Source organism: Micromonospora sp. DT201 (assembly GCF_049841575.1).
GTDB lineage: Bacteria > Actinomycetota > Actinomycetes > Mycobacteriales > Micromonosporaceae > Micromonospora.
The window spans coordinates 1-57,671 of record NZ_JBNCKP010000019.1 but is presented as its reverse complement, the minus strand read 5'-3'; the positions used below and the strand labels follow the sequence as shown (position 1 = coordinate 57,671).

At 67.9% G+C, this 57,671-nt stretch carries 49 protein-coding genes and 8 pseudogenes (1 of these 57 running past the window's edge); 23 read left to right on the top strand and 34 right to left on the bottom strand.

The annotated features are described in order from the left end of the window. The 4 genes and pseudogenes from ACLQ28_RS26340 to ACLQ28_RS26325 all read right to left on the bottom strand — a co-directional run. Positions 1 to 156 carry the start of a hypothetical protein gene (locus ACLQ28_RS26340; RefSeq protein WP_425688948.1) on the bottom strand. 192 nt of this gene lie to the left of the window's left edge, so only the first 156 of its 348 coding nucleotides appear in the window; it begins with the start codon at positions 154 to 156; its stop codon lies off the left edge, out of view. A gap of 217 nt (positions 157 to 373) precedes the next feature. Continuing rightward, positions 374 to 759 (bottom strand): annotated as a pseudogene (locus tag ACLQ28_RS26335) (IS701 family transposase); the annotation flags it as partial. Between the two features lie 81 nt (positions 760 to 840). After that, complete coding sequence (locus ACLQ28_RS26330; RefSeq protein ID WP_425688947.1) at positions 841 to 1,629, bottom strand: DUF6082 family protein; 789 nt, start codon at positions 1,627 to 1,629, stop codon at positions 841 to 843. Between the two features lie 392 nt (positions 1,630 to 2,021). Further along, positions 2,022 to 2,915 carry a LysR family transcriptional regulator gene (locus ACLQ28_RS26325; protein ID WP_425688946.1) on the bottom strand — a complete coding sequence of 298 codons (894 nt, stop codon included), beginning with the start codon at positions 2,913 to 2,915 and terminating at the stop codon, positions 2,022 to 2,024. 78 nt (positions 2,916 to 2,993) lie between these two features. On the opposite strand from ACLQ28_RS26325, the gene ACLQ28_RS26320 reads away from it, so the two are divergent. Continuing rightward, positions 2,994 to 3,989, top strand: coding sequence for an aldo/keto reductase (locus tag ACLQ28_RS26320; RefSeq protein ID WP_425688945.1), 996 nt, complete (start codon positions 2,994 to 2,996; stop codon positions 3,987 to 3,989). A 657-nt stretch (positions 3,990 to 4,646) separates the two neighbouring features. On the opposite strand, the gene ACLQ28_RS26315 is transcribed toward ACLQ28_RS26320, so the two are convergent. Continuing rightward, positions 4,647 to 5,882, bottom strand: coding sequence for a serine hydrolase domain-containing protein (locus tag ACLQ28_RS26315; RefSeq protein WP_425688944.1), 1,236 nt, complete (start codon positions 5,880 to 5,882; stop codon positions 4,647 to 4,649). Positions 5,883 to 5,928: 46 nt separating this feature from the next. Then, the gene (locus ACLQ28_RS26310) at positions 5,929 to 6,600 is read right to left on the bottom strand and encodes a DUF4097 family beta strand repeat-containing protein (protein ID WP_425688943.1); all 672 of its coding nucleotides are present in this window, start codon (positions 6,598 to 6,600) and stop codon (positions 5,929 to 5,931) included. A 223-nt stretch (positions 6,601 to 6,823) separates the two neighbouring features. On the opposite strand from ACLQ28_RS26310, the gene ACLQ28_RS26305 reads away from it, so the two are divergent. The 3 genes from ACLQ28_RS26305 (at position 6,824) to ACLQ28_RS26295 (ending at position 9,595) form a co-directional block, all read left to right on the top strand. After that, positions 6,824 to 7,567 (top strand): helix-turn-helix domain-containing protein, encoded by a 744-nt coding sequence (locus tag ACLQ28_RS26305; protein ID WP_425688942.1) that lies wholly within the window; start codon positions 6,824 to 6,826, stop codon positions 7,565 to 7,567. Positions 7,568 to 7,776: 209 nt separating this feature from the next. Continuing rightward, positions 7,777 to 8,766: a phosphotransferase gene (locus tag ACLQ28_RS26300; protein WP_425688941.1), complete on the top strand. Its 990-nt coding sequence runs from the start codon at positions 7,777 to 7,779 to the stop codon at positions 8,764 to 8,766. Positions 8,767 to 8,902: 136 nt separating this feature from the next. Beyond that, complete coding sequence (locus ACLQ28_RS26295) at positions 8,903 to 9,595, top strand: DUF402 domain-containing protein (RefSeq protein WP_425688940.1); 693 nt, start codon at positions 8,903 to 8,905, stop codon at positions 9,593 to 9,595. A 208-nt stretch (positions 9,596 to 9,803) separates the two neighbouring features. On the opposite strand, the gene ACLQ28_RS26290 is transcribed toward ACLQ28_RS26295, so the two are convergent. After that, complete coding sequence (locus ACLQ28_RS26290) at positions 9,804 to 10,724, bottom strand: LysR family transcriptional regulator (protein ID WP_425688939.1); 921 nt, start codon at positions 10,722 to 10,724, stop codon at positions 9,804 to 9,806. Between the two features lie 70 nt (positions 10,725 to 10,794). Between ACLQ28_RS26290 and ACLQ28_RS26285 the strand changes: the two genes are divergently transcribed. Next, entirely contained in the window at positions 10,795 to 11,673 is an 879-nt protein-coding gene (locus ACLQ28_RS26285) for a dihydrodipicolinate synthase family protein (RefSeq protein WP_425688938.1), read from the top strand. Positions 11,674 to 11,892: 219 nt separating this feature from the next. Here ACLQ28_RS26285 and ACLQ28_RS26280 read toward each other — a convergent pair whose 3' ends face one another. Next, on the bottom strand, positions 11,893 to 12,936 hold the full coding sequence (locus tag ACLQ28_RS26280) for a saccharopine dehydrogenase family protein (RefSeq protein ID WP_425688937.1): 1,044 nt from the start codon (positions 12,934 to 12,936) through the stop codon (positions 11,893 to 11,895). 101 nt (positions 12,937 to 13,037) lie between these two features. Between ACLQ28_RS26280 and ACLQ28_RS26275 the strand changes: the two genes are divergently transcribed. Next, a complete protein-coding gene (locus ACLQ28_RS26275; protein WP_425688936.1) occupies positions 13,038 to 13,985 on the top strand; it encodes a helix-turn-helix domain-containing protein in 948 nt (315 codons plus the stop codon). 607 nt (positions 13,986 to 14,592) lie between these two features. On the opposite strand, the pseudogene ACLQ28_RS26270 reads toward ACLQ28_RS26275, so the two are convergent. Further along, positions 14,593 to 14,913, bottom strand: a pseudogene (locus ACLQ28_RS26270) (transposase); the annotation flags it as partial. Between the two features lie 235 nt (positions 14,914 to 15,148). Here ACLQ28_RS26270 and ACLQ28_RS26265 point away from each other — a divergent pair. Both ACLQ28_RS26265 and ACLQ28_RS26260 read left to right on the top strand, forming a co-directional pair. Further along, a complete protein-coding gene (locus ACLQ28_RS26265; protein ID WP_425688935.1) occupies positions 15,149 to 15,667 on the top strand; it encodes a GNAT family N-acetyltransferase in 519 nt (172 codons plus the stop codon). A 30-nt stretch (positions 15,668 to 15,697) separates the two neighbouring features. Next, positions 15,698 to 16,129 carry a transposase family protein gene (locus ACLQ28_RS26260; protein WP_425689013.1) on the top strand — a complete coding sequence of 144 codons (432 nt, stop codon included), beginning with the start codon at positions 15,698 to 15,700 and terminating at the stop codon, positions 16,127 to 16,129. A gap of 648 nt (positions 16,130 to 16,777) precedes the next feature. On the opposite strand, the gene ACLQ28_RS26255 is transcribed toward ACLQ28_RS26260, so the two are convergent. The 6 genes from ACLQ28_RS26255 to ACLQ28_RS26230 all read right to left on the bottom strand — a co-directional run bounded on the left by ACLQ28_RS26255 (position 16,778) and on the right by ACLQ28_RS26230 (position 22,301). Further along, complete coding sequence (locus tag ACLQ28_RS26255) at positions 16,778 to 16,999, bottom strand: response regulator (RefSeq protein WP_425688934.1); 222 nt, start codon at positions 16,997 to 16,999, stop codon at positions 16,778 to 16,780. An 85-nt stretch (positions 17,000 to 17,084) separates the two neighbouring features. Continuing rightward, positions 17,085 to 17,888, bottom strand: a complete 804-nt coding sequence (locus ACLQ28_RS26250) for an ABC transporter permease (RefSeq protein WP_425688933.1) — start codon at positions 17,886 to 17,888, stop codon at positions 17,085 to 17,087. Next, complete coding sequence (locus ACLQ28_RS26245; RefSeq protein WP_425688932.1) at positions 17,885 to 18,817, bottom strand: ABC transporter ATP-binding protein; 933 nt, start codon at positions 18,815 to 18,817, stop codon at positions 17,885 to 17,887. The genes ACLQ28_RS26250 and ACLQ28_RS26245 overlap by 4 nt, the downstream gene beginning before the upstream one ends. Positions 18,818 to 19,357: 540 nt before the next feature. Beyond that, positions 19,358 to 20,074, bottom strand: coding sequence for a DUF305 domain-containing protein (locus ACLQ28_RS26240; RefSeq protein WP_425688931.1), 717 nt, complete (start codon positions 20,072 to 20,074; stop codon positions 19,358 to 19,360). A gap of 133 nt (positions 20,075 to 20,207) precedes the next feature. Then, positions 20,208 to 21,467, bottom strand: a complete 1,260-nt coding sequence (locus ACLQ28_RS26235) for a primary-amine oxidase (RefSeq protein WP_425688930.1) — start codon at positions 21,465 to 21,467, stop codon at positions 20,208 to 20,210. A gap of 18 nt (positions 21,468 to 21,485) precedes the next feature. Continuing rightward, entirely contained in the window at positions 21,486 to 22,301 is an 816-nt protein-coding gene (locus ACLQ28_RS26230) for a hypothetical protein (protein WP_425688929.1), read from the bottom strand. A 312-nt stretch (positions 22,302 to 22,613) separates the two neighbouring features. On the opposite strand from ACLQ28_RS26230, the gene ACLQ28_RS26225 reads away from it, so the two are divergent. Both ACLQ28_RS26225 and ACLQ28_RS26220 read left to right on the top strand, forming a co-directional pair. Beyond that, on the top strand, positions 22,614 to 24,104 hold the full coding sequence (locus tag ACLQ28_RS26225; RefSeq protein ID WP_425688928.1) for an APC family permease: 1,491 nt from the start codon (positions 22,614 to 22,616) through the stop codon (positions 24,102 to 24,104). Between the two features lie 5 nt (positions 24,105 to 24,109). Next, complete coding sequence (locus ACLQ28_RS26220) at positions 24,110 to 24,877, top strand: IclR family transcriptional regulator (protein WP_425688927.1); 768 nt, start codon at positions 24,110 to 24,112, stop codon at positions 24,875 to 24,877. A gap of 100 nt (positions 24,878 to 24,977) precedes the next feature. Here the strand turns inward: ACLQ28_RS26220 and ACLQ28_RS26215 are convergent, their stop codons facing one another. The 4 genes and pseudogenes from ACLQ28_RS26215 to ACLQ28_RS26200 form a co-directional block, all read right to left on the bottom strand. Next, positions 24,978 to 25,310: a hypothetical protein gene (locus ACLQ28_RS26215; protein ID WP_425689018.1), complete on the bottom strand. Its 333-nt coding sequence runs from the start codon at positions 25,308 to 25,310 to the stop codon at positions 24,978 to 24,980. A gap of 323 nt (positions 25,311 to 25,633) precedes the next feature. Beyond that, positions 25,634 to 25,903: pseudogene (locus tag ACLQ28_RS26210) on the bottom strand (nitronate monooxygenase); the annotation flags it as partial. Between the two features lie 127 nt (positions 25,904 to 26,030). Continuing rightward, positions 26,031 to 26,282: pseudogene (locus ACLQ28_RS26205) on the bottom strand (nitronate monooxygenase); the annotation flags it as partial. Positions 26,283 to 26,305: 23 nt separating this feature from the next. After that, the gene (locus ACLQ28_RS26200) at positions 26,306 to 26,890 is read right to left on the bottom strand and encodes a TIGR03086 family metal-binding protein (RefSeq protein ID WP_425688926.1); all 585 of its coding nucleotides are present in this window, start codon (positions 26,888 to 26,890) and stop codon (positions 26,306 to 26,308) included. 109 nt (positions 26,891 to 26,999) lie between these two features. Between ACLQ28_RS26200 and ACLQ28_RS26195 the strand changes: the two are divergent. Further along, positions 27,000 to 27,125 (top strand): annotated as a pseudogene (locus ACLQ28_RS26195) (IS5/IS1182 family transposase); the annotation flags it as partial. Here ACLQ28_RS26195 and ACLQ28_RS26190 read toward each other — a convergent pair. Further along, positions 27,120 to 27,239 (bottom strand): annotated as a pseudogene (locus ACLQ28_RS26190) (IS5/IS1182 family transposase); the annotation flags it as partial. The pseudogenes ACLQ28_RS26195 and ACLQ28_RS26190 sit on opposite strands and share 6 nt — an antisense overlap. A 471-nt stretch (positions 27,240 to 27,710) precedes the next feature. Continuing rightward, the gene (locus ACLQ28_RS26185; RefSeq protein ID WP_425688925.1) at positions 27,711 to 27,836 is read right to left on the bottom strand and encodes a hypothetical protein; all 126 of its coding nucleotides are present in this window, start codon (positions 27,834 to 27,836) and stop codon (positions 27,711 to 27,713) included. Positions 27,837 to 28,071: 235 nt separating this feature from the next. On the opposite strand from ACLQ28_RS26185, the gene ACLQ28_RS26180 reads away from it, so the two are divergent. From ACLQ28_RS26180 to ACLQ28_RS26150, 7 genes are all read left to right on the top strand, one after another. Next, positions 28,072 to 28,674 (top strand): TetR/AcrR family transcriptional regulator, encoded by a 603-nt coding sequence (locus tag ACLQ28_RS26180; RefSeq protein ID WP_425688924.1) that lies wholly within the window; start codon positions 28,072 to 28,074, stop codon positions 28,672 to 28,674. Positions 28,675 to 28,706: 32 nt separating this feature from the next. Beyond that, positions 28,707 to 29,168, top strand: coding sequence for a cupin domain-containing protein (locus tag ACLQ28_RS26175; protein ID WP_425688923.1), 462 nt, complete (start codon positions 28,707 to 28,709; stop codon positions 29,166 to 29,168). 101 nt (positions 29,169 to 29,269) lie between these two features. Next, positions 29,270 to 30,220 (top strand): alpha/beta hydrolase, encoded by a 951-nt coding sequence (locus ACLQ28_RS26170; protein ID WP_425688922.1) that lies wholly within the window; start codon positions 29,270 to 29,272, stop codon positions 30,218 to 30,220. A 154-nt stretch (positions 30,221 to 30,374) separates the two neighbouring features. Continuing rightward, positions 30,375 to 31,031 (top strand): hypothetical protein, encoded by a 657-nt coding sequence (locus ACLQ28_RS26165; protein ID WP_425688921.1) that lies wholly within the window; start codon positions 30,375 to 30,377, stop codon positions 31,029 to 31,031. An 18-nt stretch (positions 31,032 to 31,049) separates the two neighbouring features. Beyond that, positions 31,050 to 31,898: an ATP-grasp domain-containing protein gene (locus tag ACLQ28_RS26160; RefSeq protein ID WP_425688920.1), complete on the top strand. Its 849-nt coding sequence runs from the start codon at positions 31,050 to 31,052 to the stop codon at positions 31,896 to 31,898. Between the two features lie 169 nt (positions 31,899 to 32,067). Then, complete coding sequence (locus tag ACLQ28_RS26155; RefSeq protein WP_425688919.1) at positions 32,068 to 32,517, top strand: hypothetical protein; 450 nt, start codon at positions 32,068 to 32,070, stop codon at positions 32,515 to 32,517. Positions 32,518 to 32,826: 309 nt separating this feature from the next. After that, positions 32,827 to 33,819, top strand: coding sequence for a hypothetical protein (locus tag ACLQ28_RS26150; protein WP_425688918.1), 993 nt, complete (start codon positions 32,827 to 32,829; stop codon positions 33,817 to 33,819). A 2,295-nt stretch (positions 33,820 to 36,114) separates the two neighbouring features. On the opposite strand, the gene ACLQ28_RS26145 is transcribed toward ACLQ28_RS26150, so the two are convergent. The 4 genes and pseudogenes from ACLQ28_RS26145 to ACLQ28_RS26130 form a co-directional block, all read right to left on the bottom strand. After that, positions 36,115 to 36,420, bottom strand: coding sequence for a hypothetical protein (locus ACLQ28_RS26145; protein ID WP_425688917.1), 306 nt, complete (start codon positions 36,418 to 36,420; stop codon positions 36,115 to 36,117). 455 nt (positions 36,421 to 36,875) lie between these two features. Beyond that, a pseudogene (locus ACLQ28_RS26140) lies at positions 36,876 to 37,883 on the bottom strand (IS256 family transposase); the annotation flags it as partial. Positions 37,884 to 39,017: 1,134 nt separating this feature from the next. Then, the gene (locus tag ACLQ28_RS26135; protein ID WP_425688916.1) at positions 39,018 to 39,980 is read right to left on the bottom strand and encodes a hypothetical protein; all 963 of its coding nucleotides are present in this window, start codon (positions 39,978 to 39,980) and stop codon (positions 39,018 to 39,020) included. Between the two features lie 55 nt (positions 39,981 to 40,035). Further along, on the bottom strand, positions 40,036 to 41,091 hold the full coding sequence (locus tag ACLQ28_RS26130; protein ID WP_425689012.1) for an IS110 family transposase: 1,056 nt from the start codon (positions 41,089 to 41,091) through the stop codon (positions 40,036 to 40,038). 950 nt (positions 41,092 to 42,041) lie between these two features. Here ACLQ28_RS26130 and ACLQ28_RS26125 point away from each other — a divergent pair. After that, positions 42,042 to 42,788: a DUF6193 family natural product biosynthesis protein gene (locus tag ACLQ28_RS26125; RefSeq protein ID WP_425688915.1), complete on the top strand. Its 747-nt coding sequence runs from the start codon at positions 42,042 to 42,044 to the stop codon at positions 42,786 to 42,788. Between the two features lie 225 nt (positions 42,789 to 43,013). On the opposite strand, the gene ACLQ28_RS26120 is transcribed toward ACLQ28_RS26125, so the two are convergent. Continuing rightward, on the bottom strand, positions 43,014 to 43,610 hold the full coding sequence (locus tag ACLQ28_RS26120; protein ID WP_425688914.1) for a hypothetical protein: 597 nt from the start codon (positions 43,608 to 43,610) through the stop codon (positions 43,014 to 43,016). Between the two features lie 121 nt (positions 43,611 to 43,731). Here ACLQ28_RS26120 and ACLQ28_RS26115 point away from each other — a divergent pair, with 121 nt between their 5' ends. Both ACLQ28_RS26115 and ACLQ28_RS26110 read left to right on the top strand, forming a co-directional pair. After that, entirely contained in the window at positions 43,732 to 46,806 is a 3,075-nt protein-coding gene (locus ACLQ28_RS26115) for an ATP-binding protein (RefSeq protein ID WP_425688913.1), read from the top strand. A 204-nt stretch (positions 46,807 to 47,010) separates the two neighbouring features. Next, positions 47,011 to 50,703 carry a S8 family serine peptidase gene (locus ACLQ28_RS26110; protein WP_425688912.1) on the top strand — a complete coding sequence of 1,231 codons (3,693 nt, stop codon included), beginning with the start codon at positions 47,011 to 47,013 and terminating at the stop codon, positions 50,701 to 50,703. A 202-nt stretch (positions 50,704 to 50,905) separates the two neighbouring features. Here ACLQ28_RS26110 and ACLQ28_RS26105 read toward each other — a convergent pair whose 3' ends face one another. After that, a complete protein-coding gene (locus tag ACLQ28_RS26105; RefSeq protein ID WP_425688911.1) occupies positions 50,906 to 51,424 on the bottom strand; it encodes a polyketide cyclase in 519 nt (172 codons plus the stop codon). Positions 51,425 to 51,598: 174 nt separating this feature from the next. Here ACLQ28_RS26105 and ACLQ28_RS26100 point away from each other — a divergent pair, with 174 nt between their 5' ends. Continuing rightward, positions 51,599 to 51,973 carry a VOC family protein gene (locus ACLQ28_RS26100; RefSeq protein ID WP_110565188.1) on the top strand — a complete coding sequence of 125 codons (375 nt, stop codon included), beginning with the start codon at positions 51,599 to 51,601 and terminating at the stop codon, positions 51,971 to 51,973. A gap of 379 nt (positions 51,974 to 52,352) precedes the next feature. Here ACLQ28_RS26100 and ACLQ28_RS26095 read toward each other — a convergent pair whose 3' ends face one another. After that, positions 52,353 to 52,562: an NTP transferase domain-containing protein gene (locus ACLQ28_RS26095; RefSeq protein ID WP_425688910.1), complete on the bottom strand. Its 210-nt coding sequence runs from the start codon at positions 52,560 to 52,562 to the stop codon at positions 52,353 to 52,355. Positions 52,563 to 52,589: 27 nt separating this feature from the next. Beyond that, positions 52,590 to 53,138, bottom strand: coding sequence for a hypothetical protein (locus tag ACLQ28_RS26090; RefSeq protein ID WP_425688909.1), 549 nt, complete (start codon positions 53,136 to 53,138; stop codon positions 52,590 to 52,592). Between the two features lie 265 nt (positions 53,139 to 53,403). Between ACLQ28_RS26090 and ACLQ28_RS26085 the strand changes: the two are divergent. After that, positions 53,404 to 53,705, top strand: a pseudogene (locus ACLQ28_RS26085) (IS701 family transposase); the annotation flags it as partial. A 367-nt stretch (positions 53,706 to 54,072) separates the two neighbouring features. On the opposite strand, the gene ACLQ28_RS26080 reads toward ACLQ28_RS26085, so the two are convergent. The 5 genes from ACLQ28_RS26080 to mycP form a co-directional block, all read right to left on the bottom strand. Next, entirely contained in the window at positions 54,073 to 54,636 is a 564-nt protein-coding gene (locus ACLQ28_RS26080) for a hypothetical protein (RefSeq protein WP_425688908.1), read from the bottom strand. 8 nt (positions 54,637 to 54,644) lie between these two features. Next, on the bottom strand, positions 54,645 to 54,896 hold the full coding sequence (locus ACLQ28_RS26075) for a hypothetical protein (RefSeq protein ID WP_425688907.1): 252 nt from the start codon (positions 54,894 to 54,896) through the stop codon (positions 54,645 to 54,647). A 9-nt stretch (positions 54,897 to 54,905) separates the two neighbouring features. After that, on the bottom strand, positions 54,906 to 55,460 hold the full coding sequence (locus ACLQ28_RS26070) for a hypothetical protein (protein ID WP_425688906.1): 555 nt from the start codon (positions 55,458 to 55,460) through the stop codon (positions 54,906 to 54,908). Positions 55,461 to 55,471: 11 nt separating this feature from the next. Then, entirely contained in the window at positions 55,472 to 55,678 is a 207-nt protein-coding gene (locus ACLQ28_RS26065) for a hypothetical protein (protein WP_425688905.1), read from the bottom strand. Between the two features lie 270 nt (positions 55,679 to 55,948). Next, on the bottom strand, positions 55,949 to 57,190 hold the full coding sequence (gene mycP, locus ACLQ28_RS26060) for a type VII secretion-associated serine protease mycosin (RefSeq protein WP_425688904.1): 1,242 nt from the start codon (positions 57,188 to 57,190) through the stop codon (positions 55,949 to 55,951). Positions 57,191 to 57,671: the final 481 nt, after the last annotated feature.

The window sequence follows — 57,671 nt, the reverse complement described above, 5'->3', positions numbered from 1 at the left end:
GGTGGTCGCGGCGGCGAGGAAGGCGTGGGCGAGGATCGCCAGGGTGGTCCATCGGTGCCAGGACGTCCAGCGGCGGTTCTGGTGCTGGTCCAGGCCGAGTCCGGTCTTCGCGGCTTGGAACGACTCTTCGATTTTCCAGCGGCGGCCGGCTACCAAGACGAGGTTGCGGAGCGGGACGGGTTCGGCTGACCAGCAGCGGTCGAAGGCCAGCTCACCAGTGCGGCGGTTGCGGCGGATCAGCAGCCAGTGGTGCCCGCCGTGGGCGTCGGCGGCGTGCGGCAGTGCGGTGAAGGACCAGTCGTAGTAGCGGTGTCCCCTTCGCGCCTCGACCCGCGGACACCCGCTGCCAGGCGGTGGCAGGAAGACCGGCGGCGAGGGCGAGCGCCGTGTCGAGCATCGCGTGACCAGCGTCGGTGGCGTAGACGAGGTGCACGGCGGCCTGACAGTTCTCGATCTTCCCGGCGGTGCCCGAATACTGCCGCTGGACGCCGACGGTGTGCCGGCCCTTCTTCAGATCGCCCGTCTCGTCGATGACCAGTACCGCCTCGGCATCACCGAGGTGGTGGCCGACGAACTCGCGGACATCGGCGCGGACATCCGCATCGCCCCGCTTCACCCGGGTCAGCATCTCCTGCATCCCGTCCGGACCCGTGTTACCGGCATGCTCCGCGATCGTCCAGCAGTTCTTCCGCGGCAACGCGCCAGCAAGCCCCGGACGAAGTCACGTACCCGACGGCGAGGCTCCGGCCTGCGGAAACGCTGCCCGACCGTCAACATCAGGTCATCGAACAACACCGCCACCGCTGGGCGTCCACCCTGTAGCCGGCAGCCACCGCCACGTCATGATCGGTCCACACAACCGTCCATGCTCGATGGTGGCTGCGCCCGCTCCGGCCCCGGGTGAGCCCTCCCCCGGATCAGACCAACTCCTCTGGCTGGAGTACGAGCTGATCGCAGCCGGCGCCACACCAGCCCCGCCGAGATACTCGCCGCAACGCCGATGACGACGCCGTTCAATAGACGGGCGGCCGCTGGGACGGAACTTGGGACGGGACTGAGGCCATCTTCAGGCCCCGCTGCGCGCACTCTCGGTTCGGTCAACAAAGTTCTGGAATGCTCCTCATCAATGATGAGGAGAAAGCGTCGTCCTCGTCTCGTCCCCGCCGTACTCGCCGCCCAGGACCCCCGAGCCATCGGCCAGAAACGCCGAGCGACGTCGCCACGAAACATGCCGCCCAGCATGTCCCGAAGCAGCGGTTCCGAGATGGTGCCAATCTCGTAGCCCATCCAGGCGTACTGCAACAGCAGGTTGGTGTAGACGTGCTGCCGCTTGGCGGTGTCATCGGGCAAGTCCAGCGGACCCCAGCAGGGCAGGTAAACAGGTAGATCATCGAGTTGCATCCGGATCAGATCCGCGTGGAAACCGCGGATGGCCTGGATCCGTTCCGCTCTGGTCTGGCGGGCCTGGAGCAGCAGCGACGCCGCTACGCCTCCGAGCGCAAGTGCCGACAAGACCGCCGACGTGGCTCCGTAGGTCTGGCCGATATCACTCAACCGGCCCCAGTCTTCCGCCTCTCCCAGGCTCACAGCTCGCAGTGCGATGGGCGACAGGATCACCAGCCCCACCACGACAAGGACTACAGCGACTGCGGCCGACGCTTGGCCGACGCGACGGGCCAGGCTCCGCCCTCCTATCGCCGGGCCTGGCACCGAAGCGCCACCGACACTGCGTCCGTCTGCACGGTCCCGGGCCCTGGTGCTTCGATGCATCCCGGCATTCTGCCGTCCCGTGCTGCTCGCCTGCTGACCCATGACGATGGCTGGGATGTGCGCCCCAGTGCTGCTGTCATGCCACCAGCGGAAACGGCACGAAGGCTCCGATCACGACCTCCGGCTGGGGTACTAAGGGCGACCGGCAATAGGCGCTACTTGAGTCGTTGGGTCGTCGAAGAGGTGGCCCGGATGTCGGTGTGGGGGCTCGGCCGACGGTGACCGGCCCGGCCCGTTCGAGGCCGGACCGGTCACTTCGGGCCGGTCGCCGCTCGTTCAACAAGCTGGCGGCGGCACGCTTGGGCCGCGGCGCTGAGCCGGCGGCCCCGGTGGTGGATGAGGCCGATCTGTGGATGCGTGGGTGCCTGGTCCGCTTGCTGCACAGCCACCGGCGGCCCGGCCGCCACAGCAGCTGTGCGGGCCAGCAGCGCCACGCCGAGGCCCGCGCTCACCAGCTCGCGGATGCTAGCCGGGCCGTGCGTTTCGAACGGCACCCTGGGCTCGAACCCGGCCCGGTGCGCGGCCCCGTCCAGGATGGCGCGCAGGCCGCTGCCGGCCGGCAGGCACACGAAGGACTCGTCACGCAGGTCGGCGAATGGGATCGGGCGCGAGCCGGCAAGCCGGTGGCCGGGCGGGAGGATCAGCACCACCTCCTCCCGGCCGACCCGGCGTGCCGAGAAGCGCGATGGCAGGTCGTCGTGCACCGGGCCTACCACGAAATCCAGCGAACCCGCGTCCAGATCGGCGAGCAGCGCCGCGATCAGCCCGGATCGCAGCGTGAGCGCGACACCCGGATGGCGGGAGTGGAAGCTGGCGAGCGCCGCCGGCAAGTCGAAGCCGCCGACCGCTGCGGTCGCGCCGATGGTCACTTGGCCACTGAGGACGGCGGCCAGATCCGCCAGGTCGCCTCGGGCGCCGTCGAGCTCGTTCAGCACCCGCCGTACCCGGTGCAGCAGCAGCTCGCCGGCCGCGGTTAGCGATACCCGCCGGGTGGTCCGGGCGAACAGCTCGGCGCCGATGTCGGTCTCCAGGGCTCGTACCTGGGCGGAGATCGCCGACTGGGCGACACGCAGGTGTTCGGCGGCCCTGGTGAACCCGCCGTGGCGGGCGACCGCCTCGAAATATCGCAACTGGCGCAACTCCACCGGCCCATCTTGGATCGAGATGAGTGTCAGCACAAACCTGACTTGGACATATCAAAGAAGCAGCGGAAGGCTGATGGCATGGCACAACAACGCATGGACCAACGGATTCTCGGCACCGCCGGCGTAACGACGTCCGCGATCGGGCTCGGCTGCATGGGCTTCTCTCAGGCGTACGGGCCAGCCGACGACGACGAATCGCTCACCGTGCTGCACGACGCCCTGGACACCGGCATCACCATGATTGATACGGCGATGAGCTACGGCCGAGGACACAACGAGCGGCTCGTCGCCCGCGCGATCGCCGGCCGGCGTGACGACGTCGTGCTGGCCACCAAGTTCGGCATCGTGCGCGACGCCGACGGCGTACGCCTCGATGGCCGCCCGGAAAACGTGCGCGGCTACTGTGACGCCTCGCTCGAGCGGCTCGGCGTCGACACCATCGATCTGTACTACCTGCACCGCGTCGACCCCGAGGTGCCAGTGACCGAGACGATCGGCGCGATGGGCGAGCTGGTGACCGCCGGGAAGGTGCGACACCTGGGCGTCTCCGAGGTCAACCCTGCCCAGCTGGAGCAGGCGGCCACGGTGCACCCGATCGCCGCCGTCCAGTTCGAGTGGTCGCTGGCCTGGCGCGAGCCTGAGGACGACGTGGTGCCGGCCGCCCGCCAGCTGGGGGTGGGCCTGGTGCCGTACAGCCCGCTCGGCCGCGGGCTGCTGACCGGTGCGCTGTCGGCCGGCCCGTTCCCGGAGGGCGACTTCCGGCGCACCGATCCCCGCTTCGCCGCTCAGAACCTGGCCAGCAACCTCAACCTGGTGCAGACCCTGACCAAGCTGGCCGACGAGCACGGCGTCACCCCGGGGCAGCTGGCTCTGGCTTGGCTGCTAGCGCAGGGACCGGACGTGGTGCCGATCCCTGGCACCCGCAGCCGGGCGCGGCTCGCAGAGAACGCCGCGGCCGCCGACGTGCAACTTTCCGAACAGGACTTGGCGGCCTTGGACCTGGCTGTGCCCCGCGAGTCCTGGCAGGGTGACCGCACGTCGTTCGCCGCGCACGGCACAACTCGGGCCCGCTAAGAGCGACCGGCAGAAGACCGACGATCTGTCGATCACGCAGCTCGAAGAACTCCGCGGACAAGGGCTGCGCCACGCCAGCCTTCTCCAATGGGCCGGCGGCACCATGGCCGACGGCAGCGTCGCCCTCAATTTCGCTTTCCCAGCAGGACACCTGCGCGCCCGCCTGGTCGCCTCGGGTCAGGAATTTTGCAACGCGGGCCCGGACGCTTCGGCACGATGTCGTCCGGACCTACCTTGTGAGTTGCTGGTCAGCGCCTCGGTCATCCGCATCCTTCCGGCGGACCCGACACCGGCTGTCCCGCCTACACCATCTGGGTTCAGGCACCCGCATCGATACGACTGGAGCGCGGCCTCGCTCGCGACCGTTTCGTCGTCGATGCCGAACAACTCTGGCGGAAGTGGATGACGGAGGAAGACGACTTATTCAGAACCGACGGCACCTGCTCAGGTTCGCGAGCATGGCAGGGATCGGAGAGGTTGCAGGAGTAGACACAAGATGCTTTCCCAAGCGCTTTCCGTTTTTCGGGGCGCACATGTTGGACTGGTGGGACTTGTTTGGATTCGGGTGGTGTCGGCTGTGAGTCCGACACGGAGTGCGAGAGCGGCCATCGCTGCGATGGCCGCTCTGTCGTGGTCCTGGCGTTGTCGGGTTCGGTGTCAGTCGTCGATGGCCTGGTAGAGAGTGGTCCAGAAGTCGTGCATGACCCGCGCCGAGTCCGGGGTGGACATGCCGATTTGGGTGCAGAGGATGCCGACGAGATCGTTGGCGGGGTCGGCGTAGGCGGTGATGCCGGCGCCGCCGTCCCAGCCGAACTGGCCGAGGGGGGCGTAGTCGGTGCGGTGGACGCGCACGGTCATGCCGAAGCCCCAGCCGCCGTGCTGCCCGGTGCCGTAGGAGAGGTGGGCGATGCTGTTCGCCCAGGCGTCGCGGGCGGCCTGTTGCCCTGGGGTGAGGCGGTTGGTGGTCATCAGCTCGACGGCGGGTTTGGAGAGGATCCGCTCGCCGCCGTGCTTCCCGCCGTCCAGCAGCATCCGGAAGTAGGCGTGGTAGTCGTCGACGGTGGAGTCGAGTCCGCCGCCGCCTGAAGCGAATGCGGGGGGCTTGCTGTGGTGTCCGCCTTCGGCCGGGTCCTCGACGAGGAATTCGCCGGTCTCGGGGTGCGGGGCGTACAGGGGCGGGAGGCGGTCGATCTTGTCGCCTGGCACATGGAAGCCGGTGTCGTGCATGCCGAGCGGCTCGAGGACCCGCTCGCGCAGGAAGTCCTCGAACGGCCGGCCGGTGACGCGAGCGACCAGGATGCCGAGGAGGTCGTCGCCGAGGTTGTACAGCCACCGCTCGCCGGGCTGGTACATCAGCGGCAGGGTGGCGAGGCGGCGCAGCCACTCGTCCGGGTCGGGTTCGGGCAGGAGCCACCCGTCTGCCTGGCCGTAGACGCCGCGCTCGAAGAACGCGGCCATCATCGGGGCGGTCCGGGCGGTCATGTCCAGGCCGAGACCGAGAGTGGAGGTGAGCACGTCGTGGACGTTGATCGGCCGGAACGCCGGCACCGTCTCGTCCAGCGGGCCGTCCGGTGCCTTGAGGACTTGGCGGTCGGCCAGTTCGGGGAGCCACTGGTCGATCGGGTCGTTTAGGCGGAGCCGGCACTCGTCGAGCAGGACCATCGCCGCGGAGGCCGCGACCGGTTTGGTGGTGGAGGCCATGCGGAATATCGTGTCGCGGCGCATGGGGGCGCCGCCGTCGTGACGCATCGTCCCGATCGCCTCGACGTGGGTCTGGCCGCCGCGGCTGACTAGGGCGACGAGGCCGGGGATCTTCCCGGAGTCGACATGCCGGGCCAGGACGTCGTGCAGTTTGGTCAGTCCCGATGCGGTGAAGCCGTTGTTGCCGTTCATGGTGGGCGTCCTTGCTTGCGTGGTGGTCTGAGAGTGGTCAGTGGAGTCAGAGGCTGCGAGCGGTGATGTCGCCGTGACCGGTGGTCGCGCGGATGGTCAGGGCGGCTGCGGCGCCTTCGGTGTTCTTCAGCGCGTTGGTGATGCGGCCGTGGCCGGCGCCAGCGTCGAGGGTGGCGGAGACGCCGGGGGCGGCGGCGACGGTCACGTTCCCCGTCTGGGTGCTGAGTACGAGCGTGCCCGAGTCGGCCTCGGCGACATCGACATCGCCGTGCTGCGTGCTGATCTCGCCGGAGCCTGTGAGGCGGCCGACCGTGACGTCGCCGCCGAGGGCCGCCAAGCGGAGGTTCGCGGCCTCGTCGATCTTGACCGCGCCGTAGACGCCATCGCAGTCGACCTTCCCGAAGCGCCCGATGCCCCGGAATTCGGCGCCGCCGGACTTCACTTCGATGTCCGAGCCGGACGGCACCTGAACGGTCACCTCGACGGTGCCGGAGGGGCCGAGGATCTGGTTGCCCTGCAATGTGGTCTTGACGCGCAGGACGCCGTCCTTGAACTCGACCGCGGTCTGCTCGGCGGCCTTCACGTCTCGGCTCTTGGACGCCTTGGCGGGCAGGACCTCGATGGTGGTGTCGGACCGGTCCGCGGCGACGACCTGAATGCGCCCGGCGGGGACCTCGATGACGGCGGCGATCGGGGCGGCGGTTTCGAACTTCTGCATGGCGTGCTCCTCGTTCACTCGTTGTTTCCGATGCGAAAAACGCTACGTTGCGTTCCCTTTCCTGACAACAAAGAGCTCGCGACCACTCCGTAAAACAGCAGGTCATAGGCGTGACTTCATTGCGACGGATGCAAAACTAACGCAACAAAGGTGGCCCGTCGTTGCGTTGGATAGAAGTCGAACGCTACGATGGCGGCACCAGTGAAGCGCGGAGGGAGACACGGTGTCGGGGAGCAGGCTGACCCAGCAGGAGCGGCAGCAGATCGCGCGCGGGCTGGCCGACGACCTCCCGTACGCGGAGATCGCACGGCGCCTCGACCGTCCTACCTCGACGGTCACCCGCGACGTTATGCGCAACGGCGGACCCAGCGGCTACCGCGCAGATCTGGCTCACCTTGCCGCCGAGCGCCGTGCTCGCCAACCCAAGCGCACCACGCCCCGACAGCAGGCGGCCCCCGCTCCGAACTTCGGCAGGGACGATGCGGCCGTGCGCGAGTACGAGGAGACGTTCACCGGGCTCCTGATGCACCAAGGCATGCCCAAGATGACGGCTCGGGTCCTGACGTGCCTCTTCATCGCGGACTCGGGCAGCATCACCGCCGCCGAACTCGTCCAGCGACTCGGGATCAGCCCGGCGACCGTCTCCAAGTCGGTCGCGTCCCTCGAGAGCCAGGGCCTGATCGCCCGAGTGCGCGACGAGCGCCGCCGCGAACGCTACTTCGTCGACGACGACGTCTGGTACGAGTCCACACTCGCCAGCGCCCGCGGCATGGTCCAGGTCGCCGAGGTCACGCGGCAGGGCGTCACCGTCCTCGGTCGCGACACCCCGGCCGGCAACCGCCTGGAGAACATGGCCCGCTTCAGCGACCACATCAGCGAGAGCATCCTCCGCGCCGCAGAACAGGTTCGCGAGCTCCTCCACACCAAACCCGCAACGACCACCGAGGACAGCACCTCCGACGGCTGATCAAGCGGCGGACATGTCAGCACTAATCGAACCGGAAGCGAGCACCTACCGGACCCATCGGGAACTTGAACAAGCCCTGGGGCAGAATGTCGCCATCTACTGGCACGTGTATGCCGCCCGTGCAGCCCGTCACACGAATGGTTCTTTGAGTGGTCGCCTGACGACACCGGGCGAGCGGCATCTGCTGGTCCTGTGATGGGATACGGCGCGTGATCGAATCGCAGGCGCCGGTGTTGGAGATGCTGTGGGAGCCGCACGACCCTCGCCACGCGCTCGGCGAACGGTTCGGCTTCGGCGATTCAGAGTCGGCCGGCCGCTGGGTTGCCGTGATGCTGGACGAGCACTGGGGCGTTCGCATCGACTCCTGCGAGCGGATCGTCATGAGCGGGGGCAACGCGCTGGCGTGGGTCGGCACGCCGTCTGGCCGACTGCTCGCGAAATGGTCGGTAGTGCTCGAGTGTTTTCCGCGTTTGATGGAGACGGCGCGTCTCACGAGCTGGCTCCACGATCGGGGGCTGCCGGTTTCAGCGCCGGTTCCCGCACGAGACGGCCGCCTCCAGGTCGAGGTCGAACGTGTCTCGATGGGTCTGCAGCGCGAGATCGCGGGCGACCTCCTCGACACCGCTGATCTCAACCAGGTACGGGCGGCCGGAGTCATACTCGCCCGATTGCAGGACGCGCTGGCCGCATACCCGGACGCCGATCAGCTTCTCGCCCCCGCCGTTTCGTCCATGCCGTTGGCGGCCCGGGTCACCGACTGGCTCGACTCCCGCGCCGACCATCTGCCGATGGCTGCTCGTGACACGCTGCGCGCGCTGGTCACCAGCGCGCCGCCCGACCGACTTCCCCGCCAGCTCGTCCATTTCGATATCCGCTCCGCCAACATCTTGTGGGCCCGCGGCGGGGTCACCGCGATCCTCGACTTCGAGGAGGCCCAGCATGATCACCGAATCGTCGAGGTGGCCCGCGCGGCGGTCCTGCTCGGCACCCGTTACCACAACTGGGGGCCGGTGCCCGCCGATGTTCGCGCAGAATTCCTTACCGGCTACCAGTCCGAGCGCCCGCTGACCCCGGCCGAGGCGGGCTGGTTGAACATCGTCCTACTCTGGCAGGCCCTGGCGATGGTGCCGCCCGGCGACGACCCGACCGGGTGGGGACCATCGGCTTTGAGTCAGCTGAGCCAGGAAACCGCAAAGTAGTTCCGGACGATCGCAGCTCGCACCGTCCGGACCTACCTTGCGAGCCGCTGTTCAGCGCCTTGATCATTCGCAACCATGGAACGGACGCGACAGGTCGAGCGAGTGGAGCACCGGGAGTGGCCGGGCGCTTCGGCCTGTGCCGGCGACTAACGGTCCTTCGGGTCGGCGGCATCTGATCAAGGCGGGCTACGCTGCTGCGATGCTATTTGAGCCGGGAAAGATCATCAATCGCCGCTATCTGCGTGGACGTTGGTGCACGTGGGTGCAGCCGATGCGCGTCATCGCCGACAACGAGGATGGGCTGCTGCTCTGGCATCCAGCCGGCAGTGACTTCGCCCGGCTTGTCGATGCGGACGGCAGGACTCAACACGAGGTCACCGTCGATCAGATGCGCGACCCGAAGCTGACGGTCCTGACCTGGCAGACGTACGACATTCTGGTCCTCATGCCGCCGCAGACCGCCTACTCGGTGTGGTGGTTTTTCCGCGATGGCGCCTTCACTGGCTGGTACGTCAACCTCGAAACGCCCTGTCAACGGCGGCCCAACGGTGTAGACACCAACGACCTCGTCCTCGACATCGTCGTGACCCCAGACCGGCAGTGGGAGTGGAAGGACGTCGACGAGTTCGACGGACGCATCGGAAACCCCCTCTACTTCGACAGGGCTACGGCCGACGCCGTCCGCGCCGAGGGAGAGCGGCTCATCAAGCTGATTGCGGCAGGCGATTTCCCCTTCGACGGCACCTACACCGATTTCCGTCCGGACCAGCACTGGCCGATGCTGCGGCTCCCAGCGACCCTCGACCCGCAGCCAGGCGTAGCCGAATAGCAGGTTCGGAGGAGCAGGTGCTCGCGGCGATGTGCAACGGGTGGCGGGCACAGCAGCTCGCCCGGAACCTGTCGTTCTCCACGATCGAGAAGCGGCTGGCCACCGTGCGGGCCTTCACGCTGGCGAGGGCAGCAACCTCAAAACGGAGGGCAACGGCGGCCGCCCAATGAATGTCTACGTGCACCGCCGGTCACCGCTCGCTGATCGATCACAGCCCGGCGTACCTGTCCTGTTCCTCGCCGTGGTCGCGGCCGGTGTGGCGAAGCGCCGCGATGCAAGCGGCGACTGCCGGGTGGTCTCCTGCGCCCTTCCGGTAAGCGATCCGGGTACGTCGCCGGATATCGAGGGGTACGAGGCGGACCCCCGCGGGCGGTTGCCCGACGGCGAGTTGAGGCACCAGCCCGACGCCTTGTCCGGCGGCCACCAGGGCCAGCATGGCGGTGAAATCGTCGGCGTGGTGGCGCACCCTCGGGCGGAAACCGGCCAACTCGCAGGCGTGCAGGGCAACCGAGTGGCACAGCGTCCCCTGGCTACCCACGATCCACTCGGCATCGCGCACCGAGTGCATCGGGTCACCTCGAAGATCGCACTCCATTTCGGTCGGCAGGGCGAGGAAGACCGTCTCTTCGAGCAGAGGCGTCGAGTCCAGCGCCGGATCCGTTTCGACCGGCACGACGTCGTAGTCGTGATCGAGGGCCACGTCGAGGCGACGGTCGCGCAGCGCGTTGGGCACGGCGACCGGGTCCAGTTCGGTGACCATCAGGTCCAGCGCGGGATGGTCGCGGGCCAACGCGACCAGAGCTGGCGCCAACACGGTACGGACGGCACTCGGGTACGCGCCGATGCGTACCGTGCCGGAGAGCCCCCCGCGGGCGGCGGCCAGCGTGGCGTCCGCTGCTTCCAGGGCGGCAAGGACCACCTCGGCGTGTCGGACCAGCGCCTCCCCGGTGGGGGTGAGAGTGACCCGGCGGCCGGCGCGTTCCAGTAGCGCGACGCCGGCTTCCCGTTGCAGCGCAGCGAGCTGCTGGGAGACGGCGGATGGCGTGTAGGTGTGCGCCTCGGCGACGGCGGCGATGGTGCCCAGGCGGGCCAGGTCGCGCAGCAGGCGCAGACGGCGGACGTCAAGCATCAGCCAAGCTTACGTATTCAGTCAGTAATCGGAACTGGTTCTTCACAGTCTCGACCCGCAGGCTGGAGGCATGACGCTGACCGGCCTGTACGTACCGCTGATCACGCCGTTTGACGAGCGGGGTGCTGTCGCCTTCGACGCTCTGACCGCCCTCGCCAACCAGGTCCTGGAAGGTGGGGCAGCCGGCCTGGTCGCCCTCGGCACCACCGCAGAACCGCACGCTCTCACCGACGCCGAGCAGCAAGGTGTGGTCGACGTCGTCGCGACGGTCTGCCGCGAGCGCGCGGCCCAACTTCTGGTCGGCGCGCACACCCTCGATGCACTTCGGGTGCTCGGCGGACGGCCTGAGGTCACGGCGGCGCTCTGCCTGGTGCCGCCGTTCCTGCGGCCCGGCGAAGAGGCCGTACTCGCCCATTTCGCCCGACTGGCCGAGGATTCTCCCGTGCCGCTGGTCGCCTACCATGTCCCCTACCGCACCGGCCAGCCACTCTCCGTCGAAACCCTGCGCCGGCTGGCTGGCCTGCCCGGCGTGGTGGGAATCAAGCACGCTGTCGGCGGCATTGACGCCGACACCCTCGCCTTCCTCGCTGACGTACCACCGGGTCACTCGGTGCTGTGCGGCGAAGACGCTTATGTCTCCGCGCTGCTCGCTCTTGGCGGGCACGGCGGCATCCTCGCCTCAGCGCACGTTGCCACCAACGACTACGCCTCGCTGATCAGGGCCTGGCAGGCCGGGGACACCACCCGTGCCAGATCGCTCGGCCACCGCCTCGCCACGCTATCGACAGCGCTCTTCGCCGAACCCAACCCATCCGTCATCAAAGCGGTGCTACACGCCCAGCGACGCATCCCCACGCCGACGGTCCGCCCACCGCTGCTGCCCGCCACGCCAGCGGCCACGGCACGGAGCCTGATGCATGTAAACGAACAGATCAGGACGTCGACGTAGGACGACTAGCAACGGCGCTCCAGGCAAGCGGCCGGCAGACGATTACGCGATCGTTGGTGTCCTGTCCGCTCGAACGTTTCGGAGTCCGGACCTACCATTCGGATGATCGTGCGGCGTTCGGACTTACCTTTCGGATGTGTCGTGGGCGCTGTCCGTTCGCGGCCGAGTTGGCAAAGTGGCCGCACTGACCACGGTCTGGATCCCTGCACGGGTCGCCAGTCAGCCGCGTGTGTCGAGCGGGACGTGCAGCGAGAGGTGCGCGGACAGGGCGCGGAGGAAGTCCGGGGCGTCGAAGACCGCGCCCGCGGAGGCGACGCCGGTGGTCCTGGTCCGGCCGGTGAGGATGCGGTCGACGGCCTCCACCGCGAGCGGCGCGCTGATGGCGTAGATGTCCTGACCAGCGGCGACCACGCGGCGCTCCGTGCCGCCGGAGCGGACGAGGACGTCGACGACGAAGGTCTGCGCGGAGCGGCCGCGCTCGTCGACGGCGGTCGGCGCCGAGGCGTCAGGAGCGGACAGGTCCGCGGCCGCCTTGGCGGTCATGTAGGTGCGCACCTCCGGGATGGCCAGGTGGCTGGGAATGGTGACGACGTCGGCCATGGTGAACTCTCCGATGACGCTCTGGGGGCCGAGCGGAGCCGGGAAGGGCCACTCCAGGGTCGGCAGAGCGTCGTCGTGATACTCCAGCCGTCCGCCGGTGTAGCGGACACGGCGGCCACCCCGTCGCTGCCCCGAGACCGCGCCCGCAACACGCGTCCCGGCGGTGGGGTGCCAACTGCTCAGGCCGTAGGCGATGTGCGCCTCGTCCGCCGCCGTCCAGTCGCCCATCGCGGTGGTGACCAACAGGTCGCCGAGGCCACCGTAGAAGGCCATCGCAGGGACCACCACGGTGCCCGCGGCGCGGGCGCGCTGCGCGAAGTGCGCGAACGTGTCAAGGTTCGCCTCGATCTCGGCCGCCACGTCGACATACGGGATGCCGGCGCGCAGCGCCGCCTCGACCAGCGGGGCTGCGGTCGTGGCGAAGGGCCCGGCGCAGTTGATCACGGCGGCCGCGCCGTTCAGCGCGCGGTCGAGCGAGGCTGGATCGTCGACCGACGCCTGCCGCGCATCAAGCCCCGGTTGGGCCTGCGCCAGCGCCAGCAGCTTGTCCTCGTCGCGACCGAGGAGCAGCGGGACGTATCCGCGCTCGCGCAACTCCGCGACCACGAACCGCCCGGTGTGCCCGTAGGCGCCGAACACCGCCACGTTCCGACCTGATCCCATGTCTGCTCCCGCGTGCTCGAAGTGATCCACTGCGAAAATCCTGTCCCCGTTTGCCCATCGGTGCCAGTGTCCGGAACGACACGACCCGTACAATTCCCGACATGAGTTCTGTCCCGCGTTCCGTCGCGGTCGCCGCTACCGACGGGATGCTGCACTTCGAGCTGGCCCTGGCCTACGAGGTCTTCGGTTCCGCCCCGGCCGCCCTGCCAGGCCCTTGGTACGACGTCAAGGTGTGCGGCACGCGCGCCGTCCGGGTCGGCCGGTTCCTGCTGGAGCCGGACTGCGGGCTCGACCGGCTGGCGCACGCCGACACCGTGATCGTCCCCGCCGTGGCGGACGTCGACGAGGACCCGCCGGCCGACCTGGTCGAGGCGGTGCGCGCGGCCCACGAGTCGGGCGCGCGGGTGGTCTCCCTGTGCACGGGCGTGTTCGTGCTCGCCGCCGCCGGCCTGCTGGACGGGCTACACGCGACCACGCACTGGGCCCACACCGATGAACTGGCCGCGCGCTATCCCCGGGTGAAGGTCGACCCGGACGTGCTCTACGTCGACAACGGCAGCGTGCTCACGTCTGCGGGCAAGGCCGCAGCGATGGACCTGTGCCTGCATCTGGTCCGCCGCGACCACGGCTCGGCTGTCGCCAACGTGGTCGCCCGCCGCCTGGTCGTGCCGCCCCACCGGGCCGGTGGCCAGGCCCAGTTCGTCACCACACCGGTGCCCACCCAGGACGACCATCCCCTGGCCGAGCTGCTCCCCTGGGTGATGCGGCGGCTGGACCAGCCGCTCACCGTCGAGGACCTGGCCCGCCAGGCGAACATGAGCTCGCGCCACCTGGCCCGCCACTTCCACTCGGTCACCGGCACCACCCCGCTGCAGTGGCTGCTGACGCAGCGGATCCGCCGCGCGCAGGAGCTGCTGGAGACCACGGACGACAGCGTCGACACCATCGCCTCGACCGCGGGCATGGGCACGGCGACCACACTGCGCCGCCACTTCCACCGCACGATCGGCGTACCGCCGGACGCCTACCGCCGCACGTTCCGGGCGTGAGGCTGCGGTCCTCGCCTTGACGGCTCTCGGCCGTCTCAGCAGCGCCCTCCGCCAGCTCGGCGCCCAGGTCCCTGCCCCCGTCATCGCCCATGCCCTCGGCATCCACCAGACGACCGCGACCAGACAAGCCATCAACGCCGGCACCACCTGGAGCCACTACGCCAGCGGCGGCCACACTCCGTCACCAACACGAGGACTGCGCCCACGAACTCGCGCGATCGGTTGATCAGACTGGTACCGCCCGACGTCGTGACGGGAAGCGCCGGGTTGACACCTCCGTCAGGGCCGATTCGACTCGCTCGCCAGTAGGTTTTACTGTCTGACCAGTAGATTGGTTGCCGGAAATCTACTAGCTAACTAGAAGAACCGTGCTCCCCGTCACCGGGACCCATTGGCATCCGCCTCCGATGCGGGGCTTATGCCGAGGAGCCCAGGGCGTCGCGTGCCGCGTCCTTGATGGCGGTGGCCGCGGATCCGTCCGCTCGTGAGAGCTCCGTGGGCAGGAATAGCACCGGGAGGATGACTGAGCCGATGGCGGCGGCGCCTCGCACGGCGCGCTCCTGGTCAGGGGCCGACCCGACAAGGCCCTTGGATCCGGCCCCGGCGTACGATTCCACGCCCGGCTCGGCAGTGCGTCGGCCAGCCGATCGGCGCGGAGCGGACCGTCGGACGGACGGGCGGTGACCCGGTGGCTTTTGGCCACGGCCAGGACGTAGCCGACCCGGCGGGCTTGCAGGTCGCGGCGCAGGTGCTGGTCGCCGCCGTAAAACTCGTCGGCGGTGCACCACGCGGCTGGCACCCCGGCGTCGAGGGCCCGGCCGAGCATCCGCCGGCCCAAGGTGACCTTCGTGGCGAAGCGCACGTCATCGGGCACGCTGGCCGTCGCGCACCGGACCTGGTCGTCGGTCCACGCCTTGGGCAGGTCCACCAACCCGGTGTCGAACTCGGCCAACCACTCCTCGGCGGCTACGCTATGCCCTGCGGCCGCGACGAAATCTTGAGTTGTCTCCACAAGCCGACCATGATCACGTGGCGGCCGTCCCCACGCCCGCAGACACGCTGGCCAGCTGATCAACCAGCGCTCATCGCGGGAGGCTGGTCGTTGCCGAGGCGGGTCTGGTAACCAGTTGGCTCGGCGGGGCGGGTCCGACAGGATGGCAGTCATGCGGGTCCGTCGTGCCGATGTCACCGACGCGCTGGCGATTGCCGTGGTACAGGTGACCTCATCGCGGGCGGCGTATCAAGGACTGTTGCCCCAGAGCGATCCGGACAGTCAGGATACAGGCCGGCGCCGCGAGGTATGGGAACGGATTCTGGCCGAAGCGGACTGGCCACGCTCTGCGACGCTGGTGGCTGACAACGACGATGGCATCGTCGGGTTCGCCGATCTGCGTCCGACACGAGACCAGGACGCCGACCCGCTCACGGTGGGCGAGATCACGGCCATCTACCTTCTTCCGGCCGTCTGGGGCACGGGCGTCGGCGCGCTGCTCATGACAGCGTCCGTCAACGCGCTGGGCAAGGCTGGCTATCGACAGGCGACCCTCTGGGTACTGGAGACAAATCACCGGGCTCGGCGCTTCTACGAAGCGAACGGCTGGCTGGCGGACAAGGCAGTCAAGCAGGACAGGACACACGGTGTCCTGCGGACCCTCATGCGATACCGACGGTCAGTCGGCTGACCAGCACCCACCTCACCCACTTCATCGTCGATCATCTACACAAAGATCCCGGGCTGCCTCCTCCTACACACACCGCTCGGCGTTCGGGTCCTCGCTGACACCGGCTACCAGGGACTGGGCACCGACACCGGCCGAGTCGTGATCACGCCCAAGCCCAAGCCGCAGAAACGCCGCACCTCGCTTCCACCGAGCGTGGTCGCCGCACACGACGCGGCCCGGAAACGACACTCCTCACAACGCATCCGCGTCGAGCACGTCATCGGACACCTCAAAAACTGGCGCATCCTCGGCCGCTACCACGGCCGACGCGAACACCTCGACGCCACCATCCGCGCCATCGCCGGCCTGCTGTCCGATCACCAGCACACCAACCGCCCGGCGACCCCGGGCACTACCAACCGCCCCTCGCCCCAGATGAAGAGCTGCGCTCGCCCGTCAGCCAACCGTGCACGAGGTCGTTAGACCGGCCAACCGACGGTTCCTTACCCGCACATGACGTCGGCTTCATACGATCCGCTCCCCCAGCCGGCCGCCTGATTCGACCCGTCCGCGGGTCCGCCCGTAGACGCCGCAGGATCGGTACCGTGGCGAGGTGATTCCTGCCTGCCCCGAGTGCCACGCGACGGGCGTCCCACTGCTCTTCGGCCTACCGGTCCCAGAAGCGAGAAATGCCGCTGCCGACGGCGACCTTGCGCTCGGCGGGTGTGTCGTCCCCGAGGAACCGCCGCCGAACTGGCAATGCGCACGCTGGCACCGATGGCTCGACGCCGATGAAGAGACGTGGCAAGACCAGCTCCGGGCCGCGCTACTCAGACACGGCTACGTTGAGCCAGACGGCGACGCCTGAGCTGGCGGTCAGATGGACACCCGGAACCACACCTCGCGAGGCGAGCAGATGACAGTTTTGGTCATTTCTGGAGGGCCGGGCCGCTCCCCTCGACCGCATCACCGCAGGTCATGATCCTCGTTCCCGTCCAGCTCAGCCAAGACGAACGCAGCGAACTTGAGGCCAGTCTTCGTCAAAGGCCAAGGCTCCTTCCGCAAACCCTGAACCAAGAGCGGCGCCGGCTGGCGGAGGGGTCGCGCTGCCCCGGCTCGCCGTCGGCATGATCATGGCCCGCAAGCTCGAGGCCGCCGACAACCCCCACCCCTCAGGGCCGGCAACTGCAGGTCGATCACGGCGTCGTCGGGCCGGTGGGCGCGGGCGGCGGTCACCGCGCCACGCCCGTCGGATGCCTCAGCCACCACCTCGATGTCGGGCGCCAAGCCGAGCAGGGCGGCGAGCCCCGCCCGGATCAGATCCTCGTCGTCGACCAGCAGCACCCAGAACACCGGCCGGGGTCATCGTCGCTCATGATCATCCGCACCTTCACCTCGGCTGGACCTCTCCCATGGTGCACCATGGGCCGGCTGCGGATCAGACGTGCCGGGGCTCCCACCGGAAGAAGCGGCGGGTCAGCCAGGCGCCGATGACCAGCCACACCAGCAGCACACCGGCCGAGGGCAGCGCGAGCAGGTGACTGTCCCAGAAGCCGAGCGCCCGGCCCCCGTCGGTCTGTGCCAGCCACCCGACGCGCAGCATTTCGGTGAACGGGCCGGTCGGCAGGAACCACAGCACCCGCTCAATCGGCGCCGGCAGCACACCCAGCGGCAGCAGGGCACCGGGGGTGGCCAGGAAGATCACCATGGACGGCAGGGTGGTCAGCATCGCGGCCTCAGAGCTGCGGGTGACCGCGGACAGCACCGCGGCGAAGGCGGCCATCACCGCGGCGCCCAGCAGCAGTGCAAACAGGATCACCAGCGGGTGTCGCGGCACCGGCAGGTCGAGCACCAGGATGGCATAGAGCACCAGTACGGCGGTCTGTGCCAGGAAGGTGAGCACGGTGCTGCTGGCGGTGCCGAGCAGGATAGTGCGGTCGGACGGCAGACCCACACGCATCCGCTTGAGCACGTTCTCCTGCCGGCGCGAAGCGTAAACGGTGGTCAGATGGTGGTGCACCACGAAGACCATGATCAGCGCGGTTACGCTGACCACCCGGCGCACTCCGGGGACCGTCTGGCCGCCGTATCCGCTGGTCAACAGCAGCCCGATGAGCAGCGGAGTGACCACGGAGAGGGCGGTGGCGGTCCAGTTGCGCCGCAGCGCCACCAACTCCATGCGCAGCAGGGCGAGCATCTGCCAGGACGGCCGCGCCGCCCGATCCGTCGTGACGGTGCTCATCGAACTTCCTCACGTTCCGGTCGGTGGCCGGCGTTAACGTGCTCGCCGGCGATGTCCAGGAAGACGTCCTCGAGGGTGGCCGGGCGCGCGGAAAGCCCGTACAGCCGCACTCCGGTGGCTTTGGCCCAGTCCAGCAGCCGGGATAGGTCGCCCTGCAGGTCGCGGGTCTCGTAGGCGACGCGGTCGCCGTCTACCGAGAGCGTGCCGTGCGGCAGATCGGGCAGGTCGGACCCCTCCGGTGAGCGGAACGTGATCCGCGCCGGCAGCGTGTGCACCACCTCCTCGGGCGTCCCGCGAGACACAATGTGCCCGCCCTGCATGATCGCCACCCGGTCGGCGAGCACCTCCGCCTCTTCGAGATAGTGCGTCGTGAGCAGGATGGTGGTCCCGCCCGCCTGCAGCTCGCGGATGACATCCCAGGTGCGGCGCCGCGAGGCCGGGTCCATGCCGGTGGTCGGCTCGTCGAGGAAGAGCACCTCCGGCCGGCCCATCACGGCCAGCGCCAGCTCCAGCCGCCGGCCCTCGCCGCCGGAGAGCTGCTCGACGGCGACGTCGGCCCGGTCGGCCAGCTCCACCGTCTCGAGCATGTCGCGGGTGGTGCGCGGACGGACGGTGAGCGCACGCCAGGACTCGATCGTCTCGCGTACGGTCAGGGCGCCGGTGAAACCGCCGTGCTGGAGCATCACGCCGGTCCGCGGACGTACCGCGGAACGGTCGGCGATCGGGTCCAGGCCGAGCACCCGCACCTCGCCGGAGGTCGGCCGCTGCAACCCCTCGAGCGCCTCGATCGTGGTGGTCTTGCCGGCGCCGTTGGTGCCCAGCAAGGCGAACAGCTCGCCGCGGCCGATGGCCAAAGACACCCCCCGGACCGCCTCGAACTCCCCATAGCTGCGACGCAGCTGGTTCACTTCAATGACGACGTCTTCCATGACTTCAGCCTGCCCATTCGGGAACACAATGCCGATCCCCGTGCTGTCATGATTCGACCGTGTCGTTTGCACGGGTCACCCGTGCACTGACCCCGCTCCGGCCGTGATCCTTTCCCGCGCGGTCATCCGGGCCAGGACTGGCCCGCCCGGACGCAGTGCTCATGATGCCGGCCCCGGCGATCAGCATCCGGGCGAGCACCGGCAGCGGCGCGGTCGTCGTGGTGGGGGTCATCGCGCTGTCGTGTCCCTTCCCGACACCGGCCCGGCACCGGATGTCTCAGTCTCGCGGCCTCGTGCGTCGTGTGGAAGACGTGGAGAACCGCTGTCCGGCCCGGCCACTGGGCAGATCCGTGCCGGTCGGGCCAGGGTGATGATCAACTTGCCGGGCGCCGGGCGGCCGGGGTCAGCAGACCCGCGACAACAGCGGCACCGGCCGCGGCAAGCGCCGCCACGAGGAACCCGGTGTGTCGTGATCTGACGATGCCTGGTCGCAGTGCTGGCTCCGACTCCGCCGCTTCTGACGCACCCCGGCTGCCAGCCTCAAGCGTCGATCAACCGGCGCATGGCCTCGTTCTCCGCACCCTGCTCGTTGACGACGTGTTTGGCCAGGTTGCGCACGTACGCGTTCCGGCCGGCGGAGACCGCACCCTTCGCCATCGCGATCGCGCCGAGATGATGCTCGATCATCCGGGTCAGGTAGAGCCGGTCGGCGGCCGGTCCCGGTGCCGCGGTCAGTTCGGCGAGCTGCGCCTCGGTGAGCATGCCGTGTCCCTCGCCGGTGTGCACCCTGGCCGTGGCAGGATCGGCCGGGTCGACCCGCGGCTGGTTCCAGCTTTCCAACCAGGCGTTCATCTCATCGACTTCACGCTGCTGGTCGCGGGCAATGAACTCGGCGATAGCGACCACCCTCGGCGACACCCCGGACTTGGTCAGCAGGTTCCGGCTCATTCGCACGGCCTGCGCGTGGTGCGGGATCATCATCCGGGCGAAGAGCAGATCCACCCCGTTGGGCGGGTTCGCCGGTGCCTCGCCTCCGGCACCTCCCAGAGAACCGTCGGCCGCCGCCGCGTCGGACGGAGCCAGCGCCGGGCTGGACGCGGGCGCAGACGGGCCGGACCGGGACACCGACGGATCGGGCAGCGCCACCGCCGCCGGAGCTGGCGCGACTCGCTCCGGATCCGCGCCCCGACCACAACCGCCGCCCATCATGACCAGACCAGCCAGGGCGAGGACCAGCATTCCGGTTGCCTTGCGCATGCTTCCTCCACAGTCTGCTCGGTTCGAAGCTCGTCCCGATGGCTTTGCCAGCGACCTCGGCGGGGCGGCCGGTGGTCCCGCCCACGCGAACCAGCGCGAGCGGGACCACCGGGTCACTCGGTTGCGGGCATGCTCACGGCTGGCCGTTGACGTCCAGGCGGGACGCCGGGCCGATCGGGTTCGTCGCGGTGTAGTCGCGTGGCAGCAGGTCGAAACCCTGCCAGTGCACCGGCATCGGGCTCTGGTCCTCGTCACGCGGCACATGGTGGTAGCCGACCCGGACCCACATCACCGGGTCGGTCAGCGACTCGCCGTTTGAGTAGTCGAGGATGCCCCGGCCCGCACACTCAGGGTCGAGGTTGAAGGTGGCGAACTTCTCGCACGGCTTGTACTGGGTGAACGTGACGTCCGGTTGGGTCTCCGGGTGCGCCTCGTACGCGTCGCTGGCACCCAGCTCCAACTCGTACGACCGGTTGTGGCCGTCGGAGTTTTTGCTGGTCGGGCTGACCACCCGCCACCAGCGGCGCAACGCGGTGTTGAGCGGGGCCTCGGTGGCGACGGCGGACTTGGTGGTGCGGTAGATCGCCGCGCGGGCGCCGGCCTCACCGGTCGGTGCGGTGTCGTACTGCTCGACCTTCTCCTGGCCCCGTCCGCCGATGTTGAAATCGACCTTCCAGAAGGCGCTGTGGTAGTGGTTGGTGGCGAAGTCGGTCTGCCCCGCACCGAGCGGCCAACCGTCGTCGACGGTCGTGTAGTCGCGGGGCGCCAGGTCGCCGGTCGCACCGAGCCGGACCGCGATCGCACCGTCGTCCTGCAACCGGTACTCGGTGATGTACTCGTACCAGCCGACCTTCGCGATGGTCCGCAGGACCACGTCCTGGCCCTGCTTGGCGATCGGTTGCTCGGGCGTTTCGCCCTGCAACCGGTACGCCAGCCCGGTGTCCTCGACCTTCACGCACATCACCTTGGTCTCGGACTGGCCGTCCTCGGTCCAGACGCCTCGGCGGGAGCCGCCCTTGCAGTCCACCGCGGACATCTGCTGCAGGTAACGCCCACCGAACCCGTACGAGGTGATGTCGTTCCACTCGTTCGCGCCCGAGTCGTACGGGACGTTGAGCTGGGCGATGGTGACCTGGTTGAGCACCGTGATCGGGTTGGCGTCCCGCTTGCCCTGGTAGGCCACTCGTTCCAGCACCATGCCGGTGCGGTCGTCCATCCGCCAGCAGAGCTGCCACAGCGAACCGTTCGGCAGCTCCTGCTTGACCATCGCGTCGGCGTCGCAGTACGTCCAGCGTTCGTCGGCCGCTGTCGCCGGTACCGCCGCGGCGAGTGCGCCGAGCAGGGTGACCGTGGTCGCGGCGCCGAGCAGCGCCGTCAGCTTCCTGTTTCGCATCGGGAAAGAGCCCTCCACTTACTTCAGGCGGGCGACGACGCGCCCGGAGAGGTCGACGACGATGTCGGAGATGTCGATGAACACGCCACCAGGCACCTGGGGCACGAGTTGCAGGCAGCGGTGCGTGCCGCACTGCTGCGCGCCCTGGTCGGCCGGTGCGGCGACGTAGCTGGGCGTACTGAGCAGGACCTGCGTGACGACGGTGATGTCGGCGCCGGTGGCCTTGCGATACCGCGACTTGAAGTCGGCACTCAGGTCGCTGGCCAGGAAGAGGCGGAAGGCCTCGGTGCTTTCCCGAACGCTCGCCGGGGGTTGGATTCCCGGTGCGGCGAAACTGTTCTCCAGCTTGCCGGTCTTCAGGTTGACCACCTGCTTGACCAGTGTGTTGTCGGTGTAGTTGTAGAAGTAGAAGGCGGCCCGTCGGGCGCCGTCGGAGCGCTCGTCGACCAGTTCGGTGGATAGGTATTCCGGACCTGCCGCGCCGGTCACACCGGTGCCGGCGGCCAGCGCGCCGGCGGCGACCTCGCGGGCGGCGGCGCGTTCGTCCGGGGTGATGGGATCGCGACCGGTGCCCTTCGCCGGTGCCGGTCCCGGGGTGGGGTCGTCGATGGTGACTGGGCCGCTGTCCGTCTCGACCCGGGTCTGTCCGGCCGCCGGCCCGGCGGTTGCCGGTGCGGAAGTCGGTGCAGTCGCGGCGGCGCTGAGAGAGACGGCGGTGGTGGTGGCCACCACCGCGGTGGTGACGGCGATGCCCAGGCCCCATCTGAGGCGTTGCGCTCGGTCTCGCCAGGGCGATCCGGGCGTCGCCGGATCCGTGGGTTCAACACGCTGCATAGACACTCCTGCGGAAGTGTGGTTTCGATCTGCTGCGCCGGGGTCGGGCTCCGCGTCGAGGCCGGCCTCCGTGACCGGGCGATCGCCGATCCGGTACGTCGTTCACCCTGCGGGGAGCAAGCCGGGTACGGGTTGCGGGTCCATCAATTCCCGGGAATATGTCGCGGCCTGGTGAACGCGATCAGGGCTGGCCCTTTCTCGTTCGATCCGCGCAGGCCGGTACAGCCCGGTAACAGCGAGGAAACGATTGGTATCTATTTTCAAGATCTCTGCGGGGGCGGCCGGGCCCACCGGCATCTGAACGGGGATACGGTGAGCGCTCTCGACGACGCAATTGCCGACGCGCTGGCCCGCCCGGCCCGCCCGCTCGGCCCGCCGCCGTCGGGCACCGAGCTGGCCCGGCGCCGCCTGTCGGCGCTGCCGGTGGCCGCCCAGGCCGTGGCGATCATCGCCCCCTCACCGGGCATGATGGCGGCCAGCGCGATGGTCGCCTGGCTCGGTGCGGCGGCAGTCCCGGTGTATCTGCTCGCCACGCTCGCCATGGTGCTGGTCGGATCCTGTGTCGCCCAGTTCGCCCGGCGGATGGCGGCGGCCGGTTCGCTCTACACCTTCGTCGCCAAGGGACTGTCGCCCCGTACGGCGTTCCTCACCGGGTGTACGATGCTGCTGGCGTACCTGTCGCTGGTCGGAATGTGCCTGCTGGGGGCCTCCCGGCGGCTGGCGATGCTGCTTGCCGACGCCGGTCTGCTCTCCGCCGCCGAGCAGGAGCGGACGGTGTTGCTGCTGACGGTGCTGCTCGGCACGATCCTGGCCACCTGCGTGGTACGCGGCATCCAGGTCTCGGCGATGGTGACGCTCACCCTGGAGGCCGCCTCGGTCTGCGTGGTACTCACGGCGCTCGCGGTCACCGCCTACGCGGGGGTGGGCATCGACGACACCCTGGCCGCACCGGACCTGACCGCCAGCGCGGTCACCGGCGCGCTGATGATCGCGATCACCGGGTTGGTCGGTTTCGAGAGCGGTTGCGCGCTGAGCGTCGAGGCCCGGCGGCCGTACGCGGTTGTTCCCCGGGTGATGCTCTGGACCCCGGCCGTCTGCGGTGCGCTCATGGTGGCCGCCGCCGGCCTGCACATCTACGGTTTCAGTCGACACCAGGGCGGGTCCGCGGTGGACGGTTCAGCGCTGGCCGGGCGTGCAGTCGCGGAGGTCACGCCGCTGCTGCCGATCCTGCTGCAGCTTGGGCTGGTCTCGTCGCTGTTCGCATGCGCGATGGCGTCGGCGAACGCGGGCGTCCGGGTGCTCTTCTCGATGGGCCGCGAGCAGGTCACGCCGCCGGTCTTCGGGCGTACCCACCCGCGCTACCGGACGCCGTACGTCGCCGCCGTGACGGTGATCCCGGCCGCCGTGCTCACGCCCGGCGCGCTCTGGCTGGCCGGTCTACCGATCCGGTCCATCTCGAACGCGCTGTCCGTCCTCGCCACCCAGGGTTTCCTGCTCACGTACGTGCTGGTCTGCCTGGCCATGCCGGTGTTCCTGCGCCGGATCGGTGAGCACACCCGGGGGGCGAGCGTCGCCGGACTGCTCGGTGCGGTGCTGCTCGCAGCCGTCTTCACCGGCTTTTGGGTGGAAACCGTACGGAACGGCAGAGCCGTGCTGGTCGCCGTTTTCGCCGGTCTGCTCGCGCTCGGCCTGCTCTGGTTCGGTCGGGTACGCCGGCGGGTGCCCGACGTCGCCGTCGGCTTCTTCGACGAAGCCACCATCGAGGACATCCTGCCCGGCGCCTCGCCGGTCGGCCGGGGCTAGGGCCGATGACCAAGCCGCCCCGGCACCCACCGGCCGAGTTGGCGGGACGCCAACCGGCCGCCGTGGTCTCCGCGCTGACCGTGCTGGAGGAGGTCGCACGGGCAGGTCCCGGGGTGACCGCGAAGGAGATCTCCACCGCGCTGGGCCTACCACCCGCCACCACCTACCGGCTGGTGAACCTGTTGGTCGCGGAGGAGTACCTGGTCCGGCTCGCCGACCTGCGCGGGTTCGCGCTCGGCCGGAAGGTGATCGAGTTGGCCGGCGCCGCCGCCCGGGAAGCGTTGCCGCCCGGGGTGCCGGAGGCGGTGACCGCCCTGCGCACCCGCGTACGCCTCGCCGTGCACCTGGTCCGCTACCGCGACGGGCGGCTGCGGCTGGTCGACCCGGATCCGGACCATCCGCCCTCGGCGGAGGCGCTGCTGGCCCGACACCTGCACGCCTCGGCCGTGGGCAAGCTGCTGCTCGCCGAGCGGCGGGACCTGTTGCCGGTGGCGCTGGCCCGGCTCACCCCGGCCACCATCACCCGCCCGGACCTGCTCGACCTGGAACTGGCCGGGGTACGCAACGAGCAAGCGGCCCGTCAGCTCGGCGAGTTGCGCCGGGACCGGGGTTGTCTGGCATTCCCGGTCCGCGGCCGGGCCGGTGACCTGCTCGCCGGTCTGGCCTTGAGCACCAGCCCGGACCGGGTCAGCCGGCTGGACCGGGCGGTCCTGCGGCTGATCGGCCGGTGTGTCGATGAGTTGGCCGACCTGCTGACGCCCGACCCGACCTGATTCGGTCCATCCCCATCTCGGTCAATACGACCGCGCTCACCGTCCACCTGCTCGTCGCGGGTGTGCACCGCGTCGACCAGGCACTGATCGGCAGCCCCGTTCATCGATCATCAGCCGTCAGATCAACGAACGCACGCAGACGCAGCCGCGCGGCAGGGTTGCCGACGAACCAGGCAAAGAAGTCGCTGTCGGCATCAAGGCCGGCACGAACCGCGTCACACCAGTCCTGCCGATCAAGCACGGCCAGGTACTGCCCCACGAGGTGGTCTCGCTGTTCGTCAGTGCATCCGGATCGCTGCGGAGTCTTGTCCACCAGGTGGTCGGCGATGACCGCGGCGTTGACATACCTGTCCACGGCCGGCGCCTGCTGACCGAGGCGAGCCACGTGCGCGGCGAGAACAGGAGACGCCGGCGGATAGTGCTCGAGGGTCATGCCCATGCCACCGCAGTCAGCCATGACCTTCAACAGTCGACCGGTGTGATCGACCAGGCCGCACACGCTACCGGTCCGCGCGCAGCGCCGCCGCAGCGATGTGCTCGTTGTGATGGATCGGGACGTCGACCTCACAGAACCCATCCGCAAGTTCGCCCGGTGACGCATCGGCCTTGCTGAAGTGGGTGTCGAGGACGGCGGCGACGTCGACGCCGCGGAGGCGCTGATCTTTGCGCGTCTGCGGACGCTGGCGCCGGCAGCGGTGGAGTTCGTCGTCCCCATTGGGAACTGGTGCCCTATTGAACGGCTACCGGTCGGACGCGTCACATCACTGGTTGGCGTGGCTGTACGTGGCGCGCGACCGCCGGGGGCAGGGCTTTTGCAGTGCACTGCTCGCCCGTCACCACCAGGTCGAACCCGACGGCCGCGGCGGCGGCCCTTCCGATCGGCACGGTCAGATGGTGCACCTGTGGGTAGGCCGACGGGGCGGTGTTCCCGTACTCCCGGATGAAGCGGTTGGTCAGGCCACGCGCGGGTCGCCCGGAGAACGCGAGGGTCACCGACGTGCCGCTGAACCGGGGGTCCACCAGGGCGGCCTGGTGCCGGGATGGGCGCCGCTCTCCGGGGTAGCAGGAACGCCGTGCCCAGTTGCGCGGCCGTCGGTGTCGCCGACCGGCGGGTCACCGAGCGTGACGCCGTACCGCTGTGCCTCCCCGCGAGTGCCCGGCGGTAGCAGTCCAGCGCCACCGGATCGGTGGCCGACGTCGCGGGCACGAACACGTTGACGCCGAACAACGCCCCGGTCCGCGCCCGCACCTGCACCAGGTCGGCCCGCAGGTCGGCCGGAGACCGGGAACCGGCGGCCAGAAAACCCAGGCCGCCGGCCACCGAAACCTCACCGACCAACGCGGGGGTCGAGGCGCCACCGGCCATCGGCGCCGCGACGATCGGGTGTCTGATCCGCCCGAGCACGTCCCGGGTGGACGCGCCCACGGTCAGGCCGGCCAGGCCGGGGACCGACCGAGCAGCCGCAGCAGACGGTCCTGGTCCGAGCCCTCTGCCGGCAGCGGCGGCGCGAACGACGAACCCGGCAGGCTGCGGGACGCACCGACGGGTACCGCCCGTCGGGTGACCTCCAACGCCGCCTCGACGATGTCGTCGTCGAACTTCGGCGGCGCACCGAGCGCGGCGCCCACATCCCACCCGTGCACCACGTAGTCGAGGAAGTGGAAGCTGATCGCCATCCGGGCCGGGAAGGCGCCGACCCGCCGGATCTCCGGCAGCCAGAACTCTCGGCGCATGACGTCCGGTCCGTCGAACGCGCCGATCACCCGTTCCGCCGACCGGATGTAGTCACCGCCCGGGTCGGCCGCCGGCTGCTCCCGCCAGACCGAATCGTCCTCGGTCTCGCCGTCGGCCGCCGCCGCGAAGCCGTTGTTCTGGGCGGTCATGTGGGCCAGCAACTGCCGCAGACTCCACTGCGCGCACGGGGTGGGCAGCTCCCACTGTTCCTCCCGCGCACTGGAGACGATCTCCACGCTCTGCCGCACCGCCCGGCGGTTCAGCTCCTGGATGTCCACCACAAACCCTCTTTCCGCTTCCCGCTGATCTATCTGCCGCCCTACCCGCCCCGGTCAGTCGTCGAGCTGGCCGTGCTCCCGCCACCAGCGCCGACCGCCAACCAACCTACACTCGTGGATGAACGGCTACGGCAAGCTGCGCCGCTGCACAGACAAGCGCAAGGTCATCGTCGAGTTCTACCTCTACCTCGCCGCCACCCTCACGGTCATCCGCCGCCTGATCAACCAAGCCCGCATCGACAGGGCTGCGACCAGCTACCTCGCCGCCGCAAGGGGCCTTGGTGATGGCGCCGTCCACGGACAGGTCCTGCAGGTCCAGACCGATCATGCGGTGGTAGGCCGTGAGCGCGATGCGTAGCAGCGCCTTCCCGGGGCCGAGGGTGGCCCACTCGGCCAGTTGCACGACCGCCAGCGGCTCCAACCAACGGTCGGCAGACCGACGGGTCCGCAGAACTGGGGCGTCCGGTGTCCCCCGGACCAGCAAAGGCACCGCCGCGAGCCCGCGGCACATCATCAATCGCTCCCAGACGAACTGGCGGCCACTGCGGCCGAGCGGGTCGCCGGTCTCCTCCACCTTGCCAACCCTGACCACGTCGAGCCTCGCCACATCCCGAGCCTTCGTGCCGTGCTCTGCCATCCATGCCTCCGCAAGTCACCGTGGTCGATGACCCGAGATCACAGCAGATCCGGGCCACGACGCGCAGTGACACGTGAGGCCAGGCCAGGATGGCGACCGGCCGAAGAGTCACGTTGCGTTGACAGTGCGAGAGGCCAAGGATGTCACCACTGTTTCGGTCAACGGGACGTCCGGTGCCCGGTGCTACGCGTTGACCCGCGTCAAAGACAACGCCTTGTCGAGATCGTCCGCAACCTGGCTGAACGCATCAGCGACGCCAAGGCCAACGGACGGCGCGGCGAGGTCGAGGTCCTCACTGTCAGTCTCCACGCAGCGCAGAACAAGCTCTCAGCGCTTGATCGAGCCGCCCGCAACCGTCCGGGACCCGCGTCCCTCGGGCTACCGGGATTGCTACCCGCCCGCGGGCATTGACGGCCGCGCTGGTGCACGCCGGTGGGAGCTGCTGACCGACGCGGGCGGCTCGGGGGCTGTCCTTCGAGCTAGCCGATGTGCGTCGCACCGGCCCGCTGCGTGGCGGTCAGTAGTGGAGCAGTAGTTTTCTGCTGTGCCCGAAGACGGAGGACAGCGGTCGAGGCTGCGTGCCGAGCGCAGTGACGGCATTCAGAACCGGCAGCGGATCCTCACGACGGCGATGGTTGTCGTTGCCCGTGACGGCCTGCAGGTGCCGCTCGCGACGGTGGCGGCCGAGGCTGGCGTCGGTATCGGCACCTTGTACCGCCACTTCCCGAACCGCGCGGCGCTGCTGGACGGCCTGGTCGTCCAGTCGCTGCGCCTGGTCGTCGACGAACTGCGGGAGGCGGCCGCGCAGGCCGTGACCGGGATCGACGCGGTCCGGGGCTACCTGTTCCGGATGATCGACCGCCGGGATGAGCTTCTGCTTCCGTTGCGGGGCGGCCCGGCGGTGATCAGCGACGAGGCAATCGGCCTGCGGGACGAGTTGCGCCAGACGATCGAGGCCATGCTGGCCCGCGGCGGCGCGGACGGCACGATCCGTGCGGGCGTTCGCCCTGTCGACCTGATCCTGATGGCGACGATGGTGGCTCAGCCACTGCCGGGGGTCACCGACTGGGACCGGCACGCCCGCCGGGCCGCCGGCATCTATCTCGCCGGCCTCGCACCGCACGACGACGGGCTCGCGCTACTGTAAACGGAGTAATTCATCCGTATAAGGAGACGTCGATGAGCATGCTTTACCTGGCCCAGGCCGACCAGCAGCAACAACTCGAATGGCTGGACGGTGGCACGCTCGCGCTGCTGCTCGACGGCAAGGCCACCGACGGTCAGCTGATGATGGGCCGCTTCGACGTCAGCGAGGGCGAGGCCCCGCCGTTCCACACCCACACCCGTGAGGACGAGGTCTTCATGCTGATCAAGGGCACCGCTCTGGTGTGGCACGGCGACGAGGAGTACGAGCTGGCCGAGGGCGGTGTCGTGTTCCTGCCCAAGGGCACCCCGCACGGCTACCGCATCACGTCCAAGAAGGCCGACCTGCTGATGATCAACACGCCGGCCGGGATTGAGGGCATGTTCCGGGCGACCGGGCGTGACAAGTCGACCCCGCGCCCGCCTGGCTTCCAGATTAAGCCCAATCCGGCGATCGCCACCGAGTACGGCAACGTGATCGTCGGTCCGCCCCGCTGACCTGCGTCCTTGATCACTCTGCGTGGGCGAAGCCTTGAGCTGAGCATATGTTTAAGCGGACGGATTCATCCGCTTAGCATTCGATCAGGAAGCCGTGACTCATGACCTCACCACTGGACCCGCAGATCGCCGCCGCCCTCGCCCCGATCTTGGAGCACGCCGGTGATCTCACTCCGCCGCCGGCCGGTGACGTCGAGGGCCGTCGTACCGCGCTCAACGGGATGCTTTCCGCGATCAACAACCTGGAGCCCGCAGCCGGCGACGTCCGCACGACCGACTACCACCTGAACACCGCCGACGGGGCCGAGCTGCTGCTGCGCTGGTACACCAAGGACGGTGCCCAGCCCGGCTCGGCCGTGCTCTACTTCCACGGCGGCGGCATGATCCTCGGCAATGTCACGATGTGGGACGGCCCGGTGAGCCGCATCGTGTCCCGCAGCGGAGTCCCGTTCCTGTCGGTCGAGTACCGCCTGGCCCCGGAGCACCCGTTCCCCGTGCCGGTCGAGGACGGTTACGCGGCGCTGCAGTGGCTGCACGCGCACGCTGGCGAGCTGGGCGTGGACCCGGCCCGGATCGGCGTCATGGGCAACAGCGCGGGCGGGGGCCTGGCGGCCGCGCTCTCGATCCTGGCTCGCGATCGCAGCGGCCCTGCGATCGCCAGGCAGCTGCTGATCTTCCCGATGCTCGACGACCGGAACACCGTCGCCGACCCGCACATCGCGCCGTATGCGGCCTGGTCCTACGACGACAACATCACCGCCTGGCAGGCCATCCTGGGGGAACAGGCCGGTGGCACCGACGTACCGGCCCTGGCCGCCCCGGCCCGGATCACCGACGCTACCGGGCTGCCGCCGGCCTATATCGAGGCCGGCCAGCTGGACATCTTCCGCGACGAGGATCTGCGCTACGCCATCGCCCTGAGCCGCGACGGCGTCCCGGTCGAACTGCACCTCTACCCCGGCGCGCCCCACGAGTTCGACGTCATCGCCTACGAGAGCGACGCCGCCCGGCACGCCATCGCCGGCCGGGTGCGCCAGCTCCGGTCGCTATAGCCCCCATTGTGTAGGCGGTGCGGCGCTGGGCCGGAGACGAATGGTCGCGGGGATCGTGGAGCCTGATCGGCCGGCAAGGCTAACCTGCTGACCACTCCGGCCTGGCCGCACGGAGCCCGAAGACGGCGACCCCTACCCGACGCCAGCCGAGCAGGTGACAGCCCTTGCGGAGGAAATGACGCGCGGAGCCTGGCGGGAGATCGTCACTGAACTCGACCACGCCACTCCGCACGCCACCAAGGTAAAGCTCGGCCTCACCAACCACGTCTGGTGCGATCTCTTCATCGGGCTGGTCCAGGCCATCGAGATGACCCGACGCGGTTTCGACAGCATCCCCATCACGGTCAGAACTTTGATCCTGGGTTCGGCACTGCAGGCCGACCGGCCGCACGTCTCCGAAGCCGTCGTCGGCTTGATCGTCGACAAGGCGTGGCACAGCATCCAGGCCGCAGCGTTCGCAGGCGCACCGCTGCTCGACCTCATCTCAAACGAAGAAGCCTTGCGCGCACTCCGGATCCTCGCCGTGTTCATCTGCCCCGCACCAGCACAACACCGCAGTACGGCAACACGCCCTGAAGCCACTCGGAGAAGACGCCACCGAGATCCTCACCGGCCAGACCAAGACCAGGCTTGCCGAGCTACTCACCGACTGGCGAGCCGGCGGAGACGGGTCTGCGCAAGGCTGTGCTCCATGCACGACGGCGCACTCGTTGAAGGCAGGTGCCCACTCCCTCCTGACAATCGGCAGACGCCGGGGCAGCATCAGAGTGAGCGGGCCGACCTGAATATGAGGTGGAGCCTGTTGTCGTAACTCGGGCACGATGCTCGGATGATGCTGCTGGTCCCCGCGGACCCTCTACGGCCCCGCCGGCCCGATGACCACTTCGCGCCCGAAGCCGACGCGGCCCGCGCCGCCGGGATCGACGTCGCAGTGGTCGACCACGACACGCTGACCCGCGACGATCCGCACCGCGCGATCACGGCCGTGCCCGCCGGCGGCGTCGCGGTCTACCGCGGGTGGATGCTCCGCAGCGACCAGTACGCGGCTTTCGCCGACGCCCTCGCCGCCCGTGGCGTGACCCTCCGTACCAGCAGCGACCAGTACCGCCGCGCCCACGAATTCCCCGGCTGGTACCACCAACTCGCCCCGGTCACCCCGACCTCCACCTGGACGACCAGCGCGGAGCGGACCGCGTTCGACCAGGCCCGCATCCGGCTCGGGACCGGCGCCGCCGTGCTGCGCGACTACACGAAGTCGATGAAACACCACTGGCACGAGGCAGCTTTCATCCCCAACCTCACCGACCCCACCACCGCCTGGCAGGTCGCCGCCCGCTTCCTGGAACTCCGCGCACATGACTTCACCGGCGGCTTCGTCCTGCGCGCCTTCGAAACCTTCACCACCGCCGAGGTACGCACCTGGTGGATCAACGGCGCTTGCGCACTCGTCGGCGCGCACCCCGACACCCCCAACGACCTCCCACCCACCGACCTCGACCTCAGCACGCTCACACCACTGGTCGCCGCCCTCGACCTACCCTTCATCACCATCGACCTCGCCCGGCGCGACGACGGAATCTGGCGCGTCATCGAACTCGGCGACGGCCAGGTCAGCGACCGACCCACCACCATCAGCCCTCACGACATCATCGCTGCGCTACGCGTAGGCATCCGATGACAGCGTTGGCGCTCCGACAAGCGTGGTGAGCCTCGACGGCGACCCGACCCGAGTGACGGCAGCGTCGCACGACAACCAAGCCCGGCGCCCGGTCCAAGGTCCGCAAGCCCGAATCTCCACGACTGCGTCGGATAGCCTGCACCGACCGCGACGACAACGGAGCACGCCCATGAAGCTGTCGCCCGGAGCCACCGGCTTCAATCCGCCACCCGGCGACCAAACGGACCTCAACGCCTTCACCGCGGTCTGTTACCACGCCGCACGCACCATCGACGCGACCGTCACCGGCGTGACTCCTGCCGGCATCACGCCGAGCTTCCACACGATCGACGTCACCCACGCCCAACACCGCATCGCGGTGCTACGGCACACCGCCCTGCCGATCGTTGCCTTCGCCTCACCCCGGGCACCCGGTGACAGCAACATCACCTTCATCGAGAACCCCGGCCTCGCCGCCGCCATCACCAACCTGACCGACGCCCAGGTCCTCACCCTCGACCAGTTACACACTCCGCTGGCTCAGATCGACCTAAGCGCCCTCGACCCCGGCGAGCAGGACCAAATCAGCTACTGGAAGCCGAACACCCTCGGCGAACTACTGTTCAACTTCTGGGACTGAACACCAACAGCCTGACGCGCGAACAGTCAAAGATCGTCTAGCCGGACGTGCCACAGATCAATCGACAGCTACCCCTCGCGCATCAGGTGAGGCCCGGCAATGCCGGCAGGCCGGCGTGTCGTTTCGCGAGACATGCTTGACAGTTGCGTCGCACTAGATGCTTGCCGGCCAAACCTTGGCTTCGGCTAACGCATACACGAGTTGCCGCCGCCGCTCGACTAAATCCCGGGCGCTGACCGGGAACCACCTCGCAGCCGGCATCGTCTCAGAGGTGCACAGATTGCGTGCATTCGGTCGCGAAGGAGCGATATGCGAGTAGTCGTCAGAGGGCTCGTCGTGGTGGTGGCCCTGGCCGGACTGGCCGCGTGTACGGGTGCGCCCAGGGCGGCCGAGGCACCCACCACCCACGGGCGGGAGTCGCAGCGATCCGCTGCGGTGACCGGCACGCCGACCATCCGATCCGCGTGGACCTCCTGCGCGGTCGACGCCCCAGTACAAGACGAGGGACGCACGCTCGCCGCCCTCGCCCTGCCCCGCCTGGGAACCGACTTCGCGGTGACGGCCGCAGTCCATTGCCAGCTCGAGCCGAAGCGACGCGCTGACGGCGGTGAGGACCTGGTCCTCACCGAGGGTCGAGCCACCGACGTGACAACGCTTCTTGCCGCACTGCGCCTACCCGATGACACGACCACCGTCGAAGCCTGCACCCTGGAGATGCCCTGGGTGCCGAACCTGCTGTTACTCGACGCACAAGGCCGATGGATCCGCCCGGGACTACCGACGGACAGCTGCCGCAAGCCGCGCCCCGAGGTCCCCGAGGCCGTGCGAGCCCTGCGCCTGACCACCGTGTCGGAAAAGGTCGTCCGGGAAATCGTGTCAGCCGGAGCAGCCGCCTCCGGATGCAACCAGGATTGGTCAGATGTGATGGCCACCGAGACCAGGGACCCAAGGCTCCTCCCACGGCCGGGCCGGGTGTCACTCCCGTCCCAGGTGCGTCTGTGCGTCTACCGGGTGCCGACACAGCAACAGGACACGCCCCAACCAGCCGGGACCTTCGAGTACGGGCTACTCCTGCCACAGCACCGACGCGCGGCCATCGAACGGACACTGACCGCGCTACGCCCAGCAGAGCAGTGCTCAGACGCCGCAGACCGATTCGCTGCCCTCCACGACGCCACGATCACGGGCGACGTGGTCTACGTCGAACTCGACCACTGCCGACGGGTCCTGGCCACACCGCTGTACGGCCCGCCGATCCTTGTCCAAGCCGACACCGCGCTCATCGAGCTGCTCAGCAAGTAGTCGCCCGAGCCAACCCAACGTCGACCTCTCCACCCACTGTCGACGCGATGACAAGTCGCTCCACTGTCCACCGATCAACTCGAGAAGACCAGGACCAGGGAGCGCCGACGATCCTGCTCGCATCCAGGCTCGTCGGAACAGCCGACGTAGCGACAGTCAGCAACATCTGCAGCGCTTGACGCGGAATCAAGAGACCAAATGCCGCTTCATCCAGGACGCGGATGAAGCGGCAGGTCAGAGCGGATGACAGCGAACAGATCAGCAGCCAACCGTCCACGCGGTTACCGCCAACAAAGATCATCCATTACCGGATGTTACCGCCGTTACCCGCTCGATGACCGCAGCGCACGGTTTAGGAAGTGTGGACACGGGCGGAAGCCGCTCGGCAGCGGCCCGGCTGGGTCTGCGTCGCCACGCTGGCTGTCACGTCCAGGAGCTGACCGCCGTTGACCCTCGGCTCCCGTCCCATCGGGAACGGAGCGGGCACGCCCTGCCCCCTGCGGTCGCCTGCATTGCTGGCTCTCCTGCTGTACGCGCCTCTCGGATCACTGATCTCCTGCCGGTCCTCGCTCCGGCTGGTCGGGCAGTGGAGTACAGGTGCTTTCGCCGGTTCTCAGGTACCAGAGCACCTGATCGGACGCTGGCATGGGCAAGGGGTCACCGAACGAGTGGACCTCCAGCTCCGCGAGCTGCCCGCTGGCAAGGAAGAGCAAGATGCCTCCGAACCACTGCCCCTCTTGATCGGGAAACTGTCCTTCTACGCGAACCGGAGTCTGTGCCGGTGAGGCGGGAAGGTTCTTGCCTTGTGGGAAAAGGTGGATGGTCCCGCATCCACATCCGCATCCGGGGCGGACCAGGACGTCTCGCGCTTGTACGCGGAGCTCCTCAACACCCGCGAAGTTGTGGCGGAGAAGTGCTTCCAGGACGCCGGCCTCGTTCGCGCTCAGGTGCCGTAGTGGCGGATCTGGCTCTGTCACGGCAGAAGCTTAGGCGCGGGCGACCGAAGCGCCTAAAGCCCATCTCTGTCGAAGATCCCCGCCGGAGGCATGTTCTGGCACTTGGCGCGGCTATCAGTACCGGCCGGCGCGCCAGCCGATGCCGGCACTTGCGCCGCCAGCAGGCCGAGCGCGGCCGGCGCGGCCCGCTGGCGGGCCGCCTTGATACAGCAAGAGAAGAATTCGGCAATCAACCGCACTGGCCGCACTGGCCGCACTGGCCGCTGAAGCTTGACCGACGGTCAGGCGACGCCAGGCCAACTCCAACTTGACTGATCTTGGTCCCCAAAGCGGCGAAAGGGCCGACCCGATTTCCGGATCAGCCCTTTGACCTGCGTCGGGACGGCCGGATTCGAACCGACGACCCCTTGACCCCCAGACCTCGGCAAGGTGGTCGGGTGAGGTTGGCACGGCTGCACAACAGCCCGGTCGGTGTCGTGGCAGCCCCGTGTGGTTCCGTCGGTTGCTGTACATCGCTGCTGTACTGCCGGGTCCGTACGAGCGACTCCCCCTGCGCCAGGCCCACTCCCCTGCACCATGTTGATCCCGTGTGCTGATGAGGCACGGGACGGGCACGCGCCGACTGGGGGTGTGAACCCGGGAACCGCGGCTCAGCCGCAACCCGCGGGTTCGCGGCAACGTCCAAGGTTCATGAGGATCGCCCCCCTGGTCGCCGCGAGTACAACACTGCTCACGGTGACCGCATGTAATCCGGCCCCACCTGCCGCCTGCCCGCTCATCTACGCCCCTGCCGGCGTGGTCTTCCATCTGGAAGACCTACGCCACCTTCCTGGCCCAGCTGAGATCCGGGCGTGCATGGACGATCGCTGCGTAACCCGCGACAGCCCATCGCGGATCGACACACCAATGCTGACCGCAGGTTCAGAGGACGCCACCGATCATCGCACCGTCACGGCCAGACTTACCCTGACGAATCCCACAAACCGAGTTGTCGTATTCGACGCCTCCACGAGCGTCACACTACGGAGGATCGAGGCTCCCTCGTGCTCCGACCAGACCGCCTATCAGGCAAGCGTCCGAGCTACTGCCGTCGGCAGGCTCGTGCCGAGCTGACTGAACTCGAACGCGCTAATGCGTTGACCACTTGGCGTTGTATTGATTCAAGGCGTGGGCATAGTCGATCAACTTGGACAAGATGCCCTCTGAACTGCCTGTTCATGGGTCACCGGTGGTCAACGCTCGTTGCTCTTGGTTCACCTCTGACGGCCTGGATACGGCCTGATCTTGGGACTCGCCCAGGCGACGTCGGGATGGACTACGACGGCGCGTTGCCCATCATCTAGATACGAGGATGTCGTGACCTGGTGGGGGCGCTGTAGTGCCTTGCTGCGGCTCGCATGGACTCGATGAGCGTGAAGCCCGGGTAGTAACGCGGGTCGGAGTACAAATGCCGGTAGTAGCAGGCCCAGTAGCTCGCCACTCGCTGACGCGTGACGGCGAGGAAGGCCGGGTTCGCGGCGAGAACCTGTCCATAGACAGCGTGCTGCGGGGTCGTGGGGTCGTCGAGCTCGACGAGTGCACGGCGGACGTCGAGCAGGATCTCTAGGACGTACTCCCCGACCAGCCGGACCACGAATGGGACCACCCACGGCTCGTTCAGCCGCAGAATGTGCTCAAGCCGTCGCTGCCGTACTCGACCGTCGTGGTGACGCGTATAGAGGCAGCTGAGAATCGCGAACTGCGTCGGCGGCAGACTGGCCTCCGCACCGGCTGTGGGTTCGGCTTGATAGATACGGTACGGGATGACCAGTGGTTGCTCATCGACGGTTACACCGAATGGCAGGGCCGGCTCCGAGGGTGCCGACGGTAGGAGCTTCAAGACGGTCTGCACGTCCCGCTGAAGGTGGGCCGGGAAGGCAGCCGCCAGTGACGGCCCGGTAGGGGTCCTCGGCGCTGGGCTTTGCACGGTCGGACCGTACAGCCTTCCAGCCCTCGGGACTGGCCCACAGCGGGATGGCCCTTCCCCGGGAGGTAAAGCCGCGACCGGCCGATGTCAACCGGCCTACCGGGCACCAGCGGGCGCGACGGCGATCGACTCCTTGACCCCCAGGCAACCAACACGAGACGTTTACCTGCGCCTTCGGTTGCGAGCAGGTCATCGCGGGCGTGGTCGAGGTGTTCGGCTGCGGCGGGAAACTTCGCCTCGATCGTGGTCACGACCCGGTCGAACTGGGCGCGGACGGCGTCGGCGTCGGGCTGGTCGAAGATCGTGCGCACCAGAGTGGCAATCCACGGCTGGGCCGACTTGGGCACCTTCGTGAGCAGGTTGCGCAGGTAGTGGGTGCGGCAGCGCTGCCATGCCGCGCCGGGCAGAGCGGCGCCGATCGCGGCGACCAGGCCGCGGTGAGCATCGGAGATGACCAGTTGAACGCCGGACAGGCCACGGGCGGTCAGCGACCGTAGAAACGCCAGCCATCCGGCGCCGTCCTCGTCGGAGGCGACGTCCAGGCCAAGGACTTCACGTTGTCCGTCGGCGTTGACGCCGACAGCGACCAAGGCGTGGACGTTGACCGTTCGCCCGTGCTCGCGGACCTTCATCGTCAGGGCGTCCATCCACACGAAGGTGTAGTGGGCGGCATCGAGGGGCCGGTTGCGAAACGCCTCGACCTGCACGTCTAGGTGCGCGGCCATCTCTGACACCTGCGACTTGGACAGCTGCCGGACGCCAAGCTGCTCGACCAGTTTCTCCACTCGACGAGTCGAGACGCCGAGCAGATAGGAGGTTGCCACCACCGAGACGAGAGCTTGTTCGGCTCGCCGGCGGTGCGTCAGCAGCCAGTCCGGGAAGTAGCTGCCCTGCCGCAGTTTCGGCACCGCCAGGTCGATCGTCCCGGCACGGGTGTCCCACTCCCGCACCCGGTATCCGTTGCGGGAGTTGACCCGCTCATCGCTGCGCTGCCCGTAACCGGCGCCGCAGATCGCGTCGGCTTCGGCGGACATCACCGCTTGCGCGAACGTCTTGATCATCGCCTGCAACACGTCCGGCGACGCGCCCTCGATCTGCTCGCGCAGCAGGTCAACAGGGTTCACACTCTCTGATGCGGCCATCGCGTTCTCTCTTCCTTCTCTGACTTGGTCGTCTTGAAGGATCGACGCGATGGCCGTCTCTCATCTACGCAACACGCCCATCACGGGCAAGTCGTACACCACTTCCGTGGACGCAACCCGGCTCTGCCACCGGTCCGCCGACATTCTGCCCTCGACACGGTCAGCTTGGGAATCGCGTTGATTAGCACTCTGGGTAGTTGTGCGGGCCAGCAGACAGGCACGAAGCGTTCAGATCGACGCCGTAGAGGTGCCGGTGCTCGCTGGTGTTGACCGCTACATCGGGCACGCATCGGGCACGCCGACCGCTTCGGTGCGAGCTGGTCTCGACGCGAAGTCTCCGGGTACGGTCACGCCCGTGGACCTTCGATCTCGGCGAGCTGCCAGCAAGCGTGTACTTGGAACCATGGCAATAGCCGCTGGCCTCCTGGCCTCCTTGCTCACCATGGCGAGCGACTCCGGGCAGGCCGAAACGCATGTCATTGCGGGCCTTCTTGTCCTGACGGGGATCGGGCTGCGCATTGAGGCTGCGATCATTGACACTCGGGGTTAGTCCCGGCAGCTCCGCTGCGCGAAGTGGCCCTAATCGGGAGGAAGCAGGTCTACTTCCGAGTTAGGAAGCTTGACCCGGCGCGTCAGGTATGCCGAGACGATGGGCCGGAACTGACCGCTTCGGTGTGAAGGAACCACCAGCCGACTTTGAGCTGGGGCCAGCCGCAGGGCTGAGCAGTCCGAACCGTCCACCGCAGTCCACGGACGTCCGGCCTTGCCCGCGCCCGTCGTCACCCAGCCCGAGTGTCAGACGTTGAAGCGGAACTTAGATGGCCGCTCCCGTGACCTGTACCGGCCTGCTCGGCGTGCTGGTCCCGCCGCGTCTTGGGCTCACGTCATTGCTGACTGGTTGCCGACGTTTCACGCTGTCTTGTGCCCCGTGTGTGCCCCAAGCCCGAGGAGCGGCACTTCCTCCAACGGTGGAAACCAGCCGAGACCATGGCCCCGCCGATCGCGCCGAGTATCGCTTCGTTGAAGGGCCCCGGCTGCTCGACGAATCCCATGGCGACCAAGAGTCCGGCCCCTGCCGTCACCACGCCCGCAGCCAGCAACGCAACGCAGAGAAGTAGGCGGGCATGCACCCCGTCAGTAAAGCAGGCCATCACTACGTCGTCTGCGAGGCAAGGGTGTCGCTGGACGACGCGGTACGCCGAGCACACTCCTTCCGCGACCAGCCACGTAGACCTTCCGGCCAGCAAATCCAGCAGCCTTAGCTACTCCACGCACAACCTTCAGCACGTGGTCGGTGTACCAGCTCTTGATGCCGTCCACGGTGACGACGTCGTATCTGAATAGACCTGAGGTTGACTCGGACGATAGGTGGCGCTCAAGGATGACATGCTGCGACTTTTCTACGGAGTATGCACCACGGTTAGGCACAACGACATATATGTCGGTCGAGACGAAAATGGCGGGAAAGGCAATTGTGATGACGCGTTCCATCTGCGCGTCATCTTTGTAGACGCCCGCGGGTGTCGCTAACTCGCGCAAGTGAGTGACGGCCTTAGCTAGCGGATATGTCAATTCGCTATAGACATCGCTTGAATGAGTCTCCCAGCCGCCGGATTTCTTGTTGAGCTTGACCAATTGCACAGCTCGGGGGTGCGGAGCGTAACGTAGTCGATGGTACTCGGCAGGGAATTTTTCGAAGGGAAGCGTCGGTCCGTTCTCGCGGCTTAGCTCCAACTTGGCTGCGAGGGTTACCGTTAGCTCCTTCCAGCGGTTCTCAATGAAGTCCATTGGATCCAAGGCAGCCTTGCTCCATTTTTTGGTTAGGGCAACCCAGGGCCATTGATAGTTCTTGCATTCTCCGAGAATGACCCACCTTATCGTGAGGCGCTTACCGGTACTGTCGTCATAGAGAGTTTCATATTCTTCTTTGAAGATGTCGACCTCTCGACTTACACCAGTATCCTGATCCTTGAATGCCCAGCCAGTGGAAACACCTGGGCTGAGCAAATCTGCAACCTTCTGCTCAAAGATGTAGCCGGTGCGCTGCAAGGCGGCAAGAATCTGTTCTTCAGTCGGAACCGGAAGCTCATCTGACATCCACCGATGTTCACACACCTCGCTGCCTGAATCCATCCCGATGCTCCTATGGAGGTCAAGGGGCGAGGGCGGCGAAGTCGGCGCGTAGGGCGGTGTAGACGTCGCGGACGATGTAGCGCTTGAGGCAGCGCAGGATCTCCTGCTTGCTGAGGCCTTCGGTGATGCGGCGGTGGACGTATGTCTGTGTCTGCTGGTCGTAGCGCATGCGGCAGAGGGCGATGGTGTGTAGGGCGTGGTTGGCGCCGCGGTCGCCTCCTCGGTGGAGGCGGTGGCGGCGTACCCGTCCGGAGCTGGCGGGGATGGGTGCGGCGCCGCAGAGGTGGGCGAGGGCGGCTTCGGAGTGCAGCCGGTCGGGGTTGTCGCCGGCGGTGGTGAGTAGCTGGGCGGCGACGTCCGGGCCGACGCCGAACAAGGCCGATGTGCGGGGCGCCGTTTTCCGGACGATGGGTGCCACCTGCCGGTCGAGGGCGGTGATCTCCTCGGTGAGGGCGGTGACCCGGCGGGCGAGCCCGACCAGGGCTGCCGCGGTGGCGTGTTCCGGCTCGTGGAGTCTGGCCGGGTCGTAGGTCAGCGCAGCGCACCGGCTGACCAGCACGGCAGCGCTGACCCTGGTCAGGTGGGCTCGCAGGGCCTCGGGGGCGGCGGCGACCAGGCCGCGCATCTGATTCAAGGCCGCGGTGCGGGCCTTGACCGCTCCTCGACGGGCGACCCGTAGGGCGCGGATCGCCTCGACCGGCCCAGTGCGGGCCTTCGGCGTGCCCATCGCGGTGCCAGCAAGGGTCGCCCGGGCGGCGGCGAACGCGTCGATCGGATCGGACTTGCCCTGTGCGCGGCGGGCGCGGCGGTCCGGCCGGTCTACTTCCGTGACGACGATCTTTTTGCTCGTCAAGTAGCGGGCGAGGCCGGCCCCGTAGCTGCCGGTGCCCTCCACGCCCACGGCAGTCACCCGTCCGAAGGAGCGCATCCAGGCCAGCAGATCCGCGTAGCCGACGGTGGTCGCGGGGAACTCGGCGTCGGCCAGGAGCCCGCCAGTGCTGTCGATGACAGCGGCGTGGTGGGTGTCGCGGTGGGTGTCAACACCACCGATGAGAGATCGCTTCTTGGCTGCCATGCTGGTGAGGTCCGCCTTCTCGGTCACGTCGAGAACACGTGGACACGTCACCGGTCAGGCGATGCGGACAACACAGTGGTGGGCGCCTCTCGCACAGGCTCCTATCAGGTCACGACGCTTGACCGGTGACATGCAGCTGCCGGGGCCACCGGGCCGGCCGACGAATCGGGATGAGGACAGCAATCGTCGGTCTGCCGGTGAGTCAGACCAGCCCGGCGACCCACCCCACCATCCTCACTGTGTGCCGTCGACCCGCCCTGTTGGGGAGCGGGTCGCCGCCCGGCCCGCCATGTCAAGCGGACCTTGACGGCTCGTACGGACGCTGGCGGGTTGGGCGGTGGTCTGCTCGGCTCGCCCGGGTCGGTGGCAGGCGGGATGGCCTACCGCAACCACCCACGGACCGCGACCAGCCGACGGAGCCCCGGCCATCCTGGAGCCGGAGCGCCCCCGCCGGAGGCGCAGTAGCCGCAACGCCGCGACCGCCGCCAGCTCGCCGACGCGGCCGGCGTCCGCTCCCCTACGCCGCGCGGGCTCGTGGCCGCGCGGCCCGGCCGGCTGCCGGCCCACCACCACCCGGTCAACGCTGCTGTCGTGCTGCCGGCGGCCCACCGGGCTCCCCGCTCTCCGCGCCAGCCGCCGGGCGTGTTGCGTGGCCGGAGTCGGAGCGCCAGCGGAGCGACGGACGCGCGCCCAGGCGGCGACGCGTGCGGCCCGTTGCGGGCTGCCTTGAAGACGTACAGAAACTTTGAACCACATCGCCGGCAGACACGCCGGCAGCCCGCGGCAGCCCGAGCCGGCGGTGTCCTCCGTCGACTGATGCGCGACACGCGTCCGCCAGCTGATCTGCGACACCAGCGCGCTGATCGCTGCAAGAGCGGGTGCTTCGAGTCGACTCGATCCCGGCCGTCTCGCGGCTGTCCTCGCAGGGCGGTGAGGCAGAATCGTGAGCCGTGCCGACCTACCCCGATCCTGTTGTCCTCTATCCGGAGGTTGCTGTCGAGGGCAGCCTTGCGGCGGCGCTGCGAGCCGTCGCCGTCCGGCAAGGGTTGTCCATCCCCGTGCCGGCTACGGCGTCCAATTCGTTGCATGGCGCTGTCGTTCCGACCACCGTCCCGCACCGTGAGGAGTTGGAGGTGTCCGCCAGCTACGTGGAGCGACGGTGGTTTATTCGCGGTTGCGAGCGCGATCAAGGTCTGGCCCTGATCGAAGGAGACACGGTGGATCTCGCTCAGGTGGCGCGAGCCGCGCAGGCGTGGCATGACGGAGTGCCCCTGACCGAGATCCCCCAGGCTGCGTCGTTCGTGAAACTGACTGGACGGTTCGAGGTCCCCGACCGCAATCCGGCAGGGCTGGTCGAATCGGAGTGGCGGCACCTGCGTACGGAGGCAGCGGAGGTGAACTGGCCCGAGTACCACGCGCTCATCGAGGCCGCGTACGCCGAGCCAAGGCTACGGCAGCTCTACCCCTTCACCAGCCATTGGTCTCTGCGGTTCTCCACCAGCACCCGGCCCAGCCTCTCCCGCGATGTCCTGGTGTGCTTGCATGCCGGGCGAGGCAAGGACTACACCGTCACGATGGGCTACATGGGACAAGAGCTCGGCGAGACCGCTACAGCGGAGGAGGCCGTGTCATTGGCTGCGCGCAACCTGCCCGTCGATCTCGGTCCGGTGAGGTACGGCGCAGCCGAACCGAGCTAGCAGTTCTCCGCCAGGCCATCCGTTCGTCGGCATGCCAGGACGTCGCGTCGGTGGCCATCCTGTCGCCCCTAGTTCGCTGGATCAGCCGCACGTCACCTGGCAGAGATGCGTCGCACAACAGTTGTCGGATCACACGCCGGCAGCCGGTGGCCCTTGCTGGTGGATTGGCTGCTCAGGCTGCGTAGACGGCGGTGGCGTCGTCGCTGCGCTTGTTGCGTACCCACTTCATGCAGGACGGATCGGCAGCCTCGATGGCCCGGACTCGGCTGCGTTAGTCAGGTTCCCGGCCAACACCGCGACATACCGGTCGACATCTCCCGACACCTCAGCGAGCTGCTCGCGCAGGTCAGGCACCGCGAACGGGCCGGTCCACGACTCCGGGTCGGCCACACGTGCCCGCTCGGCGACCAGCCGCTCCACCTCCGCGCTCCCCCGCTCTCCCAGCGCGGGAGCGAAGTCGGCCAGTCGGACGCGGGGCCAGCCGGGACCGTCGCACTCCAGCTTCACCAGCCAGCCGGCCAGGCTGAGCGGGTTCGGCAGTGCCGCCACGCATGCCTTCGCGTACAGGTCCATGAGCTCCTGCAGGTCGTCTCCGATGGCTCCGGAGGAGTCGTCCAGGTACATCAGGGCCCGCGTGATGCGGTCGACGGCCTTGCGCAACACCAGCACCGCGAGATCCGCACGACCCTCGGCGACCAACCGATCACACTCCTCGGCGACCTGGCGGGCGGTCTGCGAGTACTCCCGTCGACCCCGGTAGGGATCCCGCCGGCGATCCCAGCGCAGCCGGTCCACCAACACCGTCAGTTCGTCACCGGTCACCTCTTGTGGCTGCGTCCGCGAGAAATCGCGACCGCCCGCGCAAGTCGATTCGCTGGCCCGCAGCCGGCCCGCCTGGGGAGTAGTTGCTGACGGCCCTCGAGGCGCCTTCGGCCGCGGCGGCATGACGGGCTGTGGCGCTGAGGGGGCGGTCTCGCCGAGGAGTGGTTTGTCGGTCCCAGGTTATGACCTGCGTCAGAATGTGAACGAGGTGTCCGGGTCCAGGCCAGGTCGAAGGCGGCAAGACATGATGCATGGAGATGAAGGGGGGCGGAGCGCACGAGAGGTTCACCCGCCCGCGTTCGTGGGGCGGGATCGGGAACTTGCATCGGTGGCCGACGCGGTGAGCACTGGGGCGGGATTGGTGTTGGTCGAAGGCGAGGCGGGCATCGGTAAGTCGCGGCTTGTACGCGAATGCCTGGCCCTGCCGGCGCTCCGGGACGTCGTGACGGCGACCGCCAATTGCCCGCCGCTGCCAGAGCCGTTCTCCTGGGGCCCGCTGGTTGAGGCGGTGCGCAGGTTGCGACCCAATCTCAATGGCGTCGAGGTGAGTCCATTGGCCGGTGCGCTACGGCCCCTGTTTCCGGAGTGGGCGGCGGAGCTGCCGCCGGCGCTGGAGCCCCTGAGCGACACGAAGGCGGTTCGTCACCGGGTGTGCCGAGCCCTGTCCGAGCTATTGGCCGCGCTCCGAGTTGAGGTGCTGGTGGTGGAGGACGCTCACTGGGCAGATGCGCCGACGTTGGAGTTCCTGCTCATGCTGTCCACGTCGGGTTCGGCTGCAGGAGCTCGGCCGCTGTCACTGGTCGTGACCTATCGTCCCGACGACGTGCCGGACGGGTCGTCATTGCTGCGGCTGACGGCACTCCGGCCGCAGGTACGGGTCGTACTGGGGCCCTTGGATGTCGAGCAGACGGAGCAGTTGGTCGTGTCGATGTTCGGCACCGAAGTGTCAACGGAGTTCTTGTCATTTCTGCACGAACGCACCGAAGGTCTGCCGCTGGCTGTCGAGGAAAGCGTTCGGCTGCTTGCTGACAGGCGGCACGTTGCCCGGCCTGGTGCCAAGTGGAACCGCCGCGCGGTGGAGGATCTGGAGGTTCCGCCCACCGTTCGTGACCTGGTTCTGGAGCGTGTCGATCGTCTCGACAAGGTTGTACGCCAGGTGTTGGAGGCGGCAGCCGTCGTCGCGGGACCGTCGTCCCAGGACCTGCTCGTCACGGTCGCGGGGCTGGAGTTCAGTGCTGGACGTTTTGGTGTGGCGGGGGCGCTGCGATGTGGGTTGCTGCACGAGACGGTGCCCGGCTCGCTGGCCTTTCGTCATGTGTTGGCTGCCAAGGCGATCGCGGACGCTGTCCCGGCCTCCGAACGCCGTCTGTTGCACCATCGCGCCGCCGTTTCGCTGGAGGGATCTGAGCATCCGCCCCCGATACGGCTCAGCCGGCACTTCCGCGAGGCTGGTGAACTTGATCGGTGGAGTCAGTACGCTGAGGCGGCTGCCCAGGCTGCCCTGGAGTCCGGCGATGAACACACCGCCGTCAAATTGCTGAACGACCTTCTCACGATCACCGACCATCCTTCCGATCAGCGAGGCCGGCTTGCCCGGCGGCTGGGCGAAGCGATCGTTCACCGCTCGGCGTCACTGGGTGAGCTGGAGACCGCCGTACGCGACACCCTCCGCAAGATTGTGATCAAGGCGGATCTGCCCGAGGCCGAGCGCGGTGAGATCCGCCTGTTGCTCGGGTGGCTGCTCTACCAGCTCGGGGAGTTCGATGCCGGCAACGTGGAGTTCGAGGCTGCCGTCGGTGCACTCGACGACCGGCCGGCAAGTGCCGCCCAGGCGATGCTGTTCCTTGCGTCGCCGGAGTCTCCGGAATCATGGTCGGCGTCGCAGCATTTGCAGTGGTTGGACCGGGCGACTGCCCTGATCCCTCGCGTCGAATCGGAACTGGTACGCCGCCAACTGCAGATCGACCGAACGATCAAGCTGCTCGCGCTCGGGCAGGAAGCCGGCTGGCAGGCCGTCGCCGAGATTCCGGACTCGGCACCGACACCGATCGAACAGCACCACATCGTGCGGGGACGGATCAACGCCGCGCAACATGCGATGGACCTGGGCTTCTACGACGATGCTCGGGGACACCTCGCGGCCGTGGAGGCTGTCGCACCGGCCATCGGTTACCAACGTGCGGTGGACTTCACGCAGTTCACCGATGTCCTCCTGGACTGGTTCACCGGCGCGTGGGCGGGTCTGGCCGAACGGATTCATCAGGTGATCGATTCTGACGAGACCCATCCTCTGATTCGTCTGGAAGCGGGCGCCGTCCTGGGCTATCTAGACCTCGCCTCCGGCAGCCGTGAATCAGCCGCACACGACCTGCAAAAGGTCATGACCGAGATCGCAGCGACGCGTTCGATGGACCTCCTGACGGGGTTCGCGACTGCTGCCTCGGGGCGGCTGTGGCTAGCCGACGGTGCGGCCGACCAGGTGCTGGAGCTGACGGATCCAATCATGGACGCGATCGGCATCAAGGACATCTGGGTCCAGGCGACAGAGGTCGCTCCTGTCCATCTCGAGGCGCTGATCGCGGCTGGACGAGTCGATGACGCGGCGATGCTGGTGCGTCGTTTCACAGTCGGCCTGCACGGACGAACCGCGCCTGTGCCGCAGGCGGCGCTGGCAACCTGCTGCGCGCTGCTGGTCGAGGCACAGGACGCCCCCGAGTTGGCCGCTGAGGCGTTTGCCCACGCCGCGGCAGCATGGGCGGCGATGCCGCGGCCGTACGACGAACTGCTCGCCCTTGAGCGGCAGGGTCGCTGCCTTCTCGCAGCCAACACCCCGGAACAGGGCCTTGCCGTACTGGGCCGGGCGCAGGAACGGCTTGTCGAGCTCGGGGCGCAATGGGACGCCGACCGAGTCGCTCGACTGCTGCGGCAGCACGGTGTCGAGGTCGCACGGACATGGCGTCGGGGCCGCCACGGCTACGGCGATGGGCTCTCGCCTCGTGAGCTGGCTGTCCTGCGAATCGTTGCGCGCGGACTGACCAACCGGCAGGCAGCTGAGGCGCTGTTCATCTCATCCAAAACCGTCGCTCACCATCTCAGTCGCGCCATGCGAAAGCTCGGCGTCTCGTCTCGCACGGCCTTGGCTCGGGTCGCGGCCGACGCTGGACTGCTTGACGACTCCACACCGCACGCAAAGTAGCCGGCGTAAACGCTGTGTAGCGAGCCGCCAAACAATAGGTCAGTTGCCTAGTCGCGATATCGGGCAGGACGAGCCCACGATGAGGGCGCAGCAGCGCCTCCTCGCCTGCTGCACCCGTTTTATGGATCGAGAAACGAGGCTCGTATGCACGCCGTACTCCGCGTTCGTCCCGGCGGCCGCTCCCGCCGCAGACGGTGCCTGGCCTTGTTGGCAGCCCCTCTGGTGGCCCTGCCGCTCATCGTCAGCGCGGCGGGGACGTCCGGGGCCTTGGCCTCACCGGTCGACGTCGGATCTCATCGGCTCGCCGGACCGGCGACAGGCCAGGCTCCGACCTCGCCGACAGCCAAGGGTCACCAGGTCGAAGTCACGCTGATCACCGGCGACACGATCCGCTGGGACACGGCGGCCGCCGATCAGGCCCGGGTCGTCAACATCGACCCGGCTCCGCGTGACGACGGCCGCGCGGTGCAGTTCTTCTCCCAAGGTACGTCGAAGGACTTCTACGTCTACCCGAGCGATGTCGCGGCGTACCTCAGCGCAGGCAAGCTTGACCGCGACCTGTTCAACATTCCCGAGCTCGTCCAGGACGGCCTCACGGACAGCTCCAGCGCCACGCTGCCGGTGATCGTGACCTTCGACGACCGCTCACCGGGCTCAGCAAAGTCCAAAGAACAACTGGCCAAGGACAAGGCCCAACTGGCCAAGGAGGCTGACTCTCTCCCCGCGACCACGCACCCGGTGCCGGTACGAACGCTGAACGGCGCGGGTGTGAAGATCGGCCGAGGTCAGGCCCGCCACTTCTGGGGAGCCATCGACGGCGACGGAACCGGCTCGGGTCAACTGGGTGGGGGTGTCAAGCAGGTCATGCTTGACCGGCCAGTGCACGCCGAGCTGGACAAGAGCGTGCCTCAGATCGGTGCGCCGCAGGTCTGGGACGCCGGTTACACCGGGAAGGGTGTCACGGTCGCGGTCCTCGACACCGGCATCGACAGCGGACACCCGGACCTGGCCGGAAAGGTGACCGCCGAGACGAACTTCACCGACTCGGACTCGGCCACCGACCACGTCGGGCACGGCACCCACGTGGCATCCACGATCGCCGGCTCCGGCGCCGCCTCCGATGGCAAGTACAAAGGGGTCGCGCCGGACGCGCACCTGATGAACGGCAAGATCCTCGGCGACTACGGCGTCGGCTACGACTCGTGGATCATCGCCGGTATGGAATGGGCCGCGAGCAACGGCGCCGACGTCGTCAACATGTCGGTGGGTGCCTGCTGCGGAGCCGACGGCACGGACCCCCTGGCCCAGGCCGTCAACCAGTTGACCGCGCAGTACGACACGCTGTTCGTCATCGCGGCCGGTAACAGCGGCGAGGGTGGGATTGGTACGCCGGGCGTCGCCGACGCGGCGCTAACCGTGGGCGCGGTCGACAAGGCCGACCAGTTGGCCGACTTCTCTTCGCGAGGGCCTCGGCCCAACGACTTCGCCGTCAAGCCCAACGTCACCGGCCCGGGCGTCGCCATCACCGCTGCCCGAGCGGCCGGCACCACCCTCGGCAGCCCCGTCAACGACTACTACACGACCGCGGATGGTACGTCCATGGCGACGCCCCACGTGGCCGGCGCCGCAGCGCTCCTGGCCCAGGCCCGCCCAGGCTTGCACGCATCCGCGTTGAAGAACGCCCTGGCCTCGACCGCCATCGACGGCGGCTACAGCTGGCGAGAGCAAGGCACCGGCCGGGTCGACGTCGCCCGCGCCGTCAAAGAGGGCGTGTACGCGTCCGCTGCGCTGGACTTCGGCAGTCTCGACACTGCGCAGACGCCGGTCGAGCGGGAGCTGACCTACACCAACCAGACCAACTCCCCGGTGACATTGAACCTCGACTCCGCGCTCGAGGATCGGCAGGGCAAGCCTGTCGCGAACCTGACCCTTTCTGCCGCCACGGTGACCGTACCCGCCGGCGGTGAAGCCACGGTCACCGCGTCCATCGACCGGGCCGACTACCCGCTCGGCATCTTCGGTGGCGCCATCACGGCCAGTGGTGGCGGAGTTCAACTGCGCACCGCCGTCGGCTTCGGTCAGTTCGGCGCCAAGGACGTCACCATCAAGGTGACCGACTTCGCGGGGAAGCCCTATGACCCGCCCACCGGGGTGTTGCTCATCCAAGACACCTACAACCACGACAATCCCCTCGGGTTCCAGGCCTACGGCCTCGGCACCGAGAACGGGGTCGCCACCGCCAAGGTGCCGACCGGCACCTACACCCTGATGGCCAACGTCGGCGACGTCGACCCCTCGACCGGGATCTTCAGCCGCGTCAGCCTCCTCATGAAGGCCGACGTCACCATCGACGCCGACGCGACATTCACACTGGACGCCGCAACGACGGTCCCCGTGAACCAACCGGCAGTTCCACGCGACGTCGCGGTGCGCAGCCACGTCGGATCCCTGATCCACCAGAGTCCGAATGGATCGAGTTACGAATCCACCTGGGCGGATTTCGCTGCATCGGGCAAGGCATTGCCGGTCTTCGTGTCACCCTCGCGGTCGGCAGCGGTGGGCACCGTCTCACTGTCCGACTACTGGCTGCTTGCCCAACCGAAGCCACTCAAGGCAATGCCGAACTATCCCGACTACTACACCGATGCGCCGGCCTACAGCTATCACCTCGCGTTCGGCTATCCCAACGGAATCCCGGCCAGGATCCAGCACAAGGTGAAACGGGGTGATCTGGTGGAGGCGCCTGCCCGCTACCACGCCGAGAACCCGGATGCGGTGATCGCCGTGAGTGAACTGGCCATGCCATCCCATGTCGGCCAGGGCTATTTCTACTACCCGTACATGATGATCCGGCCAGGTGACGTCACCCAGTACTACCTCGCCGACAGCCAGTGGCACTGGCTGCGAAACATCACCATGTGGACCCACCCCGAGCAGGTGCAAAGCAATCCGACCTTCAGGATGAGCTCTGGTGACCGGTTCATGGACTCCCAGGCCGGCACCCGCCGTGACTTGGAGAACTGGTTCGACGCACCCCTGCACGTGGGCACCGTCGAAGTTGCCGACAACTTCCTGGATTACTACCAGAAGAACACGTATGACGTGGGTCGATCCGCGACGTACGCCCGCGGCGGAGCCGATGGCAACGAATTCGTGCCCGCGACGGAACTCATGGACAACAGCCCCGGCCACTCCACGAGCGACGGCATCGGCGGCAACTGGTCCGAAGAGTGGCGCGGCGGAGGATGGGCCTCGTGGCAGATGTGGAACGCCAAGACGGGCACCACGTTGGCGCCGGACCACAAATACTCATCGGACTGGCCGGTGTTCCACCTCTCCGCCGCACCAACCACCTACCGACTCCAACAGGACGAAACCTACCCCAGCTTCGCGGATGGCTTGTTCGGCACCAGACCGAAGTCGACAACGGTGTGGACATTCAGCTCCAAGGCGTCGAACGCACAGGTTCCAGCCGGCTACAACTGCGCTCGACTCGGCGGAGGCAACCCGCTGACCGACCCGAGCGCTGACCTGACCTGCCAGTTCCAGCCACTGATCCAACTGCGCTACGAACTCGGCCTGGACATCCACAATCGCGCACCGTCAGGTCGGCAGCACCACTTCACTATCGAGGCCGGTTCTCACTCAGGCGCAGCCGGTCGCGCGCCGGTGAAGCAGCTGACCGTCGACTACTCCACCGATGGTGGCCACACCTGGCTGAAGGGCACCGTTGCCGGCAATCCCAAGGATCGCGCAGGCAACCAGCAATTCTCCGTCAGAGTAAAACTGCCGCGGCTGAGCAGCACTGACGGATCGGTATGGCTGCGGGTCAAAGCCGAAGACGCGAACGGCGGGACGGTCACCCAAACCATCCAACGCGCGTACCTACTCAAGTAACCCGATCAGGGGCCGGCCGCGGAAACCTCAACCGATTCCGCGGCCGGCCACCGAACCAGCCCAGTCCTCAACCGTACGCACCCCTGCCGAGCCGCCCACGCATCGCGGACGGATCAGAGGCACACGACGGCCGAGACAACTGGGGAGACGTTCAACGACCCGACGCGGTGCGCGCTCATACCGATGAGCGCGCACCTGATCTTTATTCCGTGGCCGGGTTCTGGCGCTGGCGGCGCTCGGCGAGTTGCTTCAGGTTCAGCAACTGCCGTCGAGCCATGACCAGGTCGCCGACGGACAGCCCGAGGGCGGCCCAGCGGGGCCCCTGCATGACGACCTTGAGCAGCAAGCGCGTCGTGTCGTGCTCCTGGGGCACAAGGACGTAGGACATGAAGGCACCCATGATGGTGCCCGTCAACTGTTCGTCGGGGTCGACCGAGACGATCCTGCCCACCTTCCGTCCGCCAGTAGCGGTAAATGCTTCTCCGACTTGAGGCTCGGGTAGGCCCACCAACTCTCGAGGTGAGCGGTGGCCGAGGTTGTCGATCCAGTCATAGGAGTACGGCGCAAGCCTCACTTGGGCTACCCACGGCCACACCGCTGCGGCGGGCGCCTCGACCCGCACCCCCCGCCACGCCTGTAGCGCGGGAGAGGTGACGAAGGCGTCGCACGGATAGGAACGCAGTGTCTCGCTGTTAGTCACGCCCCACCGGTCACCCATCATGCGTCCATCGTCCATCGCATCGGCGAATCCCGGGCATCCGGTTCTGCCGCCGACCGTGCGCGCCTGCTGGCGGTGACCTGTCACGCTCGGTGGTCGGCCCGCGTGCCGGGCGACGTCCTGAACAAGTAGCCGAGATGAGTGCGCCGCAGTGGGAGCGGGCTGCACATCGTCGCTATGGTGGGTGTCGTGGAGACACTGGGCCGACTTGCCGGAGTCACGGTCGACTGCCGGGATCCGCAGCGACTGGCTGACTTCTGGTCCGTGGTGCTTGGAGGACGCGTGACGGAGTCTCTTCCCGGCTGGCGGCGCGTCACTGTCGCCGGGGGCGGCCCGGTGCTGACATTCCAGCCGGTCCCGGAGCCCAAGGCCGGCAAGACGCGACTACACCTCGACATCGCCGTTACCGACGTTGACGAAGCGGTCGATCGGATCGGGATGTTGGGCGGGCGGTGGACAGGTGAACGGCATGACTACCAAGAGGGCGCAGTCCTCGTCATGACCGACCCGGAGGACAACGAGTTCTGCGTCGTGCAGTACTACCGGGTGTGATCTGGTTAGGCTTTCGACCGAGCATCCGAGACCTGCTGATGGCGTCGTACGCACCGTCGTCGTTGCACACTGATCACAAGCGGCCGCGAGAGCGTGGAGCCGTCGACACACTCTTCTGCCGCTCTGGGCGGACTGGCGTTTATCGCTGCTGGTGACGCACGGTGATGTATGACTACCTCTCCTACTCCCGCTTCCAGCGTCGTACCGACCAATCAGCTCGTAATGCGTGCCGCGGCGTCCACCGCCTCTGACGGACGCAAGCGAACACCTCCCCGCGAACCACAGACGGCTCGCTAACAGCCCCCAGAGGGGCCTGGCGCACGCGCCAGGCCCCTCTGGGGGCTGCCTTGACCTCGATCCGGAGCTTTGGGATTGTCCGTCACCGTCGCGCCGGACAGGCCGGTACAGGAACGCACCTGCTGCGCAGCGCCCAACACCACGACGACGGGTCGCAGGTCGTCTCGCGCAGCGTTGCGAGGCCACGCTCGACCAGCCGGCGACCGTCGATAACGACCAGCGCCTTCGGCATCCCGTACCGGTGCCCCGCGCTGCCCGCCAGCAGGAGCCGAGCGGCCCGGAATTCGCTCACGTCACCGAGCTTCCCGCGGGCACCGCCCTACTGCCCCATGCGGTCCAACATGGGCGCGAGCCTTAGGACCTCGCATTTCATCTTCTCGCCTGCTTCTTCCAAAGAAACTCGCTCCCTTGAAATAAGAATCGCCCCAGCAGCGGGTATCCCCCTCAAGTCCAGGGCAATATAGAGGCCAGCAGTTTCATCGATAGGATCGAAGAATGGGTCGAAAATGAACCATTCCATCCGCTCGTGCGAAGCAGGGTCCATCAGGGAAAAGTACCGAACCATGCCCTTTCTCTCTGAGACATGGCCGGAGTACGTCAGACGCGTGCTAACGAAATCCTTGTCGGTGGGGTCGTATTCTCGAATGGACAGCCTGTCAATCAGCGGCGAGTACGAGACCCTCATCCTTCGCTCAACTATTCGGCCAGTCCCACTGGTACTGCTCTTGTAGGACCACCACAGACCCAGGTACTTTCTCCTCCCCGGCATGCGCGTGTACTTGATGAAGATGTATCCCTGGCGCGCCACCAACGGGGCCAAGCCGATTAGAAAGCCGGCCAACACCTCCGGCCAGTTTACTGCTCCCACGAACCCTCCATCGAGACGACGGAACGCTATGTGTGCACGACACAAGGTAGCGATGCGCGGCAACAAGTCACGACCGGGCGGCCGGCACCGTGCGGCAGCCGACCGAAGATCTCGCCCTTGAACCCGCCCTTGCGGCAGCAGGACAACTCGGTTACAAGCTCAGTGCGGGTCGTCCGGCGTCGTCCGTCCGCGCTCGCGACCTCGGACGGCTGTGCGCACGCTTCCATCAAGGGCGTCCTCGGTTGGGCCAGCTGCTGTCACCACTGCTGTCGATCAGTCCAAAGCCCTGCGAGTCTGGCTGGAACAGCGGGATGTGGATTATGTGGTCGCGACCCGACGCAACGACGACATGATCACCACCACGATGGGTCGGGCCCGCATGAACGACCTGATCGCCGCCCTCCCCGCCCAGGCGTGGTACCGGTTTCCGCCGGCGCCGGCGCCCACGGGCCCCGTGAGTACTGGTGGGCGCGGATGCCGGTGCGTATCTGCCGGCAGCCCGGTCGCGGGCACTGGCTGCTGGCCCGGCGCAGCATCACCACCGGGGAGATCGCCTACTACGTTTGCTAGGGGCCCCGCCACACCCGCCTGGTCGACCTCGTCCTGATCGCAGGCAATTCTGGTTTCTCTTGCACCCACCTTCTAGCCGGAACCGGTGGTTGGCTCGCCAACCTGCCGAACGACGACCGGTCCGGAGCCGTGGCTGCTCGTCGCTCTAGCACAGGACTGTGAGCGCGAGAACGGCAACGCCAGCCACCAGCAGGCGGATCGACCACGCCATCTGGGTCAACTTGCGGATCGCGATGAGGTTAGCCGCCCATATGTGTCCGGCGACAGCTCAGGAACATCCTCGTCGTGTGTCACGCTGCCGTCCAGCATCCGCCGTCATCCTAAACTGCGGTCGATGTCACCATGCAGCAGGTAAACGGCCAAGTTAGTCGCTGGCATCGAGGGCCATGGCGCGGTCGATGATGCGTTGCGCGCCGGCATTCGCATAGGCGATCACCTGCGCATCCGGCAGGTTCGGGCCGCTGAAGTCCGCGAGAATGTGGGCGTAGCGCTCATCGGAGGAAACGAAGACGCCGGCGAGCACCTTCGCGTTGATCATCTGCGAGCACGAGCGTGCCACCTTGTACTGGGCTGCGCTCGGGTAAGGGACCGCTTCGCCATAGCAGGGCCCGTCCGTCGCCTTGTTGCGTAGGGCGGCTTCATCGCCAACTTCGCTGACATCCAGCGCGACCTTGCCCGTGTACAACTGGTCCGCGGACCGGAAGTCGAACTCGCAGCCGACCAATGCCCTGCTCACCTCGCGGTTCGGCTCGGCGCGCGTCAGCGCCCACGAGCCGTCCACGGCATTCGGCAGCGCCTTGACCAAGTCCCCGCAGGAGGGAACGACCTCGCCATCGCCCAGCGGCCCCCACCGCCACAGTCCCAACACACCGACACCGAGCAGGACGACACCAACCAAGCCAGCCAGCGGCTTCCCGCTCGTCCGCACGTTTACCATTATGGCCGCCGTTCACCACGAAGAGTTTCGATATCAGGTCGCGGCGGTTGCGGGCTCGCCACTGCCAGCCGGGCGACTGCCCACACCTGCCGGGCCACCTGGTCCGGACTGCACCGGCGCAGCATCCCGTGCCGAATGGCAACTTTCAGGTCTCCGTCGTGGTCCCGAATGACCGTCACCCAACCGTTGGTGGAGACGCCTTCGGCCTTGATCCAAGCCACGTCCTCGAAATAGCGCTCCAACTTGCCCACGGCGTGCTCCTAATCGGTGGCTTCCAACGTCATCGCCCGATCGGTGATGCGTTGCGCGCTGCTGTTCGCGTACGCGGCGACCTGCTCGACCGGAGAACCAGGGCTGCTGAAGTCCGCGAGGACGTGGGCGTAGCGCTTCTCGGAAGCCAGGAAGACACCGGCAAAGACCTTGTCGTTGATCTTCTCCGAGCAGGAACGCGCCACCTCGTACCGCGCCGCGCTCGGGTTCGGAACCTCCTCGCCGCTGCAGGGGCCGGTCGTGGCCGTGCTGCGGAGGAAAGCCTTGTCATTGCTCTCGATGAGGCTCAGCACAGCCCTGCCTCGGTACGACTTATCAGCAGACGTGAAGTCGAGATCGCAGCGGACCCGCGACCTGTCGGCCTCGCGCTTCGGCTCCGTCCGCGTCAGGGTCCACGACCCCTCCACGACGCTCGGTAGGACTCCAGCCAACTCGCCGCAGGAGGGAACGACCTCGTCGTCGCCGAACGGCCCCCACCGCCACGCGCCGAGCAGCCCGACGGCCACGACGACGACGCCGGCTAGGAAAGCCAGCTTCTTCCTCATCATCCGACCGCTCACCAACCAGACCGCTGCTCGTGCAGGGGAGGCTCCACGTCGCGTGCCTGCGGTTGCAGTGCCGCCAACGCGACCCTGGCCGCGGCCCGCACCTGCCGGGCCAGCGAGTCATCCGTATGGCGGTGCAGGCCGTCGACCTCAACCGCAATGTCACCCCGACGCGACGCGGCGATGCGAACAGACCGGTCCGGCGAGTAGACATCCACATCGGGGTCGAGAGGCTCTACGTCGGGATTTAAGGGCTTTCGCGACCCGGGGATCATCGGACCGGTCCTTTCGGGGCGACCGTGCGAACCGCCACCATCTGGTCGTGAGAGCGCCCGATGGGCGCGCCCGCCCGTCGCAGCGCCACCATGGCGGTGACCCTATCAACGGGTGTCACCGGCTCGCCGCCCTCAGTGATCACCGCGGATCGATGTGCCAGGGCCGCCTCAGGCAGTGTCAGCTCTACGTGACGTCTACCAGCCCCGATCCGATCAACGCGGCTGCTGCGGGTAGCCACCAGAAGAAACCTCATCGAGCAGTTCGTGCTGCGCACCTGCCCCGGCAACGGCCTCTCGGCCGCGGCGGCGGCGGTTCCAGATCAGAAAGATCGTCAGCGCCAGCAGGACCATCAGCACCAGACCGATGCCGGCGACGATGACGACGATCTGCTGGTCGGTTGGACCGCCCTGATCGCCGTACTTGGTCACGTCGAAGTTGTCGTCCTCGGCTGCTTGGGCAGTGCCTCCGGCCGGGGCCGCTGGCCCGAGCAATGGGTTCACGGAGACCATCGGCACGTCCGCCGTCAACGCTGCCACCGGGTCGAGCCGACCGAAACCGTACTGCGGATCCCGGCCCGCCGGTCCGGCGTCCCGCGCGGTTCGGATGATCCTGTTGATCACGTTCGCCGCATTCAGATTCGGATACTTCGACCGGATCAGTGCCGCGATACCGGAGACGATGGCGGCGGAATCGGAGGTCCCGTCACCCCACCCATAACCCTGCTCCGCCCCGATGTTGAAAATGCCATCGCCAGGGGCGGACACCACCGCCTCCGGCCCCTGGACGGAACCAGACCAGAAGGCTCCGCCACGGGTCGTGCCCGTTACGGCAACGACGCCGGGAACGTTGGCCGGTGAGATGACAGCGCTATCGCCCATGGCGGTGTTGCCAGCAGAGGCGACCACGACAACATCCCGCTCGATGGCGTACGCGATGGCTTGCTCCTCCTCCGGAGAGACGGCGCCCGGTCGCCCGACGGACAGGTTGATCACCGTTGCACCGCCGTCGACCGCCATCCGGATGCCCTGGGCCTGCGCCCGGTCGCTGGACGGACCCTTGCCCTTCTTGATCTTGATGGGCAGGATCCAGGCGCCCGGGGCGATCCCGTCCACACCGTCGGCCGCGGCGTTCGTCGCTGCGATGATGCCGGCCATGTGAGTGCCATGGCCGTCCTCGTCGGCGCGGCCGTCGCCGACCGCGCCATAGCTTCGACCACCAGGAAGGACTTGCCCCCGGATGTCCGGGTGGGTGGCGTCGACGCCGGTGTCCACCACCGCGACGATCACCCCACGCCCGGTGGAAAGCTTGCGCGCCTGATCGATGCGGAGTTCGTCCAGGTACCACTGCTCGGCCCGCTGAGGTGCGGCGACGACGGGCTGGGCGGCGGCACCCGTCAGGAGCACGGCCAGCAGACCGGCCGCGACAGGCCGGAGCACGCCGACGATCACGCTCATCGGTCCGTCCTCATCGCAGAATGCCCGGGGACCCGGTGTCATCGGTGCGCCACGGGTCGTCGTCCTCAGTCAACCACGACGACTCGGGACCGGTTTCGTCGTGCTCGGCGCCACCGCCGTTTCCAGCGGCACCGCCGATCAGCCCGCCGGCCCTGCCCCGCGAGCCGCCCGCGCCGCCGACGCCGTCGCGACCGGCCCCGGTCGGCCGGATTCGAACCGACGACCCCTTGTTACCAACAGTAACCGAACCAAGCTTGCCATTGCTTGACGAAAGTGGTCGCTGAGCTGCGAAGACACCGCCAGACGCTCATCACTCCTTGTCACCCTTCGTCAACGATTGGGCGGGGTCTTCGGGGGGGTGTCCCTATGGGTTTGGTCAAGCGGGGACGGGTGCCTGATCTGTCGGTCGTGGTTGGTAGGGGATCTTGTCGCGGAGCATGGCGTATAGGACGTCGCAGCGGCGGCGGGCGAGGCAGATGAG

Coding starts and splice junctions, on each gene's coding strand:
- ACLQ28_RS26320 (WP_425688945.1), top strand. CDS start 2,994: ATGGCACAACAACGCATGGACCAACGGATTCTCGGCACCGCCGGCGTA.
- ACLQ28_RS26315 (WP_425688944.1), bottom strand. CDS start 5,882: ATGAACGGCAACAACGGCTTCACCGCATCGGGACTGACCAAACTGCAC.
- ACLQ28_RS26310 (WP_425688943.1), bottom strand. CDS start 6,600: ATGCAGAAGTTCGAAACCGCCGCCCCGATCGCCGCCGTCATCGAGGTC.
- ACLQ28_RS26290 (WP_425688939.1), bottom strand. CDS start 10,724: ATGCTTGACGTCCGCCGTCTGCGCCTGCTGCGCGACCTGGCCCGCCTG.
- ACLQ28_RS26285 (WP_425688938.1), top strand. CDS start 10,795: ATGACGCTGACCGGCCTGTACGTACCGCTGATCACGCCGTTTGACGAG.
- ACLQ28_RS26280 (WP_425688937.1), bottom strand. CDS start 12,936: ATGGGATCAGGTCGGAACGTGGCGGTGTTCGGCGCCTACGGGCACACC.
- ACLQ28_RS26275 (WP_425688936.1), top strand. CDS start 13,038: ATGAGTTCTGTCCCGCGTTCCGTCGCGGTCGCCGCTACCGACGGGATG.
- ACLQ28_RS26265 (WP_425688935.1), top strand. CDS start 15,149: ATGCGGGTCCGTCGTGCCGATGTCACCGACGCGCTGGCGATTGCCGTG.
- ACLQ28_RS26250 (WP_425688933.1), bottom strand. CDS start 17,888: ATGAGCACCGTCACGACGGATCGGGCGGCGCGGCCGTCCTGGCAGATG.
- ACLQ28_RS26245 (WP_425688932.1), bottom strand. CDS start 18,817: ATGGAAGACGTCGTCATTGAAGTGAACCAGCTGCGTCGCAGCTATGGG.
- ACLQ28_RS26240 (WP_425688931.1), bottom strand. CDS start 20,074: ATGCGCAAGGCAACCGGAATGCTGGTCCTCGCCCTGGCTGGTCTGGTC.
- ACLQ28_RS26235 (WP_425688930.1), bottom strand. CDS start 21,467: ATGCGAAACAGGAAGCTGACGGCGCTGCTCGGCGCCGCGACCACGGTC.
- ACLQ28_RS26230 (WP_425688929.1), bottom strand. CDS start 22,301: ATGCAGCGTGTTGAACCCACGGATCCGGCGACGCCCGGATCGCCCTGG.
- ACLQ28_RS26220 (WP_425688927.1), top strand. CDS start 24,110: ATGACCAAGCCGCCCCGGCACCCACCGGCCGAGTTGGCGGGACGCCAA.
- ACLQ28_RS26215 (WP_425689018.1), bottom strand. CDS start 25,310: ATGACCCTCGAGCACTATCCGCCGGCGTCTCCTGTTCTCGCCGCGCAC.
- ACLQ28_RS26175 (WP_425688923.1), top strand. CDS start 28,707: ATGAGCATGCTTTACCTGGCCCAGGCCGACCAGCAGCAACAACTCGAA.
- ACLQ28_RS26170 (WP_425688922.1), top strand. CDS start 29,270: ATGACCTCACCACTGGACCCGCAGATCGCCGCCGCCCTCGCCCCGATC.
- ACLQ28_RS26160 (WP_425688920.1), top strand. CDS start 31,050: ATGATGCTGCTGGTCCCCGCGGACCCTCTACGGCCCCGCCGGCCCGAT.
- ACLQ28_RS26155 (WP_425688919.1), top strand. CDS start 32,068: ATGAAGCTGTCGCCCGGAGCCACCGGCTTCAATCCGCCACCCGGCGAC.
- ACLQ28_RS26150 (WP_425688918.1), top strand. CDS start 32,827: ATGCGAGTAGTCGTCAGAGGGCTCGTCGTGGTGGTGGCCCTGGCCGGA.
- ACLQ28_RS26135 (WP_425688916.1), bottom strand. CDS start 39,980: ATGTCAGATGAGCTTCCGGTTCCGACTGAAGAACAGATTCTTGCCGCC.
- ACLQ28_RS26130 (WP_425689012.1), bottom strand. CDS start 41,091: ATGGCAGCCAAGAAGCGATCTCTCATCGGTGGTGTTGACACCCACCGC.
- ACLQ28_RS26115 (WP_425688913.1), top strand. CDS start 43,732: ATGACGGGCTGTGGCGCTGAGGGGGCGGTCTCGCCGAGGAGTGGTTTG.
- ACLQ28_RS26105 (WP_425688911.1), bottom strand. CDS start 51,424: ATGATGGGTGACCGGTGGGGCGTGACTAACAGCGAGACACTGCGTTCC.
- ACLQ28_RS26100 (WP_110565188.1), top strand. CDS start 51,599: ATGGTGGGTGTCGTGGAGACACTGGGCCGACTTGCCGGAGTCACGGTC.
- ACLQ28_RS26070 (WP_425688906.1), bottom strand. CDS start 55,460: ATGAGGAAGAAGCTGGCTTTCCTAGCCGGCGTCGTCGTCGTGGCCGTC.
- mycP (WP_425688904.1), bottom strand. CDS start 57,190: ATGAGCGTGATCGTCGGCGTGCTCCGGCCTGTCGCGGCCGGTCTGCTG.